The following is a 56352-nucleotide window of genomic DNA, read 5'->3' on the forward strand; positions in this document are numbered from 1 at the left end:
AACGACTTCCGCTATCCGACCGGGCAGCGGATCTACGAGAGCTGGACCCCGCTGGTGATCCGCGGCAGCCGGCCGGTGAGCGAGAAGTACGACGACCAGATCCTCGGCGGGTCGTTCGCCGTGTGGTGCGACCTCGCCGGGTCGCAGACGCAGGAGCAGGTCGCCCAGGGCATCCGCATGCCGCTCGCGGCCACCGCCCAGAAGCTGTGGGACCCGGGGAAGCCCGCCCTGACGTGGGAAGATTTCGTGAAACTCGCTGATACCGTCCGGTAGCCACCGGTCGGCCCCTGGGGGAGGGACGCGGGTGGATCCTCGTATGTCCGTGAACCCGTGTATGTCCGTGAACCCGTGGGGGGTCGCTCAGCGATGCTGTGCACGTCTTGTCAGTTGAATACCGCCTCGACGCCGGAGGGGCTGTGCGGCGTCTGCGTCCAGGCGTCCGCCGCCGTGCCGCCGCCCCCGCCGGCGCCCCAGCCGGGCCCGTCCGGTGCCGCCATGGTGGGCGGGAAGCCCGCCTGGCTGCGCTCGCCGGTGGCACTCGGCCGTGCGGCCGTCGTGGTGCTCGGCCTCGTCATCGCCGCCGACCTGTACTCGCTGTGGGCGGGCACGGTGATGCTCGACGTGATGGGCGACCTGGTCGCGGGGGAGTTCGGGGCGGACATGGAGCGGAGGGCGGAGAACGCCGACAAGATCTACGGGACCACCGGGGGCGCGCAGTTGATCACGCTGCTCGCCGGGTGTGTCGGCTTCCTCCTCTGGTTCCACCGGGTGCGGGTGAACGCCGAGGTGTTCGAGCCGCACATCCACCGGATGAAGCGCGGCTGGACGGTCGGTGGCTGGTTCGTGCCGGTGGTGAACTTCTGGTTCCCGCGGCGGATCGCCGTCGACATCTGGGACGCCAGCTCCCTCCGCCCGGCGGCGCCGGAACACATGACGCCCTTCGGCCCGGTGACGGACCGCGGCCCGCACACCCTCATCAACGCCTGGTGGACGCTGTGGATAGCGAACCTCTTCGCCGGGCGCTGGGCGACCCAGTCGTACTGGAAGGCCGAGGAGGCCGAGGAGGTCAAGTCGGCCGTCGGCAACATGATGTTCTCGGACGGCCTCGACATCGCGGCCGCCGTCCTCGCCATCGTCGTCGTGCTCCGGATCACGCGCATGCAGGACCTCAGGGCCCGATCCGGCCCGCCCCTTGCGCCGCCGGTGCCGGGGCCCGTCACCACCGCGTGATTTCGCTCTTCCTGTGGCGAACTCGCCCGACTCTGTGGTGTATTCGGCCAGGAGTGGGGAGAACTGCCGCCGGAACGGGCAGAACGGCCTGAACGTCGTACGGAGCACAGCGGGGGGACGCGCGATGGGTTACTGGGGCTATTACGTCGTCGGGAGGAGCGAGCGGCCGCTCGCGGAGTTCCCGGCGGTCGCGGGCGTGCGGGACGACCTCGCCCTCCTCGACCGGCGGGCCGACGGCTGGCAGGTGTGGGAGGTGCCGGGCGGCGAGGGCGCGCGGGACGTGGGGAACATGAACACGCTGGCCCTGGAGACGGGCGCGCCCGCCCTCTTCGGATACGTGATGGACAGCGACTGCGTGGTCATCGAGGCGGCGGCGCCCGAGAGCGGGGCGTGGACGACGTGCCTGGCGCGGCGCGCGATGGCCGCGTACCTCGGCGACGGCGGGCTGACCGTGGAGGACTACTTCCTGGAGCCGCGCGATGCCGCCGAACGCGCGGTCGCCTGGGCCGCCGAGTCGGACAGGACGGTGCGGACGGCGCCGCTCCTCGACGTCCTGAGAGCCGAGGCCGAGCCCTCCGCGGAGGAGCTCTTCTTCCGTTTCCTGGACCGGCTCGGCGTCGTGCCGCAGTGACGGCAGTGACGTTCCCGGGGCAGCGCACGCAGTATGGGTGAAGCGCAGGGTCCGTGACGGGAGACGTACAGCATGAGCCTGGTGGAGCTGATCGCACAGGCCGACGAGCGGGGCCTCGCGGCCAGCGGATTGGCCTGCCTCGACCGCTGTGTGCCGGTGCTCGGCGGCGACGACGACCTGCTGCGGCCCCTGTGGGCGCGGCTCGCGGAGGGCGGCGACTGGGGCGGGCCGCTGGCCGAGGCCCGGTCGGCGCTCGGGCCGGCGCCGGACGCCCCCGGAGCCTCGGACGAGGCCGCCGGCCTTGCCCGCCGCATGCTCGACGCCGTGCCCGCGGCGCACTCGGGCCCCGCGGTGCGGGAGTGGGCCGACGGCTGCTCCGTCGCGGCCCTCCAGGTCCACCGCCTCCTGGACGCGGCGCCGTGGGGCTCCGCCCGCCCGGTGGCCGCGCGCCGCGAGGGCCGCACGGACGGCATGTCCCCCCTGGTCGCGGCCGAACTCCGCCGCCAGATCCGCATCCTGGAGCTGCTCTCCGCCCACGACACCGGCGCCGGCGGGCTGCGCCAGGCCCTGGACGTGTCCCTGGAGGGCCGCAGGGTGCTGCGGGCGGTGGTGTCGCGGCGGGCGCGCGGGCGGCACTGACAGGCACTGACAAGAGAAGGGTCGACGACACGTGAGGCGCCGCTCCCCGGGGGTCCGTGGAGCGGCGCCGCGTGGGCGTTACGGCGTCAGCGTCTGACCGAGGCGGGCGCCCGCCGGGGTCCCCAGCGTCGTACGCCCGTAGTAGACGCCACTGGCCCCCGGCACGTCCGAACCGCCGCTGTCCAGCTGGAGGATCGTGCCGTCGCCCGCGTCCTCGCCCTCCACGCCGATGGCCAGGTCCGCGCGGCCGGAGCCGGACAGGTCGGCCAGGGTCACCGAGGAGCCGAGGCGGTCGCCGGTCTCCGTGGAGCCGGGCACGTCGGGCTCGTCCTGCGAGAAGGCCTTCGCGCCCGTGCCGGTGAGGCCGGCCGCGGAGCCCTTCAGGAGCAGGGACGTCCCGGCGTCCTTGCGGCTGGTGCCGGAGCGGGTGATGTCCTCGCCGGGAGCGCCCGTGAGGACGTCGGCGTAACCGTCGGCGTTGTAGTCGCCCGCCGCGACCGACCAGCCCATCGCGTCGCCCGCCTCGGCCGCGCCGATGACACCGTTCGTCGCCTGGTGGACCGTCCTCATGCCGGTCGTGGTGAAGCCCGTCGACGTGCCGGGGACCACCGTCACCTGGCCGCCCGCGTGCGCGCCCGACTCGACGGTGTACGGCTGGCCGATGACCAGGTCGTCGTAGCCGTTGCCGTCGACGTCGCCCGCCGCGACCGAGTGGCCGCCGGGGACGGAGAGGACCCCGGCCCGGCTCAGGCCCGAGCGGCCGCCCCTGAACCAGGCGACCTTGGCCTTGCCCGCCTGGTCGCGGTAGGTGAGGGCGACGTCCGCGTACCCGTCGCGGTTGAAGTCGCCCGACGTGGCGTCCGCGTCCGCTATGGCCGTGTCGCCCGGGGTGAGGCTGCCGCCCGACTCACGGTCCGCGTCGAGCCGCGCGGCCCACGAGCCGCCCGTGCCGGTCGCCGCCGCGAAGACGTCCGCCCTGCCGTCGGCGTTGAAGTCGCCGGACGCCACCGCCGAACCGAACCTCGCCCTGGCGTAGTTGAAGTCGTCCGAGAGCTGCATGTCCGTGCCGGACGTGAAGGACGGGCCGTACAGCATGGTGACCGCGCCGCGGTCCGTGTGGCCCGAGCCGTCGTCCTCGCCCGGCGCACCGATGACGAGGTCCGCGTGGCCGTCGGCGTTCAGGTCGCCCCACGCGGTGGCGGCCGCCCACTCGTCACCGGGCTCGGAGACGCCGGGGACGCCGGTGCTGGTCTGCGTCAGGGAGATCTTCGCCCCGGCCACCGGCCCGTCGAGACCGCCGGGCACGACCGTCAGGCGGCCGCGGCCGCCCGACGCCTTCGGGGTGCCCACGACCAGGTCGGTGATGCCGTCGCCGTTGAAGTCACCGGTCGGGGCGGCGGAGTTCACACCCGGGCCGCTCGCGTAGCGGCGGATCTCGCCCAGCTCGGCGTAGAGGTTCTTGCCGGGGCCCGCGGCCGCGACGGCGTCGCGGTGACCGGAGACCGTGTGCAGCGAGGCCTGCTCGCCCTTCTTCCACACGCCCGTGTCGTCGGAGGCGGTCAGCGTGACCTTGCCGGTCGGGCCCGCGCCGTATTGGCCGAGCTTCCAGGCCGCCACGCGCGCCACCGCCTCCAGGGCGGCGCGGGAGGGCCTGCCCGCGGGCCTGCCCGTCGCCGGGTCGCCCTCGAAGTCGCCGAGGACCGCGATCCCCGCCGAGTCGCCGTCGAACCCGGAGGTGTGCGCGCCGCGCACGGGTACGTCGACGCCGCCGCCGCGGCCCTCGAAGACACGGCCGCACTTGTCCACGAGGAAGTTGTAGCCGAGGTCGCCGCGGCCCTCGGTCCTCACCTGGTAGGCCAGCAGGCCGCGGATCAGGGCGGGGGACTGGGCGCAGCTGTAGTCGTTCGTGTCGGCTGCCTGGTGGACGAAGACCGCCCTGACCTTGTCGAGGTACCGCGGCGATTCCTTGACCAGCGACTCGTCGGCGCCCCAGGCCGCGCGGCCGATGATGGGCGGCCGGGTGACGGTGGAGGGCGGGGGCGTCGGCCTGGCCGGGGTGGCGTCCGGGGGTGTCTGGGCGGGCGTCTGCGTGGATGTCTGCGCGGGCGGCTCGCCGTCGGCGCGCGCGAGAGAGCGTGCGTGAGCGTGTACGTGTGCGGCGGGGGCGCGTACGTGTGCGGCGGGAGCCAACGCCGTACCGCCCGTGCCGGCGCCTGTGCCAGCCCCCGCATTAGCGTTCGGGCCGCCGTCGAGCGAGGGGTTCGCGGCCTCCTTGGCCGTCACCCCCGGGTCCACGAGGCTGACCTCAAGTCCCTTGGGCAGTACGCCACTCGCCGATCCGTCGGCCGCGACGACGCGGACCTCGACGCCGTCCGAGGGGCCGACCCACAGCGGCTCGGAGGCGGCCCGCGTGCCCGCCTCCGCCTTCTCCGGACGGCGTGGCGCCAGGTCCAGCGCGCGCCAGGCGCTCCACTTCCCGGACCCGAGGGCGCGCGTACGGACCTGCGCGCTGCCCTTCAGCTCCTCGGTGGCGCCGCTCCACACGACGCCGAGCAGGGAGAACTGTTCGGTCGAGGTGCGCGGCAGCTCCCGCTTCGCGGCGCCGTCGCCCTTGAGTGCGAGGTCGTGCACGCTCGCCGGCCGCTTGGCGCGTGGATCGGCGGGCCCGTCCCCGGAGTTCGGGCCGGCCGTCGCGTAGGTGACGGCGCCCGCACCTCCCAGCACGACGGCACCGATCGTCAGCCACGCCCTGCGCTTGAGACTCAGCGGTCGGTACGCATGCGTGGAACGCGCCTTTTCACGCGGTTTGTGCGGGCTCAAGTGCCCCACTCCTTAGCGAATTTCAGGTGAACCAGCGAGTCCGTAGGACCCATACGGGGCGCAAAGGGTTGTACCGGCAAGGGAAATCGAGCACGTGATGTTTGCCGCACGCCCCAGGTGTGACGCGGGAGCCGGTGCGCGCGCTGGGCCATGTGACAGTTGTGAGTGACGCAACGGGTGGGGACTCGGGTGGGGAAACAGGTGGCACGTCGCGTGAACGGCCGGATGGGGGCGCGCAGGCGGTGGATACGGGCGACGGCGCTCTCCCTCGCGATGGGAGCCGCGGTGGGCACGCTCGCGTCCTGCGGCTCGGACGGCTCGGTGACGTACGCCGGTGGCACGTTCGAGGAGGTGGACCGCGGGGCATCCACGGTGGACGGCGCGGGCTCCACGACGGACGGCGGCGCGGAGCCCGCGTCCGCCGACGAAGTGCGCGCCAGGAAGCTCGCCTCGGAGGGCATGGAACTGCTCAGGTCGGCCGACACGGTACGCATCGGCATCGACATGGTGACCCCGAAAGGCCGTCAGAAGGCCTCGCTGCACATGGACCGCCGCAGCAACTGCACGGGCACCTTCGACGCGGGACCGGAGCGGCGGGGCGACCTGATCATGATCGCGGGCGGTGCGACGTACGTACGGTTCACCGATGCCTCGCTCGACGCGATCGTGGAGAGGGGGGCCCTGCGTGGCCCCGAGACGGCGGCCCGCGTGCGCGAGCGGACGGCGCTGGCGCGCGGAAAGTACCTGAAGCTCCCGGCGAGGTCCGGTTCCGGCACCGGCACCGGCGGGCCCGGGGCGCCGGTGGGGCAGTGCGACCTCGACGAGTTCACCGAGAAGGTCGGCACCCCGGAGCCGGACGAGGTCATCAAGGCCCTTCCCGTCACCCGGCGGTACGGCAAGGACGTCACCCCGCTCGTAGAGAAGGACGACGGCGAGGAGACGACGGTGTACGTGGCAGCCTCCGGCGAGCCGTACATCCTGGGCGTCGAGGTCACGAGGAGCGGCGGAACGCTACGGGGCGGAGTCGGCGGCTCCGGTGGCGAACAGACCATGAAACTGCGTATGTCCGACTACGGCGAGCCGGTCGCCGCGGTGGCCCCGGCCCCGGGCCTGACGGTCGACATCTCGCGGATCGGCCCGGGGGGGCCGGGAAGTCCGGGCGGCGGGCTCTTCGAGGTCTGAGAACCCGTGCCGGGATTCCGGCACGGGCTTTGGGCGTGCGGAGCCGCCCGGGGCGCCGTTCGGCGCCAGGAGACGTAGCCGTACGCTCTCGCACTGTGACATTTCCGCGCCCGGCGACGCTGGTGACCGTGGGGGCATGGGCACGGTGGGCGTGCCGCGTTCGGCCGGATGGGAGAGCGTTGGGCCAGGGTGGGGAGCCGCGTCGCGCAAGGGCGCGCGACGAGGAGCTGGGCAGAGCCGTCGCGGCGGCCCAGGAAGGCGACGAGGCGGCCTTCGCGGTCGCGTACCGGATCGTCCAGCCGGGACTCGTCGGATATCTGCGCGGCCTGGTCGGTACGGACGGCGAGGCCGCGGAGGACGTCGCGGCCGAGGCCTGGCTGGAGATCGCCAGGGACCTCGGGCGGTTCCGCGGGGACGGGGCGGGCTTCCGCGGCTGGACGGCGACGATCGCGCGGCACCGGGCCTTCGACCACCTGCGCCGCCAGAAGGCGAGGCCGCGCCCCACCACGCTGGAACAGGACCTGCTCGAACTGCCCGGCCCGCACAGCACGTCGGCGGCGGCCCTGGAGGCGGTCTCGACCGAGCGGGTGCTCGCGCTGGTCGCGACCCTGCCGCGCGACCAGGCCGAGGCGGTGCTGCTGCGGGTGGTCGTCGGCCTCGACGGCCCGGCTGCGGCGCGGGTCCTCGGCAAGCGCCCCGGGGCGGTGCGGACGGCCGCGCACCGGGGACTGAAGAAACTGGGCGAGCGGCTGGGACTCGACGGTGTGACGGATCACGGGCCCGGCACGCTGGGGGAGTCGAGATGAACGCAGACGAGCCCTTGGGCCCTGAGGACACGCAGGACCGCCCTTCCCGCCCCTCCCGCCCCTCCCTCCACGAACTGCTCGCCGCGGCCCTGCTGCCCGGCGCGGACACCGCCGTGGACACGGAGGGGGAACGTGCGGCGGTCGCGGCGTTCCGCGCGGCGCGCGACGCGGACGCGCACCGGGCGCGCACCCGGCGCCGCGACGACTGGCGTCCCCGGGAGCCCCGCCGCGCCTGGTTCACGCTGCGGGCCACCGGGGGAGTGGTGCTGGCCGGAGGCCTCCTCGGCGGAGTGGCGCTGGCGGCGGCGGGCACGGTGACCGACGACCCGCCCCCGAGGGAACGCCCCCGCCCCGCGGTGTCGTCCCCGAAGACCCCGCCGCCTCCGCCCTCCACGGGCCCGGAACGCACGGCGCCGCCGCCCTCGAAGACATCCGCGACCCCCGACCCCGACCCCACACCCGAGCCCAGGTCCACGTCCGACTCCAAGTCCAAGTCGAAGGACAAGAGCGAGCCACCCAGGAGCAAGAGCAAGCCGGACGAGAGCAAGCCGGACAAGAGCAAGCCGGACCAGGGAAAAGGAAAGGAAAAGGGGAAGGGAAAGGGAAAGCAGGAGAAGCCTCCCAAGTCCGAGAAGCCGCACCCCAACGGCAAGGCCAACGGCAAGACCAAGCACGACGAAAAGCGCCGCTGAACGTCACTCGGGGCGTGGACGAGGGCGAGCCGCTGGCGGGAACGCGGTCGCCGCGACCCGCTGGGCCGTCTCCCGGAGCCAGATGTGGGCCGCGTCGTGCGTGTGCGCGGGGTGCCACCACAGGGCCTCTTGCACGGGTACGGCTTCGTAGGGGCACTCCATGACGCGTACGGGAGCCACACCGCGCAGCCGGTCGGCGAGCCGTTCCTGGATGAGGGCGACGCGGCGGGTTCCGGCGACGAGCGAGGGCAGCGCGAGGAAGCCGTCCACGGACACCTCCGTCCTGGCTTCGATGCCCAGCATGCCGAGCTGGCGGACCGCGGGCGCGTCGTACGTGCGCTGGTAGGTGACCCACGGCAAGCGGCGCAGGTCGTCGAGCGTGAGGCGTTCGCCCACGTCGGGATGGTCGGCGGAGACGAGGACGACCCAGCGGTCGCGGTACAGGTCGACCGAGGGAAAGCCGCGGATGACGCCGTGCGGCAGGAGGACCCCGTCGACCGTGCTCAGCAGCGTCCCGGTGTTCTCGGTGACGTCCGCGGGCGGCTGCCGGAAGCGCAGACGGATGCCCGGAGCCTCGGCGTGGACCGTGCGGGCCAGTTCGGCGCCGAAGACGGCCACCGCGTAGTCGGAGGCGACGAGGGTGAACGTGTGGGCTTCCAGGGCCGGGTCGAAGTCGGCCTGGCTGGTGAAGACGCGCTCCAGCACATCGCAGGCGGTGGCGCTGCGGTCCAGGAGGACCTGGCCCAGGGCGGTCAGTTCGTACCGGCTGCCCACGCGGGAGAGCAGGTCGTCGTCGAAGTGGCGGCGCAGCCGGGCCAGGGCGGCGCTCATGGCGGGCTGGCTGAGCCCGACGCGCAGCCCGGCGCGCGTGACGTTGCGCTCCTCCAGGAGGGCTTGCAGAGCGGTGACGAGGTTCAGGTCCAGGCTGGCCAGGTTCATGGTGCGTCCCCAGGCGCGATGACCGCGCGTCATTCACGGTATGGATGAAAGGCATCCAACGAATCTATTTCCCTTATCGGTTGGGCCCGGGCCAGATTAGACCTCTCGCGATCGGGAGGACATCTTCGTGGAACCCGCAGCAGGCGTGAACGGCACTCGCACCCGCGCCCGTACCCATGCCCGTACCGTCCTGGTCGTCGGCGGTGGCACCTCCGGGAGCGCGTTGGCCGTCCTGCTCAGGGGCGCCGGTGTCGCCGTCGACCTCGTCGAGGCCAAGGCCGACTGGAACGCCACGACAGGCTCCGGCATCACCCTTCAGGGCAACGCCCTGCGCGTCCTGCGCGAGATCGGCGTCTGGGAGCAGGTGAGCGCCCAGGGCTTCAGCGGCGACGGCGTCACCGTCGTCGCCCCCGACGGCACCGAGCTCTTCACGAAGAAGGACGCGCGCACCGGCGGCGACGACCTCCCGGCGATGGTCGGCATGCGGCGTCCCGCGCTCCAGGGGATCCTCATGCGCGCCGTACGGGCCTCGGGCACCCGGGTCCGGCTCGGCTGCACCATCGAGACGTTGACGCAGGACGCCACGGGTGTCGACGTCTCCTTCACGGACGGCACGTCGAGCCGGTACGACCTGGTGGTGGCCGCCGACGGGCTGAACTCCCGCACGCGCGGTCTCATCGGTGTCACCGACGGGCCGGTCCCGACCGGCATGGCGATCTGGCGGGCCCCCGCGCCCCGGCCGGCCGGTGTCACCCGCGCCCATCTCGCCTACGGCGGCCCCGCCTACATCGCCGGGTTCTGCCCCACCAGCGACACCACCGTCTACGCCTTCCTCGTCGAACGGAACCGCGACCGGGCCTCCATCGACCCGGCGTCGTACGCCGCGCGGATGCGGCACCTCGCCGAGGGCTACGGCGGCTTCTGGAACGAGATCCGGGCGTCCCTCACCGACCCGGCGCAGGTCAACTACACCTGGTTCGACCGGCATCTGGTGGAAGGCGCCTGGCACCGCGGCCGGGTCGTGCTCGTCGGCGACGCCGCCCACGGCTGCCCGCCCACCCTCGCCCAGGGCGCGGCCATGTCACTGGAGGACGCGTCCGTTCTCGCCGAACTGCTCAGCCCGGACGACGCCTGGGGCGCCTCCCTGGAGAGCACGCTCACCGCCTACCGCGACCGTCGCATGCCGCGCGTGCGGATGGTCGTCGACGCCTCCGTGCAGATCGGCCGCTGGCAGCTCGACGGGGCACGCGACGCGGACGTACCCGGGCTGATGGGCCGCACCCTGGAGGTGCTGAAGGAACTCCCGTGACCACCGGTCCGACCCGCGGCACGACCTCCGACCCGCGGCACGACCGGGGCCGCCACCCCCCACAGGAGAGGCCCCGGCCGGCACACGGTACGAACCGGCGTGCGGTCCGTACTCCCTTCAGCGCCGCGCGTGCGTTTTCTGTCACACCGCGTTCTGTCACCCGCTAGTTGCACGTTGTACAAACATGGACGTAGGGCCTGACAAGGCCGTAGCGTGCTGGTTCGCGCCGGGGCCGGGCGCAGATCTCCGAGTGGCAGGATTGAGAGAGTGCTGGGGGACGACGCGGAGCTGACCGCCGCGGTGCTTGCGGCACAGGACGGGGACGAGAGCGCGTTCCGGACTGTGTACCGCGCTGTGCACCCGCGGCTGTTGGGATACGTACGCACGCTGGTCGCCGACGCGGACGCGGAGGACGTCGCCTCCGAGGCCTGGCTCCAGATAGCGCGCGACCTGGACCGGTTCAGTGGCGACGCGGACCGCTTCCGGGGCTGGGCCGCGCGCATCGCGCGCAACCGCGCCCTGGATCACATACGCATGCGGGGCCGCCGCCCGGCGATAGGCGGCGACGAGACCGAGCTGACCGGCAGGCCCGCCGACGCGGACACCGCGGGCGAGGCGATGGAGTCCCTGGCCACCGGCGACGCCCTGGCGCTGATAGCGAAGCTCCCGCAGGACCAGGCCGAGGCCGTGGTCCTCAGAGTCGTCGTGGGCCTGGACGCCAAGAGCGCGGCGCAGACCCTCGGCAAGCGTCCGGGAGCCGTCCGCACGGCGGCGCACCGCGGCCTGAAGCGGCTCGCCGAGCTGCTCGGCGCGGACCCCGCGGACCCCGCGCAAGCACTCGGCGCGGTGCCCCCTCAGAGAGAGCCGCGCGGCCGCGCGGTGACGTCCGCCGGTGTGACGCAATCGCGTACGCGGACGCAGAAGGACATGTGATGGCCGACGAGCAGGACAAGTGGCTGGACCGCGACACGGCGGAGCGTCTGCTGCGCGGGGAGCCCCTCGAAGGCGTCGACCCTCACGCACGCGCGCAGGCCGACCGGCTCGCCCAGGCGCTCGGCGCGCTGGCCGCCACGGACGGGCCGACGGCGCCCGGCGAAGCCGGTGCCGCCGCGGGGGAACTCCCGGGCGAGGCCGCCGCGCTGGCCGCGTTCCGCGCCGCACGGGCGGAGTCGGCACGGGAGGAGTCCGTACGGGCCGGCGCCGCGCGGGGCGGCCACCGCTCGGCCGCGTACGCGACGTCCGCCCATGAGGCCGCCGCGGCCGAAACCGTACGCCTGAGCCGTGCCGCCGACCGGCCCCGGCCGAGCCGTTGGGGCAAGCCGGTGCGCTTCGGACTCGCCGCGGCGCTCGCGGGCTGCATGATCGGCGGCGTCGCCGTTGCCGCGTCGTCGGGGGTGCTGCCCTCGCCGTTCGGCGGACACGGCGGACACGGCGAGCCGGGCCCGGTCGCGTCCGCGTCGTCCGTCGCCACCCCCGAGGAGCCGCGGACCTCCCCGTCGGGCCGGACGGAGGAGCCCTCCGAGAACCTGGTGCCTGACGACACCACGCCGCCCGACGACGGACCCACCCGTGAGCCGGAGTCCCGTACGCCCCCCGAGGCGGAGGCCGACGGCGGCCACTCCGACGGGGTCACGCGGCGGCCCGGCCCCGACGCGACGCTGCCGCGCACGGACGGCAAGGACTGGTACCGCACGGTGCTGACCGCCTGCCGCGCCTACCGCAGCGGCGATCTCCAGGGCGCCAAGCGGCGCCACCTCGAAGAGGCCGCCAGGGGTTCGGCCCGGGTGGAGGAGTTCTGCGGCCGGGTCCTCGGCGGCACGGGCGGCGGCGGCCAGGGCAACGGCAGCGGCCACGGCAATGGCGGCGGCTCCGGTGGTGGTGACCACCACGGCGACGGCGACGGCGGTGGCGAGAACGGCTCGGGCGGCGACACCGGCGGCGCCCCCGTCCCGCCCCCCGGCCTCCCCGGCCCGACCCCGACGGGTTCGTACAGCGCCCTGCCGACACTGCCCCACCACTAGGGCCTGCCCGCAAAGTCCCGCCTGCGCGGCCACGCCCTAGGGTTCCGAAAAGATTCCGCCGCGAGGTGTGACGTTTTTTGAAGCCGCGACGCAGTAAGAAATGAGCCGACTGGTCATCGGCCCACGCACGAGCCGGGGGTTCCCCCCGTACCTTCGGCTCCGTGCCCTCGGCGTGGGCGGGATACGTTCCCCCGATCCCGCCCACGCCGCTTTATCGCGGGGCCCTGGGACCTGGGTCCGGGGCCCTCACTTGTAGATGACGACCCGGTCGCCCTTCCGTACCTGGGCGAAGAGACTCGCGATCTTCTTCTCGTCCCGTACGTTCACACAGCCGTGCGACCCGCCTGCGTACCCCCTTGCCGCGAAGTCCGCCGAGTAGTGCACCGCCTGGCCGCCGCTGAAGAACATCGCGTACGGCATGGGGGTGTCGTAGAGCGTCGAGACGTGGTGCCGGGACTTCCAGTACACGCGGAAGGTGCCCTCGCGCGTCGGCGTGTACTGCGAGCCGAAGCGCACGTCCATCGTCGATACGGCCTTGCCGTCGACCATCCACGTGAGCGTCCGGCTGCTCTTGGCGAGGCACAGGACCCGCCCGGTCAGGCACCGCTTGTCCGGCGCGGCCGGCGGCATCCCGCCGCCCGCGTACAGCTCGTACCGCGTCGGCTCGCGCGTCATGGCCAGCAGCCGCTGCCAGGTGACGGTGTCCGTCCTGCCGGTGCGGGGCAGGCCGCGCTTGGCCTGGAACCCCTCGACCGCGCTGACCGTGGACGCGCCGTACGTCCCCGAGGGGTACTCGAAGAACCAGGCGATCTGCCGGAGCCTGGCCTGGAGCTCCCGCACCTGCCCGCCGCGCTCGCCCTCCCGCATGAGGGTCCTGGGCACGGGCGCCGCGCCGGGCGCGGCCGGCGCGGCGGAGGCGCTGGGCTTTCCGTCCCCGTCCGCCGTTCCGCCCGCCGTCCCGCCCCTCGGCCCCTCCTCAACCGGCCGCCCGCCATCCGTGTCGACCGCCACCGCCTTGCACCCCGCGACCAGCGCGAGCACCGTCACGGCACCCACCGACAGCGCGCCCCTGCCCGTCACACTCCTGCCCGTCACACCCCTGCCCATCACGCCCCCATGCCCCTGGACATCACTTCTGGAAGTGTTTCCCGGTTTGCCGCGCGTGACGCGTCCCGCGGGTGGGCGCAAGCTGGTGCCATGACACACGAGTCGGAGTCAGGACTGCCCATCGAGCCCGTGTACGGCCCCGAGGCCCTGGAGGGCTGGGACCCCGCGCAGAAGCTCGGCGCCCCCGGCGCGTACCCGTACACGCGCGGTGTCTACCCGACGATGTACACCGGCCGCCCCTGGACGATGCGCCAGTACGCGGGCTTCGGCACCGCCGCGGAGTCCAACGCCCGCTACCGGCAGCTGATCGAGCACGGCACGACCGGCCTGTCGGTCGCCTTCGACCTGCCGACCCAGATGGGCCACGACTCCGACGCGCCCCTCGCGCACGGCGAGGTCGGCAAGGTCGGGGTCGCGATCGACTCCGTCGAGGACATGCGGGTGCTGTTCGACGGCATCCCGCTGGACAAGGTCTCGACGTCGATGACGATCAACTCACCCGCCGCACTGCTGCTCCTCATGTACCAACTGGTAGCCGAGGAACAGGGAATCGACGCGAGCCGCCTCACCGGGACGATCCAGAACGACGTGCTGAAGGAGTACATCGCGCGCGGCACGTACATCTTCCCGCCCCAGCCCTCCCTGCGCCTGATCGCGGACATCTTCCAGTACTGCAAGGCCGAGATCCCGCGGTGGAACACCATTTCGATCTCCGGCTACCACATGGCGGAGGCGGGAGCCTCGCCCGCGCAGGAGATCGCCTTCACCCTCGCCGACGGCATCGAGTACGTCCGTACGGCGGTCGCGGCGGGCATGGACGTGGACGACTTCGCGCCGCGCCTGTCCTTCTTCTTCGTGGCGCGTACGACGATCCTGGAGGAGGTCGCCAAGTTCCGTGCCGCCAGGCGCATTTGGGCTCGCGTCATGCGGGAGGAGTTCGGTGCGCGGAACCCGAAGTCGCTGATGCTGCGCTTCCACACGCAGACGGCGGGCGTCCAGCTCACCGCCCAGCAGCCCGAGGTGAACCTGGTCAGGGTCGCCGTCCAGGGCCTCGGCGCGGTCCTCGGCGGCACCCAGTCGCTGCACACCAACTCCTTCGACGAGGCGATCGCGCTCCCCACCGACAAGTCGGCCCGGCTGGCGCTGCGCACCCAGCAGGTCCTCGCGTACGAGACGGACGTGACCGCGACCGTGGACCCCTTCGCCGGGTCGTACGTCGTGGAGAGCATGACGGACGACGTGGAGGCGGCGGCGCTCCGGCTGATGGAGCGCGTCGAGGACCTGGGCGGGGCGGTGCACGCCATCGAGCGGGGCTTCCAGAAGGGCGAGATCGAACGCAACGCCTACCGCATCGCGCGGGAGACGGACAGCGGCGAGCGGGTCGTCGTCGGCGTCAACCGTTTCCGGCTCGACGAGGAGGAGCCGTACGAGCCGCTGCGCGTGGACCCGGCCATCGAGGCCGGGCAGGCCGCCCGCCTCGCCCGCCTGCGCGCGGACCGCGACCAGCGGGCGGTGGACACGGCCCTCGCGGCCCTGAAGGAGGCGGCGAAGGGTGACGCGAACGTCCTCTACCCGATGAAGGACGCCCTGCGGGCGCGGGCGACGGTGGGCGAGGTGTGCGGGGCGCTGCGGGAGGTGTGGGGCGCGTACGTCCCGGTCGACGCGTTCTGACCCCTGTACAGGACACGTCGACCGGGGGGCCCGGCCCGCCCGGCCACCCGGGCCGGCCGGGCGGCTCAGTGGTGCCAGGCGGTGCCCCCCACGTTGTGGATCATCCGCTGGAGGACCTTCAGCGTCCGGACGTACTCCTCGTCCGTGACGCCCTCGCGGATCTCCGCGAGGATCGACCGCTGCCGCTCGGCGACGCGGTCCCGCAGCTCGCGCCCCGCGTCGGTGAGGGCGATGCGGCCCGCGGCGTCCTCGGTGACCAGGCCGCGGTCGTGCAGGGCGGCGATGTTGTGCAGCAGGGCGCCCTCGCCGGTTTCGAGATACCCCTTGAGGACCGCCACGACCTCGTCGCGGTCGCGGCCCTCCGGCGGCGTGTCCAGGAGCTGGTTGAGGATCCACCACTGGGGCTGGGTGAGGCCGAGTTCGGCGAGGGCGGTGCGGATGTGGTTGACCACGGCGGCGCCCGCGGCCGAACTCCAGTATCCGATGGGCTGGTTGAGCAGGTCGGCGTCGCTGTGTGAGTACGCGAAGGTCGTCATGGAGGTGAAGGTAGAACCTCAAGTCGACTTGAGGTCAAGGACCCCTTTTACGCCCTCGGGGTGCCGAGGCCCTTGCGGATCGCCGGGGTGAGCCGTTCCTCCACGCACCGGTTCAGGAGCCACGCCAGGGCCAGCATCGCGGCGATCGTCAGGGCGAAGGCCGGTGACGCCGGCAGACCGAAGACCTGGTGCAACGCCCGGACGACGACCCAGCCCAGGTGCTCGTGCACCAGGTAGAAGGGGTACGTGAGGGCTCCCGCCACCGTCAGCCGGTGCCAGTTCAGCCGGTCCAGGTGGCCGAGCGCGATCAGCAGCACCGCCGCGAAGCCCGCCGTGACGATCGCGATGATCACGAGCGAGGAGCGGTGCGAGAAGGAGGCCGGGTCCGGCTCGTGCCACAGCTGGGTGACCGCGTAATGCTGGCCGGTCAGCCAGCTGACGCCCACGATGCCCCACGCGGTGAGGTCGCGGCGGTCGCGGTGGACGAGGTAGATGCCGATGCCGCCGATGAAGTAGGGCGCGAACTGCGGCATGAGGACGAGGTCGAGCAACGGCTCGTTCGCGGCCTCGGAGACCGCTGCCGCCAGGGTCCACACCGCGCAGAACAGGATCACGCGGGCGCGGGTCGCGCCCGGCAGTACGACACAGAGCGCGAAGAGCGCGTAGAAGCGCAGCTCGGCCCAGAGGGTCCAGCACACGCCGAGGACCCGGTCCGCGCCCAGCGGCTGCTGGAGCATGGTGAGGTTCACCAGCACGTCGCTGGGCGAGACCGCCTCGTACGCCACGACGGGCAGCGCGAAGACCGCCGTCACCAGGAGGACCGCCGCCCAGTAGGAGGGCAGCAGGCGGGCGGCGCGGGAGGCGAAGAAGGAGCGCAGAGGTCTGCCCCAGCCGCTCATGCAGATGACGAAGCCGCTGATCACGAAGAAGATCTGGACGCCGAGACAGCCGTACGCGAACCACGCGTGGGCGGTGGGGAACTGAAGCCTGGGGGAGCTGCCCCAGGCCTCGGATATCTCGCCGTCACGCCCGCCGTAGTGGTAGGCGGCGACCATGAGCGCGGCGATCAGCCGCAGCCCGTCCAGGGCGCGCAGCCGGGGCTTCGCCCGCGCGCGCACGACGGTGGGCGCGGGCGTGCCGGTGCGCGCTCCCGGTGCCGCCCTGGGGAGCGTGGGTGCGGGGGCGGTCATCCGAGGGCGGTCCGCTTGATGGAGCGCTGCACCGAACGGGCCCGGCGCGCCACGCGCCGCACCGCCGCGTTGCGCGGGATGAACGCCAGCTGCGAGGGCAGTGCCCCGGGCAGGGCGAGCGCGGTGAGGCGGCGCCGCTTGAAGTAGCGCCAGGTGTCCGGGCCGAGGTTCCGCGCGAGATAGCGCTCGGCGTCGGGGCGCAGGCCGGGGTAGATCTGCGGCTGCATCGCGAAGCCGACGGCCTTGAGGAGGTTCGTCAGCTCGCCGGTGCCGAGGGCCGCCCGCCGCTCGGTGACCGCCGCCCGGTCCGTCAGCTCGGGCAGCAGCGCGTCGACGATGGTGACGGGGACGCGATTGCTGTTCTGGTAGGGCGCGAGGCGCTCCAGGAGGAGGTCCGTGCCGGTGCGGGCGACGGGCAGGCCGTAGAGCGCGGACGCCGTGAGCAGCGCTGTGGAGAAGCAGCCGATCACGAGCGTGGGGCGCATCCGCTGGTAGAGCACCTCGGCGAGGACGGGGGAGTCGAGTACCGTCAGCTCGACCCCGATCGCCCGCGCCTCCTTCTCCAGGATGCGCGACCAGCGGGCGGGTGCGGTGGGGTGGGGCTTGAACACCACCTGGGTGTGACCCAGTTCGGCGGCGCCGCGCACCATGCGGACGTGCAGCTCCTCCTCTTCCTCGGGGGTGAGGATGTTCAGGGCGGAGAGGTACTGGCCGAGGACGAGGGCGGGCGCCTCGATGTCGGGCAAGCCGGCACTGTCCGCGCCGGGTTCACCGAGTTCACCGAGGACTTTCACGAACGCTTCGGTCGGCACGATCTCCGGCTCGACGCCGAACTCGGTGAGCAGGAGCGGGGTGAGGCCCGGCACCAGGTCCAGGTGGAGCAGGCGCCGCACGCGCGTGCCGACCAGTGGGTCGATCTTGTTGCGGGTGGGGCCGTAGCTCATCAGGCCGTCGGCGTAGACGTCCACGGGGGCGCCGGTGAAGATCTGGGTGAGGGCGAGCGCCGGGTTCACCTGGATCGACTCGACGGCCAGCTCGACCCGGTCGTCGCCGAGGTCCCAGAGCATCCGCACGTACCGCTCCCACAGCACGACGTCGTCGCCGCGCGGGGCCCAACCGCCCGGGTGGAAGGGGGAGATGGCCTCGTTCCAGGAGCGTACGTCGTCGAACCGGCCGCGCAGCCGCGCGAATCCCGGCATCTCGTCGAGCGGGGTCGTCGTCTCCGGGATCGCCGCGTTGTTGCTGACCAGCAGGACACGGCGGTCGGCGGGCCCGAACCGGCCGGCGTCCAGGGCGGCGGCGAGCGTCGCGACGCCGTACAGCGTGGACGCCAGAAAGATCTGGGTCGGCATTACGCGGCCACCTCCGCCGAGACGGGCCGACGGCGCAGCCTGCGCAGCCGGGTCGCCCGCTGGAGGTCCATGGAGTCGAGGGCTTCGTCCAGAACGCCCTGCGGCATCCGCTTCAGCGCGGCCGCACTCATTGACTTCAATTTGCGCGCCACGGATGGCTCGAACCTTTCGATGGATCCCAAATGGTGGGAGATGATCGCACAATAAGTGCGCACGGCCTTCGGCAGGAGTTTTTCGGCATCCCGGTCCGACGCGGTTTCCCGTATCACCTGGTCAAATGCCTTGATGAAATCGAGTTGGCGCACGTCGCCGATCTGGGTGAGCGACGAGGCGACCCCGCGCCGGTAGAAAACCCCGAGCAGACCGACGGCGGCGAAGGATTCCGCCTCCCGGTGCAGCCGCCAGATCCAGGGCCGGTCCTCCGCGGTGCGCAGGCCGTCGGTGAAGTGCAGCAGGCCCGCGTCGGCGAGCCGGCGGTGGTAGATGCCGGCCCAGGCGTACGCGTAGTCGACGGACGTCGACCGGTCGGCGGGGAGTATCACCTCGCGCGGGCTCATCACGACGCCGCGCCTGCCGTGCGGGACGCGGTGGACCGAACGGGCCCGCGCGGTGCACTGCACATGGTCGGTACGGACGAAGTCGCACCCCAACTCCTCGATGGAGGAAAGCAGTTGCTCGTAATAGCCGGGGGCGAGCCAGTCGTCACCGTCCAGGAAGGTGAGGTACTCGCCGCGCGCCGCGTCGAGGCCCGTGTTGCGGGCGGTCGCGAGCCCGCCGTTCCTCTCATGTCTGAGGTGGACGGCGCCCGGCAGCTCGCGCGCCGCTCGCTCCAGGATGTCCGGAGTCCCGTCGCGCGAACAGTCGTCGACGAGAATGAATTCGAAGTCGTCGCGCGTGTTCGCGCGCAGACTCCTCAGGGTGTCGGGCGCGTATTGCTGCACGTTGTAGAACGGCACGATGACGGAGAGCTTAACCACGTGGGTGACGTTAGGTGTCGGCCCGTCATTCGTGTCGACCCGCAGTGGGATGCCAGGTGAACGACGCGTGGCGGAATGGTTAACCAGGCTGCCGAGGCGCCCATTCCCGGGCTGATTCGCCATTCGTCGGCGTGCTGTTAACCGTTTGTTGCACCTGAGTTGGGCCGCGAATCGAAATGGCTTCCTAGCGTCTGGGGCGTGCCAGCAAGTAACCGAAACCCGCTGCGGGTGGCCGTACTCGCCGATTCCGATACGCGATGGAAATGGGGCGCTCTCACCGCGAACCGCATCGTATCGGACAGTCGGCCCGAGTCCGACGGCCATCGGCTCAGCGGATTCCTGCTCCGCGGCCGGGCCACCCCGACGCCCCGGCAGCTCGAAGAGGTGGGGGTGCGCGCGGACAGCCTGCGCGAGGTCACCGCCGTCGAGTTCCTGCGCGAGATGGAGCGGGACGCGCCCGACGTGATCGTGCTCGCCCTGGTGGGCGGGGCGGTCCAGGCGGTGCTGCACGGACTCGCCCGCCTCACCGAGGACGCCCGCCTCACCGGCACCGCGCCGAAGCGCCCCGTCGTCGTCACCGGCTACGTCGGCGTCGTCTACGAGAAGCTCGCCGACGGCCTCCTCCTGCGGCACGGCGCCGACGTCGTCCTCGCCAACTCCCGCCAGGACGCGGAACGTTTCCGCGCGGTGTACGAGGGGGTGGGCGCCGACGCCTCGTCGGTCACGGAGGCCGCGCTGCCCTTCCTCGGCGGCGCGCCCTACGCCGGGCACGACCCGTACACGGTCGTCTTCGCCGCCCAGCCCTCCGTACCGGACAGCGCCGCGCACCGCACGTACCTGCTGCGCCGCCTCGCCGACCACGCCCGGCTGCACCCCGACCGTGAGGTCCTGCTCAAGCTGCGCAGCAAGCCCGGCGAGCACACCACACACATCGAGGAGTTGCCCTACCAGAAGCTGGCGCAGCGGCTGGAGGGCGGCCTGCCCGCCAACTGCCGCCTCGTCTACGGCCACATGGGCGAGGTCCTCGACCGCACCGACCTGCTGGTCACCGTCAGCTCCACGGCCGCCCTGGAGTCGCTGCACCGCCGCATCCCCACCGCGGTCCTCACCGACCTCGGGGTGCGCGAGGCGCTCGGCAACCACCACTTCACCGGCTCCGGGTGCCTCGCCTCCTGGGACCAACTGGACGCGGGCCACCTGCCCGTGCCCGACGAGCGCTGGCTGGCCCGGCAGGGCGTCGCCGCCGACGGGGCGTACGAGCGGGCCTTCGACGCGGCACGGGAGAAGGTCACCGGCCTCCTCGCCGACGCCGCGGCCGGCCGCATCCCGCCCCTGAAGCCCTACTACAGCCTCACCACCGCCCGCGGCTATCTGCCCGGCATCCTCGCCCGCCACCACCTCGGCCCCGACGGCTCCCCGCTGCCGGGCGCCCCGGCGGCCGACAGGGACCCGGGCCCCGTACGGCAGATCGTGCGCCGCGCCGCCCGCGGGGCCTACCGCCACGGGGTGCAGCGCGTGGCCCCCGTCATCCGGCGGATGGGCGAGCTGTGAACTCCCACGACCTCCCACCCTCAGGAGCCCCCATGTCCCACCCCGGCCCAGCGAGTGCGCAGGCCCGCCGCGTCCTCGCCGTCATCCCCGCCCGCGGCGGCTCCAAGGGTGTGCCCGCCAAGAACCTCGCCCCGGTCGGCGGCGTGCCGCTGGTGGGCCGCGCCATCCGCGCGTGCCTGGCCGCACGGCTCGTCACGGACGTCGTGGTCTCCACGGACGACCACGTGATCGCCGAGGCCGCCCGCGCCGCCGGCGCCGAGGTGGTACTGCGCCCCGCCGCCATCGCAGGGGACACCGCGACCAGCGAGGCCGCCGTCCTGCACGCGATGGACGCCCACGAGGCCCTGCACGGCACCCGCGTCGACGTCGTCCTGCTCGTGCAGTGCACCAGCCCCTTCCTGACCCACGAGGACATCGACGGGGTGGCCGCCGCCGTCGTCGAGAACGGCGCCGACACGGCCGTCACCGTCGCCCCCTTCCACGGCTTCATCTGGCGCGACGCGGCCGACGACGCCGACGGCCCCGCCGACGTGCCCGCCCAGCGCACCGACTCCCTGGGCGGCACGGCGACCCTGGCCAACTCCATCCGCACCCGCGGCGGTTACGGCGTCAACCACGACAAGTCCTTCCGCCCGCGCCGCCAGGACCGCCCCCAGGACCTCCTGGAGACCGGCGCCGCCTACGCCATGGACGCGGCGGGCTTCCGTGACCACAAGCACCGCTTCTTCGGCCACACCGAGCCGGTCCGCACCGACCCGGCCCGCGTCCTGGAGGTCGACGACCCGCACGACCTCGCCCGCGCCCGCGCACTGGCCCCGCTCTTCGACGCGGACCACGCGCAGGCGCTTCCGACCGCCGCCGACATCGACGCGGTCGTCCTCGACTTCGACGGCACCCAGACCGACGACAGGGTGCTGATCGACTCCGAGGGACGGGAATTCGTCTCCGTGCACCGCGGCGACGGCCTCGGCATCGCGGCCCTGCGCAAGAGCGGCCTGCACATGCTGATCCTGTCCACGGAACAGAACCCGGTCGTCGCCGCGCGCGCAAGGAAGCTCAAGCTTCCGGTCCTGCACGGCATCGACCGGAAAGACCTCGCACTGAAGCAGTGGTGCGAGGAGCAGGGCATCGCGCCCGAGCGCGTGCTCTACGTCGGCAACGACGTCAACGACCTCCCGTGCTTCGCCCTCGTGGGCTGGCCCGTGGCGGTCGGCAGCGCCCACGACGTCGTGCGCGGCGCGGCCCGCGCGGTCACCACCCTCCCCGGCGGTGAAGGCGCGATCCGAGAGATCGCCACCTGGATCCTCGGCCCCTCTCTCGACTCCCTCCACAGTTAAGGAACGTTCCTGCCATGAGCTCCCTCACCTCCGTCACACCCATCGGCGCCAACTCCCGTCTGCGTCAGTTCGGTTCGAAGACGGCAGGGCCCGGCCGGCCCGTCTACATCACCGGCGAGATCGGCATCAACCACAACGGTGACCTGGAGAACGCGTTCAAGCTGATCGACGTGGCCGCCGAGGCCGGGTGCGACGCGGTCAAGTTCCAAAAGCGCACCCCGGAGATCTGCACGCCGCGCGACCAGTGGGACATCGAGCGCGACACCCCCTGGGGCCGCATGACGTACATCGACTACCGCCACCGCGTGGAGTTCGGTGAGTCCGAGTACCAGGCGATCAGCGAGCACTGCGCCAAGCGCGGCATCGACTGGTTCGCCTCCCCGTGGGACACCGAGGCCGTCGCCTTCCTGGAGAAGTTCGACCTGCCCGCCCACAAGGTCGCCTCCGCCTCCCTCACGGACGACGAGCTGCTGCGCGCCCTGCGCGCCACCGGCCGCACGATCATCCTCTCCACCGGCATGTCGACGCCGAAGCAGATCCGCCACGCCGTCGAGGTCCTCGGCTCCGACAACATCCTGCTCTGCCACGCCACGTCGACGTACCCGGCCAAGGCCGAGGAGCTGAACCTGCGCGTGATCAACACCCTCCAGCAGGAGTACCCGAACGTCCCGATCGGCTACTCCGGCCACGAGACGGGCCTCCAGACGACGCTGGCCGCCGTCGCCCTCGGCGCCACGTTCGTCGAGCGCCACATCACCCTCGACCGCGCCATGTGGGGCTCCGACCAGGCCGCCTCCGTGGAGCCGCAGGGCCTGACCCGCCTGGTCCGCGACATCCGCACCATCGAGGCCTCCCTCGGCGACGGCGTCAAGAAGGTGTACGAGTCGGAGCTGGGCCCGATGAAGAAGCTGCGCCGCGTCGCGGGCGTCGTGGCGGAGTCGGAGACCACCGGCGCCGAGCCGGTCGCGGTCTGAGCGCCCACAGGTTACCGGGATACGGACGAGACGACGATGAGTCCCCGAGCCGCCGGCGCCACCGCCCCCTCCACGCTCGCCTTCGTGGAGAGCCCTGTTCAGCTGCTGAACGTACTGGAGTGGGCGCACGCGGCGGCCGCGACCGGCCCGGCCGGGGGGCTCACCGTCGTCGTCCTCTCGCCCAACGACCCCATGACCCGGGGTCAGTTGCGCCGCATGGCGCAGCTCGCCCGCGACGAGGGCGTCGAGGTCCGCTGGGAGGAGGCGCGCGGCGGCGCGAGCGCCCCCTTCCAGACGATCGGCGGCCTGGCGGGCGCGCTGCGCAAGGCGGACCGGGTCGTCATAGGAGACCCGTTCTCCCGCTACGTACAGCTCCTGCTGACCATCACCCGCGCCCGCTCGCTGGTGGTGGTCGACGACGGCACGGCGACCATGGAGTTCATCTCCCAGCTGGCCCGCGGTGAGCGCCTTGTGCGCTGGCACCGCAAGGGCGGCCGCCCCGGGCCCCGCGACCTGGTCTTCGCGCCGGTCTCGGCCTCGGCCCGGCGGCGCCTCACCCCCGGCGGGGCGCGCACGGTGGAGGTCTTCTCCTCCATGCCGATCGACCAGGCGCCGCCCGGCGTCACCCTCACCGTCAACGCCTTCGCCTGGACCAGAGAGCGCTTCGGCCCGCCCCGCATCACGCGCGGCGCCGACCTGGTCGGCACGTCCCTCGTCGAGACGGGCGTGGTGGACCTCGACCGCTATGTGGAAGCGGTCCGCGCCCTCTCCCTGACCCACGGGGCCACGCGCTACTTCGCCCACCGCCGCGAGAGTTCCGACAAGCTGCACCGGCTCGCGGTGGAGACGGGCCTCCAGGTGGTGCGCCCCGACCTCCCCCTGGAGCTGATCGCCCGCCGCGGCCCCATCAGCCGTACGATCCTCAGCTTCCCCTCCACGGTCGTCCACACCCTGCCCCTGGCCCTGGCGGGCACGGACGTGAAGGTGGCGGTCTGCGACATCGACCCGGCGTGGCTCACGCAGAACGCCTCGCCGCGCGCGCAGGGCTTCCTGTCCGGAGTGACGGGGACGGCGCGGGACGTGCACCGGCTGACGTCCGTCATCACCTCGGCGGGCGGCCCGCGGGGCGTGGGGTCACCGGCGCCGGGGTGAGGAGGCGCCTCAGGCGCTGAACCGTGCCACGTACCGCCGCTGCCAGGGTGTCTCCACCGCGTGCCGGTCGTAGTGCGCCCGTACGAAGGCGACGGCCTCCGCGGCGGGCACCCCGTCCAGGACGGCGATACAGGCGAGGGCGGTCCCGGTCCGCCCCCGTCCGCCCCCGCAGGCCACCTCGACACGCTCCTCGGCGGCCCGCTCCCACGCCTCGCGCAGCACCTCCCGCGCCAGCGCGCGATCACCCGGCAGCCGGAAGTCGGGCCAGGCCAGCCACTTCGCCTCCCAGGGGACTTCGGGCGGTTGCTTGCCGAGGAGGTAGACGCCGAGATCGGGCACGTCACCGTCGGGAAGCGGGCGCCGAAGCCCCCGCCCCCGGACGAGCCGTCCGGAGGGCAACCGCAGGACTCCGACGCCGTCGGCCTTCCACGTATCCGTCTTCGCGCTGCCGGTCATGCCCGCAGACTAGGCGCCACCACCGGCTCGGGCAGCGCACTTCGCTTCATCCGCAGCCCGAAGGCGCTGATCACCGCGGCCAGCAGGGCGGCGGCCAGCGGGACCCACAGGGCCGCTCGGTAGCCGTCGAGCACGGCCGCCGGTGAACCGGACGCCGTCGCCGCGACGTTGACCGCCGTGACCGCCGAGAGGCCGAGCGCCGCGCCGAACTGGAAGGACGTGTAGAGCAGCGCCCCGGCCAGACCCTGCTCCTCCTCGGCGACGCCCTCGGTGGCGACGATGGTGAGCGGGCCGTACGCCAGCGAGAACGCGAGGCCGACGACGACCAGGCTCGGGAGCATCATCGCGTACGTCCAGTCGGCGGCGACCGGCAGGAACAGGGCGTAGGCGAGCGCGGCGAGGAGCAGTCCGCCGAAGATCACCCGGGCGTTGCCGAAGCGGTTCACCAGCCTGGGGGTGAGGAGGGGGGAGAGGATCGCGTCGATGCCCATGACCAGCATCGCGAAACTGGTCCGGAGCGTCGACCACTCCCGCAGCTCCTGGAGGTAGAGCACCACCAGGAACTGGAAACCGAAGAAGCCCGCGGCGAAGAGCAGCGCGGAGAGGTTGGCGCGCACGAGGCCGCCGCTCCGCAGGATGCCGAGCCGCACCAGCGGGGCCGGCGAGCGCCGCTCGACCGCGACGAACGCGGCGACGAGGAGGAGACCGGCGCCGATCGTGGCCGCCGTCCAGGCGGCTGGGGTGTGCGCGGCGCGCTCCACGCCGAGGACGAGCAGCACGATGGCGGAGGTGATGGTCAATCCGCCCGCCAGATCGAACCCCTGTCCGGCCACCCGCTCGGGACGCGCCGACTTCGGTACGAAGGCGAGGGCCGCCAGGAGGATCACCGCGGAGAGCACGACCGGCGCGAAGAACACCCAGCGCCAGCCGGCCGAGGTCAGCAGCCCGCCGACGACGAGCCCGACCGAGAAGCCGCCGGCGGAGGTACCGGAGTAGAAGAGCAGGGCCTTGCTGCGCTGCGGCCCCTCCGCGAACCCGGTGGTGATGATCGAGAGCCCGGCGGGCGTCATGAAGGCGGCGGCGACCCCGGTGACGAAGCGCGCCACGATCAGCGTCCAGCCCTCGGTGGCGAACCCGCCGAGCCCGGAGAAGACGAGGAAGACGGAGAGCCAGAACACGAACATCCGGCGGCGCCCGAAGAGGTCGGCGGCGCGCCCGCCGAGCAGCATGAAGCCGCCGTACCCGAGGACGTACGCGCTCATCACCCACTGCAAGGAGCCCGTGGACAGGCCGAGGTCGGCGCGGATGGAGGGCAGGGCGACGTTGAGCATCGCGATGTCGACGCCCTCCAGGAAGATCGCCCCGCACAGGACGAGGAGGACGCCCCATTGGCGGCGGGTCCAGCCGGTGGCCGGCCGTTCTTCGGTGGATCTCGGGGCACTGGCACTCATGACGTCTCAACTCTCCCGCTACTGGCAGCTGTTGTTGTCTGCTCAATCACCCTCGGCCGGGCGGGGAAGAGGAACAACGGCGAAGATCGCAACGTTCGTTCAAGCAGGCTGAACGATCCGACCTACCCGGGGGCACCGATGCCGATCGAGCGTGACGAACTGGAGTGCTTCCTCCTCCTCGCCGAGGAGCTGCACTTCGGCCGCACCGCCGAGCGGATGAGGCTCTCCAAGGCCCGCGTGAGCCAGCTCGTCCAGCGGCTCGAACGCCGCGTGGGCGCCCCGCTGTTCACCCGCACCAGCCGCCGCGTCGCCCTCACCTCGATCGGCCGGCAGCTGCGCGCCGACCTGGCACCCCACCACCGCGCCATCGAGGAGGGCCTGGACCGGGCGGCGGCCACCGCGCGCGGCATCGAGGGCGTACTGCACGTCGGCTTCTCCAACCCGCTCACCGGCGAGATCGTGATGAAGGCGACGGAGGCGCTGCGCGTCAGCCACCCCGGCCTCGCCGTGGAGGTGTGCGAAGTGCCGCTCGGCGATCCGTACGGGCAGCTACGCAGAGGCGAGTTCGACGTGCAGCTCACCGAGCTTCCCGTACGGGAGGAGGACCTCGGCATCGGGCCCCAGCTGTTCGCCGAGGACCGCGTCCTCGCCCTGCCCGCCACCCACCCGCTGGCCGCCCGGGACACGGTGACCCTGGAGGACCTCGCCGCCGTGACCCTCCTCACCCTCGCGGGCGAGGTCCCCGACTACTGGCTGGAGCACCACGTCCCCGCCCGCACCCCGAGCGGCCGCCCGATCGAGCGGGGCCCCGGGGTGGTCAACATGCAGGAGGGCCTGATCCTGGTGGCGGCGGGCAAGGGCGCGTTCCTCGCCCCCGCCCACACGGCCACGTACTACGCCCGGCCGGGGGTCGCGTACGTCCCCTTCGCGGACGCGGAGCCGACGGGCTACGGCCTGGTGTGGCGGCTCGGCCACGACACGGGGGTGGTGGCGGCCTTCGCGCGGACGGCGCGGGAGGTCACCGGCTGAGGGCGCGGAGGGCTCCCTCTGAGGGCGCGTACGAGGAGGGCGAGGAGGTCGGGGGAGGAGTGCTCCCTCCCCCGTCCGGCGGAGCCCGCCGCCACCGGACGCGCCCCCACGACGACGCGCCCCCCACCGCCGCCGCGCCAGCATCACCCCATGCTGAGAATCACCGCACTCCCCGACGTCCCCCGCTGGGCCGCCCTCGCCGCCCACGCCGTGCCGTGGACCACCCTGCCCTCCGGGCTGTGGCGGGTCGCCCTGGTAGCCGGGCTCCCCGTCGCCGCGCAGGAGCAGCACGGTGCGGGAGAGGCCGTGTACATCCTGCTGCTCAGCCTCGTCTCCGAGGGGCTCGCGCTGCTCACGCTCGGGCTGGTGCGCCAGTGGGGTGAGGTGGTGCCCGGGTGGGTACCCGTGCTCGGCGGTCGGCAGGTGCGGCCGCTCGCCGCCGTCGTACCGGCCCTGCTGGGCGCCGCCGGGCTCTTCGGGCTCATGGGCTGGGCCTTCTACGCACAGATCGCCGGATTGGGGGCCGAAGCGGGTGTGACGGACAGTACAGCGCAAACCGCCCTGCTCGTGTTTTGCTATGTACCGCTGATCGCCTGGCCGCCCCTGCTGACAGCGGTCGCCCTCGCCTACTACAGGCGCCGGACGGCTTACGCATCCCCCGTGGCGGCGTGAATGTTTACCCATCCCGATCAGCGGCCATGCGCCACGAGGCCACTGTTTCTTCCCCTAACGGGCTGAACTTTTGTTGATCGTGGGTCAGTTGGCCGTTGCATCGCCCTACCCTTCAAAGGGTGAACCAACTGATGTCCTGTGCGACCGAAGAGGTGTCCGACGGCTTGTCCGCAACGGAGTACGCACTCACGCAGACGCTTCCCGGTGCGCTGCCCGAAGCGCTGCGCACCGAACTCGTCGCCTTCCGCCGTGACGTGCACATGCACCCGGAGCTCGGCAACCAGGAGTTCCGTACCACCGCCGCCATCAAGACCCGGCTGGAGGAGGCGGGTCTCGCCCCCCGGGTGCTCAAGGCCGGCACAGGGCTCGTCTGCGACGTGGGGGAGTGGGACGGCGTGCGCCCCATGCTGGCCCTGCGCGCCGACATCGACGCGCTGCCCATCCCCGACACCAAGCTCGGCGTGCCCTACCGCTCCACGGTGCCCGACCGCGCCCACGCCTGCGGGCACGACGTGCACACCACCGTCGTCCTCGGCGCCGGCCTGGTCCTCGCGGACCTGGCGCGCAAGGGGCAGCTGCCCTTCGCGGTGCGGCTGATCTTCCAGCCCGCCGAGGAGGTCCTGCCGGGCGGCGCCGCCGACGCCATCAAGGAGGGCGTCCTCGACGGCGTAGGGAAGATCATCGCCGTGCACTGCGACCCCCGCGTCGACGCGGGCCGCATCGGCCTGCGGCACGGACCCATCACCTCAGCCTGCGACCGCCTGGAGGTCTCGCTCGACGGGCCCGGCGGACACACCGCGCGGCCGCACCTCACCACCGACCTCGTCACCGCCGCCGCCAAGGTCGCCACCGAGGTCCCGGCCGTCGTCGCCCGCCGCGCCGACGCCCGCTCGGGCCTCTCGGTGACCTGGGGTCGCATCGAGTCCGGCCACGCGCCGAACGTGATCCCGCAGCACGCCGAGCTGTCCGGGACCGTGCGCTGCCTGGACCTCAAGGCCTGGCGGGAGGCGCCCGACCTGGTGCACGGCGCGATCCAGGAGATCGCCGACCTCTACCGCGCCAAGTCCGAGGTCACCTACGTCCGTGGCGTCCCGCCCGTCGTCAACGACCCCGGCGTCGCCGACCTGCTGCGCGACGCCATGGCCGAGCGGCGCGGCCCGCTCGCGATCGAGGACACCGAACAGAGCCTGGGCGGCGAGGACTTCTCCTGGTACCTGGAGCACGTGCCCGGCGCCATGGCCCGGCTCGGCGTGCGCAGGCCGGGCGAGCGCACCGTCCGCGACCTCCACCAGGGCGACTTCGACGCGGACGAGTCGGCCATCGCGGTCGGCGTCGAACTCTTCACCGCCACCGCACTGCTGGACGCGGCGCGCACCGGGGCGTGAACCCGGCACGAATAGGTAACGGCCCCGCGGAAAACCGTTCCCCTCCCTTTCTACGCGCGTTACTGTGCGCCGAAATCAGCGCCGTCAGCGGTGCGTTGGGGAACGTGAGGAGTACGTCCTATGCGTCGTGTATCGAGACTTTCCCAAGTGGCCGTGGCGGTGGCGTCGCTCGCCCTCGCCGCTTCGGCGTGCGGCAAGACCAGCAGTGAGGCCGCGCAGGAGGAGGGCGGCAAGGAGCAGGGCTCCGGCGCCTCGTCCTCGTACAAGGGCAAGGGCATCGGTCTGGCCTACGACATCGGCGGGCAGGGCGACCAGTCCTTCAACGACGCCGCCTACGCGGGCTACACCAAGGCCCGCAAGGAGTTCAAGATCGGTGGCGTGGACATGGAGCCGGGCGACGGCGAGTCCAGCGCCGACAAGGTCCAGCGCCTCGAACAGCTCGCCAACCAGGGTTACAACCCCGTCATCGGCGTCGGCTTCGCCTACGCGCCCGCGGTGGAGGCGGCCGCGAAGAAGTTCCCGAAGACCACCTTCGGGATCATCGACGACAACACCGTGAAGGCCGACAACGTCGCCGGTATCGTGTTCCACGACGAACAGGGCTCCTATCTCGCCGGTGTCGCCGCGGCCAAGGCGAGCAAGGCCAAGCACGTCGGATTCGTGGGCGGCGTGGACATTCCGCTGATCCATAAATTCGAGGCCGGATTCGTGCAGGGCGTGAAGTCCGTCGATCCCAAGATCGAAATTGAGAAGCGGTATCTGTCGGAGAAACCGGAGGAGGGCGGATTCGCCAGTCCCGACAAGGGGCAGAACGCGGCCGGCGGCCAGATCGAGGCCGGCGCGGACGTGATCTACCACGCGGCGGGGCTCTCCGGGCAGGGCGTCATCCAGGAGGCCGGCTCCCAGAAGAAGTGGGTGATCGGCGTCGACTCCGACCAGTACAAGCACAAGGCCCTCGCCAAGTACAAGCAGTACATCCTCGGCTCGGCGCTCAAGGACATCGGCGGCGCCGTGTACGACCTGACGAAGTCGGTCGTCGAGGGCGACCCGAGGACGGGCGAGCGGCGCTACGACCTCAAGTCCGGCCGCCTCGGCTTCTCCGACTCCAACCCGAGGTACAGGGCGATGAAGGACGTCGTCGCCGCCGTCGAGAAGGCCAAGCAGGACGTCATCAGCGGCAAGGTGAAGGTCAGGACGGCGCCGTAGCGCGCCGCGAGGACGTTGTACGTAGCACCTCGCGCGCACACCTCACGCCGTTTTACGTAGTACGTACTGCGGCGCTTGGGCGCCCTCCACGAAGGGGGCGCCCACCGCGTGTTCGCCCCCCGGACGCCTCGTGGCCACAGGTCGATAACGGACCGGACAGAAGGGTTCTTATGTCAGGTCTACGCGCGTTACGCTGCGGCGAAATCAGCGCCGGGTGAGGCGCTCGTACCGCTTGTGCTTGCTTGACTCAAGGAGTTCGTCTCTATGCGCCGGGTGTCTCGAATTGCTGTCGCGGGCGCCGCGACCGCAGCCCTCGCCGTCTCCGTCTCCGCCTGTGGTGGCACGTCCAGCGACGCCGCCGCGAGCAAGGACGACAAGAACAAGGGCGTCGCCATCGCCTACGACGTCGGCGGCGCCGGCGACCAGTCCTTCAACGACGCCGCGACCGAGGGCATGAAGAAGGCCGCCAAGGACTTCAAGACCGGCGAGAAGGCCGTCGAGCCGGTCGACGGCGAGTCGGACGCCGACAAGACGCAGCGCCTGACGCAGCTCGCCAAGCAGGGCTACAACCCCGTCATCGGTGTCGGCTACGCCTACGCCCCGGCGATCAAGGAGGTCGCGGCGAAGTTCCCGAAGGTCACCTTCGGCATCGTCGACGACGAGACCGTCAAGGCCGACAACGTCTCCGACCTGGTCTTCAGCGAGCAGGAGGCGTCCTACCTCGCGGGCGTCGCCGCCGCCAAGACCACCAAGACCAAGACCGTCGGCTTCGTCGGCGGCGTGGACGTCCCCCTCATCCACAAGTTCGAGGCGGGCTACGCCCAGGGCGTCAAGGACACGAACCCCAAGGTCAAGGTCGTCAAGCAGTACCTGACGGAGAAGGCCGAGGACGGCGGCTTCACCAGCCCCGACAAGGGCAAGACCGCCGCTCAGGGCCAGATCGAGAAGGGCGCCGACGTGGTCTACCACGCGGCCGGCCTCTCCGGTCAGGGCGTCATCGAGGCCGCCGCCGCCAAGAAGGTCTGGGCGATCGGCGTCGACTCCGACCAGTACAAGCAGGACGCCCTCGCCAAGTACAAGAAGTACATCCTGACCTCGGCGACCAAGGACGTCGCGGCCTCGGTGTACAACCTGGCGAAGGCCGTCGAGGACGGTAACGCCAAGGGCGGCGTCGTCCGCGCCGACCTCAAGTCGGGCGGTGTCGCGCTCGCCAAGTCCAACCCCGAGTTCATGAAGATGAAGGACGTCCAGGCCGCGCTGGCGAAGGCCGAGGCCGGCATCAAGGACGGCAAGATCAAGGTCAAGACCACGCCGTAAGGCGGTAGTTGACCCTACGCTCGCCGTCAGAACCTGTGTCAGGCTCTGACGGCAGCGTGCTGCTCGTGTGGCGGGGTGCGGGGGACGCCGGTCCACCCGCGCCCCGTTCGCGCGAGCCACTTTTCACCCGCAGGGGCACTGCGCGCGTAGGCGGCCCCTTTCCTTCAGGCCCTTCAGGCCCTCTGGCCCCCGAGGAGAGTGCGCCATCGACGCGTCCACCAACCCTCCGCCCATCGCCGTCGAACTCGCCGGCATCACCAAGCGCTTCCCCGGAGTCGTCGCCAACCACGACATCCACCTCACCGTCCGCAAGGGCACCGTGCACGCCCTCGTCGGCGAGAACGGCGCCGGCAAGTCGACGCTGATGAAGATCCTCTACGGCATGCAGAAGCCGGACGAGGGCACCATCACCGTCGACGGTGAGCAGGTCGCCTTCTCCAGCCCCGCCGACGCCATCGTGCGCGGCATCGGCATGGTCCACCAGCACTTCATGCTCGCCGACCAGCTGACCGTCCTGGAGAACATCGTCCTCGGCAGCGAGAAACTGCACGGCATCGGCGGCGCGGCCCGCCGCGCGATCCTCGACCTCTCCGACCGCTACGGCCTCGGGGTGCGCCCCGACGCGTACGTCGAGGACCTCGGCGTCGCCGACCGCCAGCGCGTGGAGATCCTCAAGGTCCTCTACCGCGGCGCCACCACGCTGATCCTCGACGAGCCGACGGCCGTGCTCGTGCCGCAGGAGGTCGACGCGCTCTTCGACAACCTCCGCGAGCTCAAGTCCGAGGGCCTGTCCGTCATCTTCATCTCGCACAAGCTGGGTGAGGTCCTCTCCGTGGCCGACGACATCACCGTCATCCGGCGCGGCACGACGGTCGGCACGGCGATCCCCTCCGAGACGACCCCGCGCCAGCTCGCCGAGCTGATGGTGGGCAGCGAACTGCCGACCCCCGAGACGGCGGAGTCCACGGTCACCGACCGCCCGATGATCCAGGTGGAGGGCCTCAAGCTGCTCGCCGACGGCGAGTCGGGCCGCGCCCTGCTCGACGACATCTCCTTCACGATCCACGAGGGAGAGGTCCTCGGCATCGCGGGCGTCGAGGGCAACGGCCAGACCGAGCTGATCGACGCGCTGATCGGCCTCAAGCACGCCGACTCCGGCGTCATCCGCATGGCGGGCGAGGACATCACCGGCACGGCGACCCGCAAGCGGCGCGAGGACGGCATCGGGTACATCCCCGAGGACCGCCACCGCCACGGCCTCCTCCTGGAGTCCCCGCTGTGGGAGAACCGCATCCTCGGCCACGTCACGGAGAAGCCGAACGCACGCGGCTTCTGGCTGGACCCCAAGGGAGCCCAGGCCGACACCCGCCGCATCGTCGAGGAGTACGACGTCCGTACGCCCGGCATCGACGTGACGGCCGCCTCGCTGTCCGGCGGCAACCAGCAGAAGCTGATCGTCGGCCGCGAGATGAGCCACCACCCGCGCTTCCTGATCGCCGCCCACCCCACCCGCGGTGTGGACGTCGGCGCGCAGGCGCAGATCTGGGACCAGATCCGCGAGGCGCGCCGCGAGGGCCTGGCCGTCCTGCTGATCTCCGCCGACCTGGACGAGCTGATCGGCCTCTCCGACACCCTCCGCGTGATCTACCGCGGACGGCTCGTGGCGGACGCCGACCCGGCCACCATCACGCCGGAGGAGCTGGGCTCGGCGATGACGGGTGCCGCCTCCGGACACCTGGAACACGTTGAGTCCGGTGACGGCTCCGAGGCGTCCGAGGAGGACGAGACCCGATGAAGAAGTTCGACAAGGAGCGCGTGCTCCTCGCGGTGGCCGCCCCGGTCATCGCGCTGTTCGTGGCCGTGGCGCTGACCTCGGTCGTGCTGCTCGCCTCGGGCAAGAGCCCGATCGAGCCGTACACCCTGATGCTGGAGCAGATCTCCTACTCCGACGTCCAGGTGCTGACCATCAACCAGGCAGGCATGTACTACCTGGCGGCGCTCGCGGTGGCCATCGGCTTCCGCATGAACCTGTTCAACATCGGCGTGGACGGCCAGTACCGCCTCGCGGCGATGGTCACCGCCGTCGTCGGCGCGCACGTCGCTCTCCCGGCCGCGCTCCAGATCCCGCTGCTCATCGTGGTCGCCATGCTCACCGGCGCCTTCTGGGCGGGCATCGCGGGTCTCCTCAAGACCACCCGCGGCGTCAGCGAGGTCGTCGCCACGATCATGCTCAACGCCATCGCGACGAGCGTCATCGGCTACCTCACCCTCACCGAGAACTTCGGTGTGCCGGTGGGCAACAACCAGACCACCGGCGTGATGAAGGAGTCCGGCTGGTTCCCCGGCATCAAGCTGGCGGGCGGCGAGGTCTACGGCTTCGTCTTCGTCGCCGTCCTCGCGGGCGTCCTGTACTGGCTGGTCCTCAACCGCACCCGGTTCGGCTTCGACCTGCGCGCCACCGGCGCCTCCGAGTCGGCCGCCGCGGCCTCCGGCGTCAACGCCAAGCGCATGGTGCTCACCGCCATGCTGATCTCCGGCGCGATGGCGGGCCTCGCGGGCCTGCCGATCCTGCTCGGCGACACCCACACCTACAGCCTCAGCTTCCCCGCGGGCCTCGGCTTCACCGCCATCGGCATCGCGCTCCTCGGCCGCAACAACCCGGTCGGCATCGCGCTGGCCGCGCTGCTGTGGGCCTTCCTCGACAAGGCCTCGCCCGCCCTGGACTACGCGACCCCGGTCGCGTACGACAAGGAGATCGCGGTGATCATGCAGGGCCTCATCGTGATCGCGGTCGTCGTCTCCTCGGAGACCGTGCGCCGCTGGGGCCTGCGCCGTCAGCAGCGGCGCGTCGGTGAGGAACTGGCCGCCGCCGCCCGGGCGAACGCCAACAACGGCAACAACGGCAACAACGACTCCGCGAAGGAGGTGGCTGCCCGATGAGCACGGCATCCGTGGCCAAGCCCCCGGCCAAGCAGCCCGCCGCGGGCCGCCGCCGCATCTCGCTCCCCGTCCTCCTGCTCTCCATCGCCGGCGTCCTGGTGCTGATCTCGCTGGTCCGCGTCATCACCGGCGCCGACGGCATCACGTCCACCGGCCAGATGTCCACGGCGCTCAAGCTCGCCGTGCCGATCGGCCTCGCGGGCCTCGGCGGCCTGTGGGCCGAGCGCGCGGGCGTCGTCAACATCGGCCTCGAAGGCATGCTCATCCTCGGCACCTGGTTCGGTGCCTGGGCGGGCTTCCAGTGGGGCCCGTGGGTCGGTGTCCTCTTCGGCGTCCTCGGCGGCGCGCTCGGCGGCCTGCTGCACGCGATCGTGACGGTCACCTTCAACGTCAACCACATCGTCTCCGGTGTGGCCCTGAACATCCTCGCCCTGGGCGTCACCCGCTACCTCGCGACGTTCGCCTTCGAGGGCGAGGAGGGCGGTACGTCGAAGCAGTCACCGCCCGTCGAATCTCTGGGGGACTTCTCGGTCCCCGGCCTCTCCGACTGGCTCATGGACCTCAACGGCAAGCACTGGTTCCTGGTCTCCGACCTCGCGGGCCTGATCGGCGGCCTGGTCACCGGCCTGTCGCCGCTCACCGTGGTGGCGGTCGCGATGGTGCCGCTGAGCTGGTGGGTGCTGTGGCGCACGTCGTTCGGGCTGCGGCTGCGCTCCTGCGGCGAGAACCCCGTCGCCGCCGAGTCCCTCGGCGTCAACGTCTACAAGTACAAGTACCTCGCCGTGATCATCTCGGGCGGCTTCGCCGGCCTCGGCGGCGCCTTCCTCTCGCTGGTCGCCTCCAACATCTATCTGGAGGGCCAGACGGGCGGCCGCGGTTACATCGGCCTCGCCGCGATGATCTTCGGTAACTGGATGCCGGGCGGACTCGCGCTCGGCGCGGGCCTGTTCGGCTACACCGACAGCCTGAAGCTCCGGGGCGGCGGTACGAACGTCCACGCGCTGCTGCTGCTCCTCGCGATCCTGCTGGTCATCGGCGCGATCTACCTCGCCTGGCGCAAGCGCTACGTGCCCGCGGCGATCACCGCGGCCGTCTCCGTGCTGATGTTCCTGTGGTACGGGTTGACGGACGAGGTGCCCAACCAGGTCGTCACCGCCACCCCGTACGTGGTGACCCTGCTGGTCCTCTCGCTCTCCGCCCAGCGGCTGCGGATGCCGAAGGCGGACGGAATGCCGTACCGAAGGGGACAAGGAAAGTGACGACTGCCGCCCAGGACACCGACTGGGACGCCCTGCGGGAAGCCGCGCGCGAGGCCATGTCCCGCGCGTACGCGCCCTACTCGGGGTTCCCGGTCGGCGCCGCGGCGCTGGTGGACGACGGCAGGACGGTCTCCGGCTGCAACGTCGAGAACGCCTCCTACGGCCTCGGCCTGTGCGCCGAGTGCGGCCTGGTCTCGCAGCTCCAGCTGACCGGCGGCGGCCGCCTCACCCACTTCACGTGCGTGGACGGCAAGGGCGAGATCCTGATGCCCTGCGGCCGCTGCCGCCAGCTGCTCTACGAGTTCGGGGGCCCGGAGCTGCTCCTGGAGACGGCCTCGGGCGTGCGCACGCTCGCGGACATGCTCCCCGACGCGTTCGGCCCGCAGCACCTCAACTGACGGCAGGCCCCGCCCCCTTGGAGATCTTGGGTGCGGGGCCACCTTCAGCTCGGGGCTCTATGCGCGTAGAGTCGCCTCGTATCTACGTACGTACGTCGCTGTACTGCTGGAAGGACCGCCATGGACGTCATCTCCGTCATCCGCACCAAGCGCGACCGGGGCGAGCTGACCGATGAGCAGATCGACTGGGTCATCGACGCCTACACGCGCGGCGCGGTCGCCGACGAGCAGATGTCGGCCCTCGCGATGGCGATCCTGCTCAACGGCATGAACCGCAAGGAGATCGCCCGCTGGACCGCCGCGATGATCGCGTCCGGCGAGCGCATGGACTTCTCCTCGCTCTCCCGCCCCACCGCCGACAAGCACTCCACGGGCGGGGTCGGCGACAAGATCACGCTGCCGCTCGCCCCGCTGGTCGCCGCGTGCGGCGCGGCCGTCCCGCAGCTGTCGGGCCGCGGTCTCGGCCACACCGGCGGCACCCTGGACAAGCTGGAGGCCATCCCCGGCTGGCGCGCCCTGCTCTCCAACGAGGAGATGCTGAACGTCCTGGACGGCGTCGGCTCGGTGATCTGCGCGGCGGGCGACGGCCTGGCCCCCGCCGACAAGAAGCTCTACGCCCTGCGCGATGTCACCGGCACGGTGGAGGCGATCCCGCTGATCGCCTCCTCGATCATGTCCAAGAAGATCGCCGAGGGCACGGGCTCGCTCGTGCTCGACGTGAAGGTCGGCACCGGCGCCTTCATGAAGAACATCGAGGACGCGCGTGAACTGGCCTCCACGATGGTGGAGCTGGGCACGGACAGCGGCGTCCGCACGGTGGCCCTGCTCACCGACATGTCGACCCCGCTCGGCCTGACGGCGGGCAACGCCCTCGAAGTCCGCGAGTCGGTCGAGGTGCTGGCGGGCGGCGGCCCGGCGGATGTGGTGGAACTGACCCTGGCCCTCGCGCGCGAGATGCTGGACGCGGCCGGCCTGAAGGACGCCGACCCGGCGAAGGCGCTCGCGGACGGCTCGGCGATGGACGTATGGCGCCGGATGATCGCGGCGCAGGGCGGAGACCCGGACGCGGAGCTGCCGGTGGCACGGGAGCGGCACGTGGTGACGGCCCCGTCGTCGGGTGTCCTGACCCGCCTCGACGCGTACGACATCGGCGTCGCGGCCTGGCGCCTGGGCGCGGGCCGCGCGCGCAAGGAGGACGTGGTCCAGGCCGGCGCGGGCGTCGAGCTGCACGCCAAGCCGGGCGACTCCGTCGAGGCGGGCGCGCCCCTGATGACCCTGCACACGGACACGCCGGAGCGGTTCGCGTACGCGCTGGAGTCGGTGGAGGGGTCGTACGACATCGCGCCGTCGGGCACGGACTTCTCGCCGGGGGCGATCGTGCTGGACCGGATCGGCTAGGGGGCGGTCCTCGGGGGCTGGCCGCCGGGCCGGCTGCGGGTACGTCGTGGCTGATCGCGCAGTTCCCCGCGCCCCTTCGGGGCCCTCTGTGACCAGCGCTTACTCGTACGGGTGAACGGGATCGGTGGACCGCCGCCGGTCCCGTTCGGCATGCTGGGATCGGTGACGCACCGAAAGAGGAGACCGCCATGAGCGCACTCACCGTAGGCCACGGATCGGGGCAGGACTGGGACGACCTCGTCCGGCTCTGGGAGGAGATGGAGTGGCCCGAGGGCAGCAAGGTGGAGATCATCGAAGGGGTCATCACCGTGTCGCCTAGCCCGGCCAATCGCCACAATCTCGTCACGGAGAAGGTGCAGCGCCTGTTGTACTCCGTGCTTCCGGATGACTGGGGCGTCTTTCAGACCCTGTCCGTCGCCGTGCCCTCGAAGCTCGGCATGTTCATCCCCGACCTCGTTGTGATCCCCCTCGCGGAAGTGGAAGCTCCGGGGACGTATGTTCCGGCCGGTGCCGCCGAACTCGTGGTCGAGGTGACGTCCCCCTCCAACGCCCGCCACGACCGCATCAGCAAGCCCGCCGCCTACGCCGCCGCCGGCGTCCCCCTCTACCTCCTCATCGACCGCTGGGCCTCCGGCGGCCCCACCATCACCCTGTACGGCGAGCCCAGGGGCGATGTCTACCGAGTCCTGAGGGCCTGCAAGTTCGGCGAGCCCATCAAGCTCCCCGAGCCTTTCGACCTGGACCTCGACACGAGCGCGTTCCCCCAGGACTGACCGCGGACGGGGCGTCGACCTGCTAGGACGCGATGAGGCGGCTGGTGAAGCCTGCGGTGAGGAGGCTTTCGTACGCGGCATGGACGTCGTCCGGCTGCTCTTGGCGTAGGAGCGACGCGCCATATGCGGCTTGGAGACCGGCAGCACTGAGGTAGCCCGCCTCCTGAACGAGCAGCCCGCCTCCTGAACGAGCAGCCCGCCTTCTGAACGGCACAGTCCGCCCCCTGGACGAGGCAGCCCACCCCCGAAGCGATGAGTTCCGCCCGACCGGACGGTCAACCCTGCGTGGCCGATTCCGAAGCGAACCTCATCCATGTCGCGGGGCCCCTGCGCCCGGGCGACGTCCCGTCCCTGTGCGAGCAGGTCACGGCCGCCCGGCACGGGCCCGGAGACGTCATCTGTGATGTCTCCGCCGTCACCACCGCCGACCTCACCACCGTCGACGCCATCGCCCGCCTGCACCTCGCCGCCCGCAGGGCCGGGGGCGGGATCCGCCTGAGGAATCCCGCCCCCGCCCTGCTGGCACTGCTGGGCCTCGTCGGCCTTGTCGAACTGCTCGGGCTAGTCGTCGAGATGGAGGGGCACCCCGAACAGCGGGAACCACCGCTCGGTGTCCAGGAAGCAGTGGAAGCCGGCGATGCGTCCCTCTGAGATCTCGATGACCTGGATCGACCAGGGCATGAAGCCGCCGTTGTCGGGGTCGGGCTTGTACTGCGCGAAGCCCGGCGTGCCGTTCACGTCCACCGGCAGCAGGCGGCCGTTGGCACACGCGGCGCCCATCGTGGACATGAAGCCGGTGATGTCCGCCGTGCCGCGCAGCCACAGGTCGAACGGCGGCATCGTCATGACGGCGTCCTCGGCGAGCAGCGCGGTCAGCGCTGCCATGTCGTACCCCTCGAAGGCGGCGACATAGCGCTCCAGGAGCTTCTGCTGCTCCTCGTCCAGCGGATCGGAGACGGCCGTGTCGTCCTCCGGCCGCTCGGCGAGGGTGGCGCGGGCCCGCTGGAGCGCGCTGTTCACCGAGGCGACGGAGGTGTCGATCAGCTCGGCGACCTCGCTGGCCTTCCAGGCGAGGACCTCGCGCAGGATCAGCACCGCCCGCTGCTTGGGCGGCAGGTTCTGGAGGGCCGCGACGAAGGCCAGGCGCACCGACTCCTTGGCGACGGCGGCCTCGGCGGGGTCACCCGGCGTCGGCAGGATGCGGGCGTCGGGCATCGGCTCCAGCCAGGTGTTGTCCGGACGCGGGGTGAGCGCCGCCTGCGCCAGCGGGGCGGCGGCTGTCAGGTCCATGGGGCGGGCGCGGCGGTTGCCCGCGTTCAGCATGTCCAGGCAGACGTTGGTCGCGATTCTGTACAGCCATGAGCGGACGCTGGAGCGGCCCTCGAACTTCTCGAAGCTGCGCCAGGCCCGCACCATCGTGTCCTGCACGGCGTCCTCGGCCTCGAAGGCCGAGCCCAGCATCCGATAGCAGTACCCGGTCAGCTCGACCCGGTACTTCTCCAGCGTGACGTCCAGATCGGCCGTCGTCCCTGCGATGTCGCTCATCCCAACCCACCCCTGCGGCTTCCGAGAAGGGCCCGACAGTGAGGCCCGACACACCGGAAGCTACCGCAGCCCACTGACAACGGCCGCCGGAGTGGGAAAACCCGCAGGTGAAATCAGCGCACGCCCGAATGCGGCAGGGGAGAAGAACTCAGCAGGAGCGGGCCACCAGCCCCCGACGCCGCTCCACCCGCGCCACGTGGGAGCCCCACACCGTCACCGACACGACGCCGGTCACCGCGAGCAGACCGAGCGCCACGGTCCCGCCCCAGCCGCCCGCGTGGAAGGCGACGGCGCCGAGCGTGCCGCCCGCGCTGGAGCCCAGGTAGTACGCGGACTGGTAGAGCGCCGACGCCTGCGCCCGCCCGGTGGTGGCCGTACGGCTCACCGACGAGGACGCGACCGCGTGCCCCGCGAAGAACCCCGCGGTGATCAGCACGAGCCCCAGCAGCACCAGGACCAGCGAGGCCGAGAGGGACAGCAGCAGCCCGCCCGCCGTCGTGCCCACCGCCAGGTACAGCGCCCCGCGCCGCCCGAGCCGCGCCACGAGCTTTCCGGCCGCCGCGGAGGAGACCGTACCGACGAGGTAGACGAGGAAGATCGAGCCGATGACGCCCTGGGGGAGCGAGAACGGCGCCTCGGTGAGCCGGTATCCGATCACCGTGTACACCGCGCCGAAGACGGTCATGAACAGCGCGCCGATCGCGTACAGCCTGCACAGAAGCGGGTTGGACAGATGCGTACGCACCGTGCGCGCGAGGGACTTGGGGCTGAGCGAGCCCGGCGTGAAGTGCCGCGGCGCGGGCAGCAGCGCGCGGAAGGCGACCGCGCACAGCACCGCGAGGACGCCGACGACGGCGAGCGCCGCGCGCCAGCCCCAGGCCTGCGCGGCCCAGCCCGTGACGATGCGCCCGCTCATGCCGCCGATGGAGTTGCCCGCCACGAACATGCCGATCGCCCCGACCAGCGCCTTGGGCCGCACCTCCTCGGCGAGGAACGCCATCGCGGACGCCGGAAGCCCGGCGAGGGCCGCGCCCTGCACCGCGCGCAGCGCGATGAGCACCTCGACCGACGGGGCGAAGGGGATGAGGAGCCCGACCACCACCGCGACGGTCAGGGACGCGGTCATCACCGCACGCCGCCCGAAGCGCTCGCTGAGCGCGCTCAGCGGAAGGACGAGGAGAGCCAGTGCGCCCGTGGCCGCCGAGACCGTCCAGCTCGCCGTGCTCGCGCTCGCGCCGAAGTCGGCGGAGAGCAGCGGCAGCAGGGCCTGCGTGGAGTAGAGGAGGGCGAAGGTCGCGACGCCCGCGAGGAAGAGCGCGAAGCTCATCCGGCGGTAGCCGGGACCGCCCGGTGTCAGACGGGAATCGGCGGCAGGGGATGACGGAGTGAGGGCGACCGCATGGGTGGCGGACGCCCCGCTACTGGCAGGAGGCATGCCACGAACGTACGACTCTCTTTTTGATGCGTCCAATGCATGGAAACGCCATAATCGTTCCCATGCCGCATCAGCAGAGGTCACAGCCGCGCCTGTCACACAACAGTGACGTGGAGGACATCGTGACGCTGCTTGCGCCACGCCTCGCGTACTTCGCCGGCGTCGCCCGCACCGAGCACGTCACGCGCGCCGCGCAGGAGATGCAGATCCCCCAGTCGACGCTCTCCCGCGCACTCGTACGTCTCGAACAGGACCTCGGCGTCGACCTGTTCGCCCGCCGCGGCCGCACCGTCTCGCTCACCCCGTCCGGCCGCACCTTCCTCGCCTCGGTCGAGCGGGCGCTCGGCGAGGTGGAGCGCGCGGCCGAGTCGGTGCGCGCCGACGCCGACCCGGCCTCGGGAAAGGTCGCCTTCGGGTTCCTGCACACCATGGGCTCGGAGACCGTGCCCGGCCTGATCCGCGCCTTCCGCGCCGACCACCCCCGGGTGCGCTTCAGCCTCGTGCAGAACTACGGCGAGGCGATGCTGGAGCGCCTGCGCGCGGGCGAGCTGGACCTCTGCCTCACCTCTCCCGTGCCCGACGCCCCCGACCTGGTCGCCCGCCGCCTCGACGAGCAACGCCTGCGCCTGGTCGTGCCCGACGACCACCGCCTCGCCGCCCGCAAGCGGATCCGCCTCGCCGAGGCCGCCGACGAGGCCTTCGTGACCCTGGAGCCCGGCTACGGCCTGCGCCGCATCACGGACGACCTCTGCCAGGAGGCGGGCTTCAAGCCCCGCGTGGCCTTCGAGGGGGAGGAGGCGGAGACCCTGCGCGGCCTGGTGGCGGCGGGCCTGGGAGTGGCCCTGCTGCCCCCGCCGGCCGTACCCCGCCCGGGAGTCGTCGAACTGACGGTGACGGGCCAGCGGGCGGTACGGGAGATCGGCGTGGCCTGGCTGGGCGGTCACCCGGACACCCCGCCGGTGGCGGCGTTCAAGGAGTTCCTGCTGAGCAGAAAGGGAAAACTGCTTCAGCAGGCCGGCGTGCACCAGCCCGGCCCCGGCGGGAGTTCAAGCCCGTCCGGCGATTGAGGACGAACACGGCGAAGCCGGTGATCGACCGCGCCCCGGCGCCGGCTCACCGCCGAAGCGACCGCCCGAACCCCGAGGCGAGCGGCATCCGCAACCCCAAGGGCGGCGGCGCGGCCAACGCGTCCTCCAACGGCCGCGCGAAATCCGTACCGAAGAGCGTCCCCCGCACGAAGTCCGAGGCCAGCGCGAGGACTTCGTCCTGGTGCTGATGAAGCCGGTGCCCGTCGGAGTGCACCTCGAACCGGCACACGTCACGGTTCGTCTTCTTCGCCCGCTCCGCCAGCCGGAACGACAGCTCGGGATCGGTCCGCTCGTCGTTCGTGCCGTGCACGATCAGAACCCGCCGCCCCGCGAGCTGCTTCACCGGCTCGGGCGGCGCCGCCATGTCGTCCTCGGGCAGCCAAGGGGCGATGGCGAGCACGGAGTTGACCGCGCGGTGCCCGGCCGCCCGCAGCGCCGCCCGGCCGCCCATGTCCACCCCGGCCAGGCAGACGGGGACATCGCCGTAGAGGCGTACGACCTCGTCCGCCGCCCAGGCCGTGTCCTCGGCGAGCTGGGCCTGCGCGCCGTTCCAACCCCGGCAGCGGTAGCGCACGACATGCGCGGCGAGCCCGTCCGCCCGCCCGTCGTGGGCCAGCCTGCGCCCCAGCGCGCGCACGGCGCCGGCGGCCAGCGGCGAGGGTCTGCGCGTGGAGGTCTCGGCGCCGCCGGGCAGCAGAAGGGCCACGCCGCCCACCGCCGAAGGGGCCGCTTTGATCACTCGCCCGAGCCTCGGCGTGCCCGCGGGCCCCGCCGTCCCTTGCTGTGCCATGACAGAACAGTGTCAGAAGGCATGGTGTACGCCACCCGTCCGCCGGGTCACTGTTACGTATCGACCAGTGAGTTCTACGCGCGTAGGCGCTAGAGTGCCGAAATGACGAGCCAGACACACACGACCGGTCACACGGACCGTGAAACGCCCAGCGCCGAACAGATCCGCCGCGCCCCCAAGGTGCTCCTCCACGACCACCTCGACGGCGGCCTGCGCCCCGGCACGATCGTCGACCTCGCCCGCGACTGCGGCTACGAGGGACTGCCCGAGACCGACCCCGACAAGCTCGGGATCTGGTTCCGCGAGGCGGCCGACTCCGGTTCCCTGGAGCGCTATCTGGAGACCTTCGCCCACACCTGCGCGGTGATGCAGACGAAGGACGCCCTCAAGCGGGTGGCCGCCGAGTGCGCCGTAGACCTCGCCGAGGACGGCGTGGTCTACGCCGAGATCCGCTACGCCCCCGAGCAGCACCTGGAGAACGGCCTCACGCTCGAAGAGGTCGTCGAGGCGGTCAACGAAGGCTTCCGCGAGGGCGAGCGTCGCGCGAAGGCGAGCGGCCACCGCATCCGCGTCGGCGCGCTGCTCACCGCCATGCGGCACGCCGCCCGCGCGCTGGAGATCGCCGAGCTGGCCAACCGCTACCGCGATCTGGGCGTCGTCGGCTTCGACATCGCGGGCGCCGAGGCGGGCTTCCCTCCCACCCGCCACCTCGACGCCTTCGAGTTCCTCAAGCGCGAGAACAACCACTTCACGATCCACGCGGGTGAGGCCTTCGGCCTGCCGTCGATCTGGCAGGCCCTCCAGTGGTGCGGCGCCGACCGCCTCGGCCACGGCGTGCGCATCATCGACGACATCGAGATCGCCGACGACGGCACCGTCAAGCTCGGCCGCCTCGCGTCGTACGTACGGGACAAGCGCATCCCGCTGGAGCTCTGCCCGACGTCCAACCTCCAGACGGGTGCCGCCACCTCCTACGCCGAGCACCCCATCGGCCTCCTGCGCAAGCTGCACTTCCGAGCCACGGTGAACACCGACAACCGTCTGATGTCGGGCACCAGCATGAGCCGCGAATTCGAGCACCTGGTCGGCACGTTCGGCTACACGCTCGATGACATGCAATGGTTCACAGTCAATGCGATGAAATCAGCGTTCATTCCTTTCGATGAACGGCTGGCCATGATCAGTGATGTGATCAAGCCCGGCTATGCCGAGCTGAAGTCCGAATGGCTGTTCCGCCAGACGGTCTCGACCAGCGCGTCTGCCGGGAGCTAGCGGGTCGTATCGCGTCCTTGCGCGATGTGTCGGCGGCCGGGTTCTTCGTCACCCGGCCGCTTTTCGCTGCCCGCGGGCCGTGATCGGCGGTGTTTACGGTCGTTGAACCGCGCAGATCCCCGTCATCGAATTCGCAAGGACGCATTGAAGATGAAGCAGTCTGCTGCCAAGACCCTCGGTGTCGCCGCTCTCGGTGCCGCCTTCGCCGCCGCCGGTGCCGGTGCCGCGAACGCCGCCGCCGGTCTCCCTGACGTGACCTCGGCCCTGGGCCCGGTCAGCTCGATCCTCCCCCTGGACCAGGCTGCCAAGACGCTGCCCGCCGGCGCCCCCCAGTCGCTCGCCGCCGCGCAGGGCGCCATCGCCGGTGGCCTCACCGCCGTGCAGCCCACCCTCGACAAGGTGACCTCCTCCGCCATGCCGCCCGCGGCCAAGGGCGCCGCGGCTCCCGCCACCGCCGCCCCCGCCACCGCCGCCCCCGTCCCCACCTCCCCGGTCGGCGAGCTGCTCGGCGGCGTGCCCGTGGGCGGCGTGCCCCTCGGCGGCAGCGCCATCAACGGCCTGCCGCTCGGCTGACCCCGCAGCGCACACACCGATGGGGCGCCCCTCCACAAGGAGGGGCGCCCCATCGTGTCGTCACCAGGCGTTACGGGTCTTGCTCTCGTCCGGCAGCAGGAACCACAGGGCGAGGTAGAGCAGGAACTGCGGGCCGGGGAGCAGGCAGGACGCCACGAAGATCACGCGCATCGTGGTCGCGGAAGTGCCGAAGCGCTTGGCCAGGGAGGCGCACACTCCGCCGATCATCCGGCCGTGGGTGGGGCGGGTAAGGGCGGTCATGTCGGGCTCCTTCACGAACCGTAGGGGCGAGGCTGTCGGGTCTGCCTCGATGCTTCAAAGCTACGGGTACCCAACAGGCCGAACGTCGCTCTACGGGGCGATCCCGACCCTGGGAATCGTCGGGGTCGACCCCTGAGGGGCCTCCTCCCGCAGGAGGGCCGTGACGTGCTCCGGATCCACACGGCGACGCAGTCTGGCGCGCACCGCGGGCACCACGGCCACATGAGCCAGAGCGACCCCGAGGGTGTTCAGGAGCAGCGAGTCGATGTCGACGACCTGCCCGGGCACCCCGGTCTGGAGCAGCTCGATGCCGAGCGAGAGCAGCGCACCTGCGGCGACCGTACGCACCAGGGAACCCCACGGCGAGACGAGGAGCCGTCCGCCGGCCAGTGGGAGCAGCACGCCGAGCGGGGCGAGCAGCAGCAGGGCCTCGCCGATCCGGCGGGTCGCCTGGAGGCCGCCGAGCGCCAGATCCGCCTTGATCCCGGCGAGCGGCCGCAGATTCGCGGCGCTCACCCAGGGAACGTCCAGCGGACGCAGCGTGATCCATCCGACGAGCAGAAGGTGCGCGACGAGGAGGAATCCTCCCGCCGCGCGGAAGCGGATGGCGGCAGTACGGCCGCCCGAGCCTTGACGCACGCCCCCCAAGACGCCAGAGGCGGCAGGATCGGTTCCGCGTACCGCCGCGGGCCGTGCGGCGCGTGCCGGGCGCGGGCCCCTACTCCACCGTCTTCGTGGGCAGCGCCACCGTGCCGGGGCGGGAGCGGACCTCGGGCGTGCAGGAGTAGCGCCGCAGCGGATCGTCCCCGGGGCCGCCCATGATCACTGTCTGGTCCTCGGCGGCCGCGGCGCTGTCGGCCAGCGTGCACACGATCTGCGCGAGCGCGAACGCGGACAGGTCCTCGGGCGGCGTACTGAACCGCAGCGTGTCCTCAGGGTCGCCGTCGGCGGGGCCGGAGACCCGCACGCCACCCCGTACGTCCGTGGCGAGGCCCGCCTGCTTCTCGGACTCCGAGGGCGGTGCGGCCAGCTCGTCGAGGAGGGCCTGGGCGATCCGGACCCGGTCGGTGGCCGCCTTGTCCTCGTGGACCCGCACGGTACGGTCGACGGCCACCAGCTGGGCCGCGCACACCAGGAAGACCTCGACGGGAACCCCGCTGCCCGACTGCGAGGCGATGGCGGAGCCCGACATCACGCACGGCACCCGCGACGGCGCGGGCCCGAAGTCGGTGGGCACCTCCGTCGACCTGATCCCGCACCCGGCGAGCGCGGCGGCGAGCACCGCGGTGGCCGCCGCGGCCCGGATCCGACGCCCCTTCACGCCTGGCCTCCCTCGACACGGTCCTCGCTACCGTCCTCGTCGCGGGCCGTGTCCCGCGCGCAGTCCTCCCCGTCGCTCTCGCTGTCGCACGGCAGCCACAGCGTGAAGACGGCGCCGCCCTTGGGGCAGTTGGCCGCGGAGATGTCCCCGCCGTGGATGTGCGCGTTCTCCAGGGCGATGGAAAGCCCCAGTCCGCTGCCCTCGGACCGCGGCCGGGACGCGCTCGCCTTGTAGAAGCGGTCGAAGACGTGCGGCAGGACGTCCTCGGGGATGCCGGGGCCGTGATCGCGTACGGAGATGACGAGCTTCGTGTCCTCGAGCCGCACCGAGACCTCGACCGGGGAACCGCCGTGCTTGAGGGCGTTGCCGATGAGGTTGGCCAGGATGACGTCCAGGCGGCGCGGGTCGAGCCGGGCGGTGATGCCGCGCTCGGCGTCCAGCTCCACCGCGTCCAGCCAGGCGCGCGCGTCGATGCAGGCGGTGATCTGGTCGGCGATGTCGACGTCGTCCAGGACGAGCCGCGCGGTGCCCGCGTCGAAGCGGGTGACCTCCATGAGGTTCTCCACGAGATCGCCCAGGCGGCGCGTCTCGCTCACCACGAGCCGTACGGCGGGCTCGATCATCGGGTCGACGGAACCGGTCTCCGCGTCCAGCTCCTCCTCCAGGACCTCGGTCACCGCGGTGATCGCCGTCAACGGCGTACGCAGCTCGTGCGACATGTCGGCGACGAACCGCCGGGACGCCTCCTCGCGGGCGCTCATGTCGGCGACCTTCTTCTCTAGGTTCTCGGCGGTCCTGTTGAACGTCCTTGAGAGATCGGCGAGTTCGTCGGTGCCGGACACCCGCAGGCGCGTGTCGAGCTTGCCCTCGCCGAGCCGGCGCGCGGCGACGCCCAGGCGGTGCACGGGTTTGAGTACGGTCGTCGCGGCGGCCTGCGCGAGCAGCGCGGAGCCGATCAGCGCCAGACCGGTGGCGATGGCGAGGGACCAGCCCAGCGAACTGAGGTCCTTGGCCTCCGGTTCGAGGGACTTGAGCATGTAGCCGGTCGGGCCGCCGCCGATCACCGTGGCGCCGCCGACCAGGTACGGGGTTCCGTGGTCGACGGTCCGCTGCCAGTACAGGTGGTAGGGGCTGTCGTTGCCGGAGTTGAGCTCCTGCTTCTCGGTGACGGCCTTTTGCAGCGAACCCGGCACCTTGGCGAAGGTGAACGCGTCCAGGTCGGAGTATCCGACGATCCGGCCGCCGCCCTCCTTCTCGGCGACCAGGAGCACGCTGTAGCCCTGGCTGCTGTTGGCCATCTGCCCGGCGGCCGCCTGGAGTTCCTCCTGCGTCGGGTTGGCGCGCAGCGCGCCCGCGCGGGTCTGCATCTGCTGCCGGAAGTCCTTGAGCGCCGCGTCCTGGGCGCGCGTCAGCACGGCCTCGCGGTTGAGCCAGTACGCGATGCCGGACGCCGAGACGGCGGCGGTGAGCGCCACGAGACCGAAGACCAGTACGAGCCTCAGACGCAGGCTCGTGAAGCGCAGTCCCGCCAGAAGGGCCTTGCGTGCCGCGGGCAGGCCGCGGAGCTTGTCCTGCGCTTTGGTCACTGAGGAGTGTCCAGCCGGTATCCGACCCCGCGCACCGTGCGGATCAGCGTGGGCGACGAGGGGACGTCCTCGACCTTGGCGCGCAGCCGCTGCACGCAGGCGTCGACGAGCCGCGAGTCGCCGAGGTAGTCGTGCTCCCAGACGAGCCGCAGCAACTGCTGCCGGGACAGGGCCTGTCCGGGCCTGCGGCTCAGCTCCAGGAGCAGCCGCAGCTCGGTCGGCGTGAGCTGGAGGTCCTCGCCGTTCTTCGTCACGGTCATCGCGGCCCGGTCGATGACGAGCGAACCGAACGTCGCCGCGTCGTTGGCCTCCCGCTCCCCGCGCCGCAGGACGGCCCTGATCCGGGCGTCGAGCACCCGCCCCTGCACGGGCTTGACCACATAGTCGTCGGCGCCGGACTCCAGGCCCACCACCACGTCGATGTCGTCGCTGCGCGCGGTCAGCAAAATGATGGGCAGCTGGTCGGTGCGCCGGATGCGACGGCACACCTCGAACCCGTCGATGCCCGGCAGCATCACGTCCAGCACGATCAGGTCGGGCCGCTGCTCACCGAGCAGTTTCAGGCCGTCCTCGCCGGTGGCAGCAGTGGCCACCCGGTGCCCCTGGCGCGTCAGCGAAAGCTCCAGGGCCGTCCGGATGGCGTCGTCGTCCTCGATCAGCAACAGGGAAGGCACGGAGGTCATTCTGTCCCATGCCGGGCCGCACTTCGACTGCTGGAGCGCTCCCACACCGCACCCTCACGCACGGAAGGGACGCCAAGCCCCTGTGACAGGCCTGTGACAGTCGGCGGACACCGTCATGAAGTGGCTCGGGCAGAGTTCTGGTCACACGCAAGAAGCACGGAAGCAAGACGGAACAGGCCGGACTCCACCGACGGGGGGCGCGAGATGAATACGCTGCACAGCACCAGCTCAAGCGCAGTTGTCACGCGTCTCCACGACGTCGGGCGGGGATCTGAGAGGTCCGGTGCCGTGAGCGGGCGGGGGTGCGCTCGCGGCACCGGGCGTCAGCACACCGCGTACATGACGGTGGTTGACGCGCCGCACGGGGGAAGCGCGTACGGGGAGGGCTCGGGGGAGCGGAAGTCCCTGCCGGAGGCGGTGAACGCCGAAGCGGCGTTCACCGCCTACGTCCAGGAACGCCGCGCCTCTCTGTACGCGACGGCATACCACCTGACCGGCGACCGTTTCGAGGCGGAGGACCTGCTCCAGAGCGCCCTCTTCTCGACGTACCGTGCCTGGGACAGGATCAGCGACAAGGCCGCGGTGGGGGGCTACCTCCGCCGCACCATGACGAACCTGCACATCAGCGCGTGGCGCCGCCGCAAGCTGAACGAGTACCCGACCGAGGAACTGCCGGAGACCGTGGGCGACACGGACGCGATGCGCGGCACGGAGCTACGCGCCGTCCTGTGGCAGGCCCTGGCCCGGCTGCCCGAACTCCAGCGCACGATGCTGGTCCTTCGCTACTACGAGGGCCGCACCGACCCGGAGATCGCGGACATCCTCGACATCAGCGTGGGCACGGTGAAGTCCAGCATCTGGCGCTCGCTGCGCCGGCTGCGCGAGGACGACGTCCTCAGCTTCGGCCGTGACCAGGAGGAGTCCTTCGGCGAGTTGGTCGCCTGAGGGCCGGGGGGAACACGGGGGCCGCCGCTCCGGGGGGACGCGGCGGAAGCACGGGGGAACACGGGGGAAAAAGCAGCGGGACCGGTAGGCCGGGGGGGCCTGTCCGGTCCTTCTGTTTGTTCGGCAGGGGTCAGCGCGGGGCAGCCGCGACACGCCGCCCGGCCGCAGCGGAGGCCACCCGCCCGAGCGCCTCCTCGGCCCCGCAGGGATGCGCCCCGAGCCCGGCCTGCCGCGCCACGATCGCACGCTCCGCGCGCATGAGCCGCCACCCCCTCCGAAGGAGGAACGGCACGGACTTGCGCCCCTCCCGGAGATCCCGGAGCAGCCGCCGCCGGAAGGTGGTGGAAGGCCGCCCCCGCAGACAGATCGCGTCGGCGAGCACGCCGATCTCCCGGCACCGCTCCACGATGTCCGCCGCGAAGATCCCCTCCGCGATGAACACGGGTGTCCGCTCGATGTCCAGGGTTGTCCGCCCGACGCGCGCGCTGGTCGCGATGTCGTACACCGGGACGCTCGTACGCCCGGTGCGGCACAGTTCCTCGATCGCGGCGACCGCCACCTCCGCGTCCCAGGACGCCGGCGAGTCCCAGTCGATGTCCGAACTGCCCGGGACCAGCGGCAACGTAGGGTCGCCGGCTTCCTTGTAGAAGTCGTCCAGGCACAGTACGGGCAGCCCGGACCGGGCGGCGAAGGACGACTTGCCCGAGCCTGAGGGGCCGCAGAGCAGCACGACGCGGGCGGGTATCGGGGGATGGGAGCTCACGAGAGAACAGTGTGCGGCATCGCGCCGCGCGGACACCCCCCGCGGGTCGGCTTTGGTGGCGATGTCACACGTCAACTACGCTACGTGCTCGCTCGATTACGCACGACGCACACACACGACGCACGGATATGGGCGGTACTCATGACACGACACACGGCCTCCAGGTCACCCCGTCCCGGCTCCCGCGCACTGCTGCGCGCCGGTCTCGCCCTCACCGTGGCGGGCGCCGCGCTCGGCGCGGGCAGCGCGAGCGCGGCGGCGGTCCCCACGCCGCTCGGCGACGTCGACGGGGCCTCCGCGGTGCAGGCGCTCGTGGGGGCGGCGCGCAGCGCGACGGCGGGCGGACTCAACCCCGCCAGGACCCTTCAGCTGGACCCCCTGGCGAACACCAGCGTGGACCCGCTCAACAACTCGCTCGGCACGCAGGTGGCGGACTTCAAGCCGCTCACCACGGCCGTGGCCACCGGACCGCTCGCCCGAGGGGCCTCCCTGGACGACCTGCCGGTGGTGGGCCCGGCGACGGGCCTGCTGGCGGGCTAGACAAAGCCCCGGCCTCCTGGACGGCGGAGGCCGGGGCTTCGTCGGGGAGATGGCCGGGGGGGACTTGCGCCCGCTAGTAGGCCGAGCCCGAGGCGCCGAGCGAGCCCGTGGGGTGCCAGACCGTCTTGGTCTCCAGGAAGGCCGTCAGGCGGTGCGTGCCGGGGTCGGCGGAGAAATCCACAGGCTGTGGACGCAGTACGCGCTTGAGGTTGTCCGCGGCGGCGATCTCCAGGTCGCGGGCGAGGTCCGCGTCCGCGCCCGTCAGGTCGATCGCGTTGACGTCCTGGTGCGCGGCGAGCGGGGCGGCGATCTCGGCGGTCCTGCCGGTGAGGATGTTGACCACACCGCCGGGGACGTCCGAGGTCGCCAGGACCTCGCCCAGCGAGAGCGCCGGGAGCGGGGCCTTCTCGGAGGCGATCACGACGGCCGTGTTGCCCGTCGCGATCACCGGGGCGAGCACGGAGACCAGGCCGAGGAACGACGACTCCTGCGGCGCGAGCACCGCGACGACGCCCGTCGGCTCCGGGGTCGAGAGGTTGAAGTACGGGCCCGCGACCGGGTTCGCCCCGCCCACGACCTGGGCGATCTTGTCCGTCCAGCCCGCGTACCAGACCCAGCGGTCGATGGCCGCGTCCACGACCGCGGCGGCCTTGGACTTCGAGAGGCCCTCGGCGTCGGCGACCTCGCGCACGAACTGGTCGCGGCGGCCCTCCAGCATCTCGGCGATGCGGTAGAGGATCTGGCCGCGGTTGTACGCGGTCGCGCCCGACCAGCCGCCGAACGCCTTGCGGGCCGCCACGACCGCGTCACGCGCGTCCTTGCGGGACGACAGCGGAGCGTTGGCCAGCCACTTGTCCTTGTTGTCCCGCACCTCGTACACCCGGCCGCTCTCGCTGCGGGGGAACTTGCCCCCCACATACAGCTTGTAGGTCTTGAAGACAGTGAGTCGCTCAGACATCGAGGTACGCCTCCAGGCCGTGGCGGCCGCCCTCGCGGCCGAAGCCCGACTCCTTGTAGCCGCCGAACGGCGAGGTCGGATCGAACTTGTTGAATGTGTTGGCCCAGACGACACCGGCCCGGAGCTTGTTCGCGACCGCGAGGATGCGCGAGCCCTTCTCCGTCCAGATGCCGGCGGAGAGGCCGTACTGGGTGTTGTTGGCCTTGGCGACGGCTTCGTCCGGCGTACGGAAGCTGAGCACGGAGAGGACCGGGCCGAAGATCTCGTCGCGGGCGATGGTGTGCGCCTGCGTGACGTTCGTGAAGAGCGTCGGCGCGAACCAGTAGCCCGACGTGGGCAGTTCGCACGGGGCCGACCAGCGCTCGGCGCCCTCGGCCTCGCCGGTCTCGGCGAGCGCGGTGATGCGGGCCAACTGCTCGGCGGAGTTGATGGCGCCGATGTCGGTGTTCTTGTCGAGCGGGTCGCCGAGGCGGAGGGTGGACAGGCGCCGCTTGAGCGAGTCGAGCAGCTCGTCCTGGACCGACTCCTGTACGAGCAGGCGCGACCCGGCGCAGCAGACCTGGCCCTGGTTGAAGAAGATGCCCGTGACGATGCCCTCGACGGCCTGGTCGATGGGAGCGTCGTCGAAGACGATGTTCGCGCCCTTGCCGCCCAGTTCGAGCGTGACCTTCTTGTCGGTGCCCGCGACCTGGCGTGCGATGGCCTTGCCGACGGCGGTGGAGCCGGTGAAGGCGACCTTGTTCACGTCCGGGTGGGCGGTCAGGGCCGCGCCCGCGTCGCCGTACCCGGGAAGGATGTTGACGACGCCCTTGGGCAGGCCCGCCTGGCGGCAGATGTCCGCGAAGAACAGGGCGCTCAGGGGAGTGGTCTCGGCGGGCTTCAGGACGACCGTGTTGCCGGTCGCGAGCGCCGGAGCGATCTTCCAGGCCAGCATCAGGAGCGGGAAGTTCCAGGGGATGACCTGGCCTGCGACACCGAGGGGCCGCGGGTCGGCGCCGTACCCCGCGTGGTCGAGCTTGTCGGCCCAGCCCGCGTAGTAGAAGAAGTGCGCGGCGACCAGGGGGAGGTCCGCGTCGCGGGTCTCCTTGATCGGCTTGCCGTTGTCCAGGGTCTCCAGGACGGCCAGCTCGCGGCTGCGCTCCTGGATGATCCGGGCGATGCGGAAGAGGTACTTGGCGCGCTCGGCGCCCGGCAGCGCCGACCACTTCTCGAAGGCCTTGCGGGCGGCCTTCACCGCGCGGTCGACGTCCTCGGAGGAGGCCTGCGCGACCTCGGAGAGGACCTCTTCGGTGGACGGGGAGACCGTCTTGAAGACCTTGCCGTCGGCGGCCTCGGTGAACTCGCCGTCGATGAACAGGCCGTAGCTCGGCGCGATGTCGACGACGGAGCGGGACTCGGGCGCCGGGGCGTACTCGAAGGGGGAAGTCATCGGATCAGTCCACCGTCACGTAGTCGGGGCCGGAGTAGCGGCCGGTGGCCAGCTTCTGGCGCTGCATCAGCAGGTCGTTGAGGAGTGACGAGGCGCCGAAGCGGAACCAGTGGTTGTCCAGCCAGTCGGGGCCCGCCGTCTCGTTCACCAGGACGAGGAACTTCACCGCGTCCTTCGTCGAGCGGATGCCGCCCGCGGGCTTCACGCCGATCTGCACGCCGGTCTGCGCGCGGAAGTCGCGGACGGCCTCCAGCATCAGCAGGGTGTTGGACGGGGTGGCGTTGACGCCGACCTTGCCGGTCGAGGTCTTGATGAAGTCGGCGCCGGCGATCATGCCGATCCAGCTGGCGCGCTTGATGTTGTCGTACGTGGACAGCTCGCCCGTCTCGAAGATGACCTTCAGGCGGGCGGTGCCGCAGGCCTCCTTCACGGCGCGGATCTGCTCGTACACCGTCATGTAGTCCCCGGAGAGGAAGGCTCCCCGGTCGATGACCATGTCGATCTCGTCGGCGCCGGCGGCCACGGCCTCGCGCACGTCGCCGAGCTTCACCTCGATCGCGGCGCGGCCCGCGGGGAAGGCGGTCGCGACGGAGGCGACCTTCACGCCGCTGCCCGCGACGGCCTCCTTGGCGGTGGCGACCATGTCCGGATAGACGCAGACGGCCGCGGTGCGCGGCGCGCCACGGTCCGTGGGGTCCGGGTTGACGGCCTTCGCGCCGAGCGCCCGGACCTTGCCCGGGGTGTCGGCGCCCTCCAGCGTCGTCAGGTCGATCATCGAGATGGCCAGGTCGATGGCGTACGCCTTCGCCGTGGTCTTGATCGAACGGGTACCGAGCGAGGCGGCACGCGCCTCCAGGCCGACCGCGTCGACGCCGGGCAGTCCGTGGAGGAAGCGGCGGAGCGTGCTGTCGGACGCTGTCACGTCAGCGAATGCAGTGGACATGGTCACGAGGGGAGCATATCTACGCGCGTAGCTGCTGTACAGGGGTGGGGGTCAGGGGCGGGGCCGGGGGTGGGGGCCGGGGCCCCGCGCGGGGCTTCAGGCAGAATCAGCGTATGAGCGACCCTCAAAAGCACCGGGGTACGAGCGAGCCCCAGGAGCCCGCGGCGGAGCCCGCGTACAAGGACCGCACCTTCCGGTCCCCCGCCGGTATCGCCGGCGGCGTCCTGCTGCTCGCCCTGGGCGCCTGGCTCGGCATCGACGCCGTCATCCGGGGCGAGGGCCGCACCCCGTGGCTCGCGCTCGCCGGGCTGCTCGTCGCGGTGCCGCTGGTCGTCGCGTTCACCGTGCGGCCCGCCGTCTACGCCAACGACGACCGGCTGCGGATCCGCAACCCCTTCCGGACCATCACCCTGCCGTGGGCGTCCGTCGCGACCCTGCGCTCCGGCTACTCCAACGAGGCCCTCACCCGGACCGGCGCCAAGTACCAGCTCTGGGCCATCCCCGTCTCCCTGCGCGGCCGCAAGAAGGCGGCGCGCAGGCAGTCGCAGGCCGCCGCCTCCGGTGACCCGACCGGCGGCCGCCCCTTCCTCGACCCGCACGCCCCGCCCCCGCGCTCCACCGGCGACCAGTCCATGGACGAACTGCGCGACCTCGCCGAGCAGCACGCCACCGCCGAGTCCGCGCAGGGCGAGCCCGTGGTCCGGTGGGCCTACGAGATCCTCGCGCCCTGCGCCGCGGGGGCCCTCCTGCTCGCGGTGCTGCTCGCGGTGACCTGACCGCCTGACCTGACCTGAGGACGGCCCGGCTCACGGCGGGCCGTGCCACCCCAGCAGCATGTGCCCGCCGAACGCGGCCGAGCCGAGCGCCGCCGCCGTCAGCAGCGTCACCATCACCGGCGTCCTCGCGCGCGCCAGGGCCACGGCGAGCGGCAGCAGCAACGGGAAGCCGGGCAGCAGGAAGCGGGCCCGGGGGAAGTAGACCCCGCTGCTGCCGAGCACGATCAGCAGGAGCAGACCGGTGAAGACCAGCAGGGGGACCGGCTGGCGGTCGGCCACCGAAAGCACGTAGAGGACCACCGAGCCCAGCAGGACAGCCGTCACCATCGCGTAGAACAGCGCGGGCCGCTCGGTCATGAGCAGCGCCTGCATGCGGCGGACCGTCTCGACACCGCCGTCCCACTTGTTGCGCCACAGCTTCTGTACGGCGAAATAGCCGTCCCAGCGGCCCAGGCGCAGGCCCACCCAGGCGACGTACGCCAACCAGCCCGCGGGGGCCAGAAGGGCGCCCAGGAGCGGGCGGGGCGAGAAGCCGCGCCGCAGCGCGAGGAGCGCGGTCAGGGAGACCGCCGCCGCCAGCGCCACCCCGGTGGGCCGGGTGAGCCCCGCAAGCGCGGCCAGCGAGCCCGCCCACAGCCAGCGGCCGCTCAGTACGGCGTGGAGCGACCACGCGGTGAGGGCCGTGAAGAGCGACTCGGTGTAGCCCATCCACTGCACGAGCGCGACCGGCAGGCTGCCCCACAGGACCGCGAGGACGACCCCGGCCCGCCGCCCGTACAGCCGGTCGCCCACCGCGAAGATCCCCCAAGCCGCCAGGAACGAACAGAGCAGCGAGACACCGAGGCCCACCGCGCCGCGCGGCAGGGCGGGGACGAGGGCGTCGCCCGCCCGCACGAGCAGTGGGTACAGCGGGAAGAACGCCAGGTTGTTCGCGTCGTACGCGGTGCCGAGCGAGTGCGCGTAACCCTGCGAGGCGATCCGCAGGTACCAGTCGCAGTCCCATGACGCCATCAGCAGATGCCGCACACCGCGCCGCTCGCCGTG

55 protein-coding genes (2 of these 55 only partly in view) are annotated in these 56352 nt (G+C 71.9%); 33 read left to right on the forward strand and 22 right to left on the reverse strand.

Going from position 1 to position 56352, the window contains the following annotated elements:
- From CP975_RS21710 to CP975_RS21725, 4 genes are all read left to right on the forward strand, one after another.
- A protein-coding gene (locus CP975_RS21710) for a beta-N-acetylhexosaminidase (protein ID WP_055533515.1) crosses the window boundary here: on the forward strand, positions 1–273 show its end. The gene continues 1344 nt to the left of window position 1, outside the view; only the last 273 of its 1617 coding nucleotides appear in the window; its start codon lies off the left edge, out of view; its stop codon occupies positions 271–273.
- Between the two features lie 114 nt (positions 274–387).
- Complete coding sequence (locus CP975_RS21715) at positions 388–1230, forward strand: DUF4328 domain-containing protein (RefSeq protein ID WP_246201586.1); 843 nt, start codon at positions 388–390, stop codon at positions 1228–1230.
- Between the two features lie 124 nt (positions 1231–1354).
- A complete protein-coding gene (locus CP975_RS21720) occupies positions 1355–1861 on the forward strand; it encodes a hypothetical protein (protein ID WP_055533511.1) in 507 nt (168 codons plus the stop codon).
- Between the two features lie 72 nt (positions 1862–1933).
- Positions 1934–2500 (forward strand): hypothetical protein, encoded by a 567-nt coding sequence (locus tag CP975_RS21725; RefSeq protein ID WP_055533509.1) that lies wholly within the window; start codon positions 1934–1936, stop codon positions 2498–2500.
- A 78-nt stretch (positions 2501–2578) separates the two neighbouring features.
- Here CP975_RS21725 and CP975_RS21730 read toward each other — a convergent pair whose 3' ends face one another.
- Positions 2579–5329 (reverse strand): FG-GAP-like repeat-containing protein, encoded by a 2751-nt coding sequence (locus CP975_RS21730; RefSeq protein ID WP_425474268.1) that lies wholly within the window; start codon positions 5327–5329, stop codon positions 2579–2581.
- A 204-nt stretch (positions 5330–5533) separates the two neighbouring features.
- Between CP975_RS21730 and CP975_RS21735 the strand changes: the two genes are divergently transcribed.
- From CP975_RS21735 to CP975_RS21745, 3 genes are all read left to right on the forward strand, one after another.
- Entirely contained in the window at positions 5534–6502 is a 969-nt protein-coding gene (locus tag CP975_RS21735) for a hypothetical protein (protein ID WP_150477246.1), read from the forward strand.
- A gap of 179 nt (positions 6503–6681) precedes the next feature.
- Positions 6682–7308, forward strand: a complete 627-nt coding sequence (locus CP975_RS21740; RefSeq protein ID WP_150477247.1) for an RNA polymerase sigma factor — start codon at positions 6682–6684, stop codon at positions 7306–7308.
- The gene (locus CP975_RS21745; RefSeq protein ID WP_150477248.1) at positions 7305–8000 is read left to right on the forward strand and encodes a hypothetical protein; all 696 of its coding nucleotides are present in this window, start codon (positions 7305–7307) and stop codon (positions 7998–8000) included. The genes CP975_RS21740 and CP975_RS21745 overlap by 4 nt, the downstream gene beginning before the upstream one ends.
- A gap of 3 nt (positions 8001–8003) precedes the next feature.
- On the opposite strand, the gene CP975_RS21750 is transcribed toward CP975_RS21745, so the two are convergent.
- Positions 8004–8939 (reverse strand): LysR family transcriptional regulator, encoded by a 936-nt coding sequence (locus CP975_RS21750; RefSeq protein ID WP_055536064.1) that lies wholly within the window; start codon positions 8937–8939, stop codon positions 8004–8006.
- 127 nt (positions 8940–9066) lie between these two features.
- On the opposite strand from CP975_RS21750, the gene CP975_RS21755 reads away from it, so the two are divergent.
- The 3 genes from CP975_RS21755 (at position 9067) to CP975_RS21765 (ending at position 12269) form a co-directional block, all read left to right on the forward strand.
- Positions 9067–10248, forward strand: a complete 1182-nt coding sequence (locus CP975_RS21755; protein WP_246201587.1) for an FAD-dependent oxidoreductase — start codon at positions 9067–9069, stop codon at positions 10246–10248.
- Positions 10249–10515: 267 nt separating this feature from the next.
- Positions 10516–11181, forward strand: a complete 666-nt coding sequence (locus CP975_RS21760) for an RNA polymerase sigma factor (protein WP_055536062.1) — start codon at positions 10516–10518, stop codon at positions 11179–11181.
- Positions 11181–12269 carry a hypothetical protein gene (locus CP975_RS21765; protein WP_150477249.1) on the forward strand — a complete coding sequence of 363 codons (1089 nt, stop codon included), beginning with the start codon at positions 11181–11183 and terminating at the stop codon, positions 12267–12269. The genes CP975_RS21760 and CP975_RS21765 overlap by 1 nt, the downstream gene beginning before the upstream one ends.
- Positions 12270–12515: 246 nt before the next feature.
- On the opposite strand, the gene CP975_RS21770 is transcribed toward CP975_RS21765, so the two are convergent.
- On the reverse strand, positions 12516–13376 hold the full coding sequence (locus tag CP975_RS21770; protein WP_150477250.1) for a L,D-transpeptidase family protein: 861 nt from the start codon (positions 13374–13376) through the stop codon (positions 12516–12518).
- 90 nt (positions 13377–13466) lie between these two features.
- On the opposite strand from CP975_RS21770, the gene CP975_RS21775 reads away from it, so the two are divergent.
- On the forward strand, positions 13467–15047 hold the full coding sequence (locus tag CP975_RS21775; protein ID WP_150477251.1) for an acyl-CoA mutase large subunit family protein: 1581 nt from the start codon (positions 13467–13469) through the stop codon (positions 15045–15047).
- Between the two features lie 65 nt (positions 15048–15112).
- On the opposite strand, the gene CP975_RS21780 is transcribed toward CP975_RS21775, so the two are convergent.
- From CP975_RS21780 to CP975_RS21795, 4 genes are read right to left on the reverse strand one after another with little or no spacing between them, the layout of a single operon-like run.
- Entirely contained in the window at positions 15113–15583 is a 471-nt protein-coding gene (locus tag CP975_RS21780; RefSeq protein WP_055531075.1) for a MarR family winged helix-turn-helix transcriptional regulator, read from the reverse strand.
- Positions 15584–15630: 47 nt separating this feature from the next.
- The gene (locus CP975_RS21785; protein ID WP_055531073.1) at positions 15631–16773 is read right to left on the reverse strand and encodes an acyltransferase family protein; all 1143 of its coding nucleotides are present in this window, start codon (positions 16771–16773) and stop codon (positions 15631–15633) included.
- A complete protein-coding gene (locus CP975_RS21790; protein ID WP_055531071.1) occupies positions 16770–18125 on the reverse strand; it encodes an alpha-2,8-polysialyltransferase family protein in 1356 nt (451 codons plus the stop codon). The genes CP975_RS21785 and CP975_RS21790 overlap by 4 nt, the downstream gene beginning before the upstream one ends.
- A complete protein-coding gene (locus tag CP975_RS21795; protein WP_055531069.1) occupies positions 18125–19102 on the reverse strand; it encodes a glycosyltransferase family 2 protein in 978 nt (325 codons plus the stop codon). The genes CP975_RS21790 and CP975_RS21795 overlap by 1 nt, the downstream gene beginning before the upstream one ends.
- Positions 19103–19300: 198 nt before the next feature.
- Here CP975_RS21795 and CP975_RS21800 point away from each other — a divergent pair, with 198 nt between their 5' ends.
- From CP975_RS21800 to CP975_RS21815, 4 genes are read left to right on the forward strand one after another with little or no spacing between them, the layout of a single operon-like run.
- Positions 19301–20653, forward strand: a complete 1353-nt coding sequence (locus CP975_RS21800) for a DUF6716 putative glycosyltransferase (protein WP_055531067.1) — start codon at positions 19301–19303, stop codon at positions 20651–20653.
- Positions 20654–20685: 32 nt separating this feature from the next.
- Positions 20686–21990 carry an N-acylneuraminate cytidylyltransferase gene (locus tag CP975_RS21805; RefSeq protein WP_055531065.1) on the forward strand — a complete coding sequence of 435 codons (1305 nt, stop codon included), beginning with the start codon at positions 20686–20688 and terminating at the stop codon, positions 21988–21990.
- A gap of 14 nt (positions 21991–22004) precedes the next feature.
- Positions 22005–22964, forward strand: a complete 960-nt coding sequence (locus tag CP975_RS21810) for an N-acetylneuraminate synthase family protein (protein WP_055531063.1) — start codon at positions 22005–22007, stop codon at positions 22962–22964.
- Positions 22965–23000: 36 nt separating this feature from the next.
- On the forward strand, positions 23001–24116 hold the full coding sequence (locus CP975_RS21815) for a hypothetical protein (protein WP_055531062.1): 1116 nt from the start codon (positions 23001–23003) through the stop codon (positions 24114–24116).
- Positions 24117–24125: 9 nt separating this feature from the next.
- Here the strand turns inward: CP975_RS21815 and CP975_RS21820 are convergent, their stop codons facing one another.
- A complete protein-coding gene (locus tag CP975_RS21820; RefSeq protein ID WP_055531060.1) occupies positions 24126–24572 on the reverse strand; it encodes a protein-tyrosine phosphatase family protein in 447 nt (148 codons plus the stop codon).
- Positions 24569–26023, reverse strand: a complete 1455-nt coding sequence (locus CP975_RS21825; RefSeq protein WP_055531058.1) for an MFS transporter — start codon at positions 26021–26023, stop codon at positions 24569–24571. The genes CP975_RS21820 and CP975_RS21825 overlap by 4 nt, the downstream gene beginning before the upstream one ends.
- Before the next feature lie 138 nt (positions 26024–26161).
- Between CP975_RS21825 and CP975_RS21830 the strand changes: the two genes are divergently transcribed.
- The 12 genes from CP975_RS21830 to CP975_RS21890 all read left to right on the forward strand — a co-directional run bounded on the left by CP975_RS21830 (position 26162) and on the right by CP975_RS21890 (position 39051).
- Positions 26162–27052: a LysR family transcriptional regulator gene (locus CP975_RS21830; protein ID WP_246201588.1), complete on the forward strand. Its 891-nt coding sequence runs from the start codon at positions 26162–26164 to the stop codon at positions 27050–27052.
- Between the two features lie 150 nt (positions 27053–27202).
- Entirely contained in the window at positions 27203–27724 is a 522-nt protein-coding gene (locus CP975_RS21835) for a hypothetical protein (RefSeq protein ID WP_055531056.1), read from the forward strand.
- A 119-nt stretch (positions 27725–27843) separates the two neighbouring features.
- Complete coding sequence (locus tag CP975_RS21840; RefSeq protein ID WP_425474269.1) at positions 27844–29109, forward strand: M20 family metallopeptidase; 1266 nt, start codon at positions 27844–27846, stop codon at positions 29107–29109.
- Positions 29110–29229: 120 nt separating this feature from the next.
- Positions 29230–30315 (forward strand): BMP family lipoprotein, encoded by a 1086-nt coding sequence (locus CP975_RS21845; RefSeq protein WP_055531054.1) that lies wholly within the window; start codon positions 29230–29232, stop codon positions 30313–30315.
- Between the two features lie 264 nt (positions 30316–30579).
- Positions 30580–31632: a BMP family lipoprotein gene (locus CP975_RS21850; protein WP_055531052.1), complete on the forward strand. Its 1053-nt coding sequence runs from the start codon at positions 30580–30582 to the stop codon at positions 31630–31632.
- A 205-nt stretch (positions 31633–31837) separates the two neighbouring features.
- Positions 31838–33427 carry an ABC transporter ATP-binding protein gene (locus tag CP975_RS21855; RefSeq protein ID WP_425474329.1) on the forward strand — a complete coding sequence of 530 codons (1590 nt, stop codon included), beginning with the start codon at positions 31838–31840 and terminating at the stop codon, positions 33425–33427.
- Positions 33424–34572 carry an ABC transporter permease gene (locus CP975_RS21860; RefSeq protein ID WP_055531050.1) on the forward strand — a complete coding sequence of 383 codons (1149 nt, stop codon included), beginning with the start codon at positions 33424–33426 and terminating at the stop codon, positions 34570–34572. The genes CP975_RS21855 and CP975_RS21860 overlap by 4 nt, the downstream gene beginning before the upstream one ends.
- Positions 34569–35831 (forward strand): ABC transporter permease, encoded by a 1263-nt coding sequence (locus CP975_RS21865; protein ID WP_055531048.1) that lies wholly within the window; start codon positions 34569–34571, stop codon positions 35829–35831. The genes CP975_RS21860 and CP975_RS21865 overlap by 4 nt, the downstream gene beginning before the upstream one ends.
- Positions 35828–36229: a cytidine deaminase gene (locus tag CP975_RS21870; protein WP_030779135.1), complete on the forward strand. Its 402-nt coding sequence runs from the start codon at positions 35828–35830 to the stop codon at positions 36227–36229. Before CP975_RS21865 ends, CP975_RS21870 begins: the two co-directional genes overlap by 4 nt.
- 120 nt (positions 36230–36349) lie before the next feature.
- Positions 36350–37627, forward strand: coding sequence for a thymidine phosphorylase (locus CP975_RS21875; protein ID WP_055531047.1), 1278 nt, complete (start codon positions 36350–36352; stop codon positions 37625–37627).
- 188 nt (positions 37628–37815) lie between these two features.
- Positions 37816–38400, forward strand: a complete 585-nt coding sequence (locus tag CP975_RS21880; protein WP_055531045.1) for a Uma2 family endonuclease — start codon at positions 37816–37818, stop codon at positions 38398–38400.
- Positions 38401–38685: 285 nt separating this feature from the next.
- Positions 38686–39051: an STAS domain-containing protein gene (locus CP975_RS21890; protein WP_246201589.1), complete on the forward strand. Its 366-nt coding sequence runs from the start codon at positions 38686–38688 to the stop codon at positions 39049–39051.
- Here CP975_RS21890 and CP975_RS21895 read toward each other — a convergent pair.
- Together CP975_RS21895 and CP975_RS21900 are read right to left on the reverse strand one after the other, a co-directional pair.
- Entirely contained in the window at positions 38962–39945 is a 984-nt protein-coding gene (locus CP975_RS21895) for a sigma-70 family RNA polymerase sigma factor (protein ID WP_055531041.1), read from the reverse strand. The two genes, CP975_RS21890 and CP975_RS21895, sit on opposite strands and share 90 nt — an antisense overlap.
- A 148-nt stretch (positions 39946–40093) precedes the next feature.
- The gene (locus CP975_RS21900) at positions 40094–41380 is read right to left on the reverse strand and encodes an MFS transporter (RefSeq protein WP_055531039.1); all 1287 of its coding nucleotides are present in this window, start codon (positions 41378–41380) and stop codon (positions 40094–40096) included.
- Positions 41381–41442: 62 nt separating this feature from the next.
- Here CP975_RS21900 and CP975_RS21905 point away from each other — a divergent pair, with 62 nt between their 5' ends.
- Entirely contained in the window at positions 41443–42447 is a 1005-nt protein-coding gene (locus CP975_RS21905) for a LysR family transcriptional regulator (RefSeq protein WP_055531037.1), read from the forward strand.
- A 46-nt stretch (positions 42448–42493) separates the two neighbouring features.
- Here the strand turns inward: CP975_RS21905 and CP975_RS21910 are convergent, their stop codons facing one another.
- Complete coding sequence (locus CP975_RS21910) at positions 42494–43258, reverse strand: alpha/beta hydrolase (protein ID WP_055531035.1); 765 nt, start codon at positions 43256–43258, stop codon at positions 42494–42496.
- A gap of 102 nt (positions 43259–43360) precedes the next feature.
- Here CP975_RS21910 and CP975_RS21915 point away from each other — a divergent pair, with 102 nt between their 5' ends.
- Together CP975_RS21915 and CP975_RS21920 are read left to right on the forward strand one after the other, a co-directional pair.
- Complete coding sequence (locus tag CP975_RS21915) at positions 43361–44530, forward strand: adenosine deaminase (RefSeq protein WP_055531033.1); 1170 nt, start codon at positions 43361–43363, stop codon at positions 44528–44530.
- A 150-nt stretch (positions 44531–44680) separates the two neighbouring features.
- Positions 44681–45103 carry an ATP-binding protein gene (locus CP975_RS21920; protein ID WP_150477253.1) on the forward strand — a complete coding sequence of 141 codons (423 nt, stop codon included), beginning with the start codon at positions 44681–44683 and terminating at the stop codon, positions 45101–45103.
- 60 nt (positions 45104–45163) lie between these two features.
- Here CP975_RS21920 and CP975_RS21925 read toward each other — a convergent pair whose 3' ends face one another.
- The 5 genes from CP975_RS21925 to afsQ1 all read right to left on the reverse strand — a co-directional run bounded on the left by CP975_RS21925 (position 45164) and on the right by afsQ1 (position 48945).
- Positions 45164–45364, reverse strand: a complete 201-nt coding sequence (locus CP975_RS21925) for a PspC domain-containing protein (protein WP_030779108.1) — start codon at positions 45362–45364, stop codon at positions 45164–45166.
- Positions 45365–45454: 90 nt separating this feature from the next.
- Complete coding sequence (locus tag CP975_RS21930; RefSeq protein ID WP_030779106.1) at positions 45455–46003, reverse strand: VanZ family protein; 549 nt, start codon at positions 46001–46003, stop codon at positions 45455–45457.
- Positions 46004–46082: 79 nt separating this feature from the next.
- Positions 46083–46685, reverse strand: coding sequence for a hypothetical protein (locus CP975_RS21935; protein ID WP_199783143.1), 603 nt, complete (start codon positions 46683–46685; stop codon positions 46083–46085).
- Positions 46682–48271 (reverse strand): sensor histidine kinase, encoded by a 1590-nt coding sequence (locus CP975_RS21940; protein WP_055534199.1) that lies wholly within the window; start codon positions 48269–48271, stop codon positions 46682–46684. The genes CP975_RS21935 and CP975_RS21940 overlap by 4 nt, the downstream gene beginning before the upstream one ends.
- Entirely contained in the window at positions 48268–48945 is a 678-nt protein-coding gene (afsQ1, locus tag CP975_RS21945; RefSeq protein WP_030779097.1) for a two-component system response regulator AfsQ1, read from the reverse strand. The genes CP975_RS21940 and afsQ1 overlap by 4 nt, the downstream gene beginning before the upstream one ends.
- Before the next feature lie 213 nt (positions 48946–49158).
- Here afsQ1 and CP975_RS21950 point away from each other — a divergent pair, with 213 nt between their 5' ends.
- A complete protein-coding gene (locus CP975_RS21950; protein ID WP_150477254.1) occupies positions 49159–49899 on the forward strand; it encodes a SigE family RNA polymerase sigma factor in 741 nt (246 codons plus the stop codon).
- Between the two features lie 130 nt (positions 49900–50029).
- On the opposite strand, the gene CP975_RS21955 is transcribed toward CP975_RS21950, so the two are convergent.
- Positions 50030–50662, reverse strand: coding sequence for a uridine kinase family protein (locus tag CP975_RS21955; RefSeq protein WP_055536261.1), 633 nt, complete (start codon positions 50660–50662; stop codon positions 50030–50032).
- Positions 50663–50803: 141 nt separating this feature from the next.
- Between CP975_RS21955 and CP975_RS21960 the strand changes: the two genes are divergently transcribed.
- Entirely contained in the window at positions 50804–51202 is a 399-nt protein-coding gene (locus CP975_RS21960; protein ID WP_055536260.1) for a hypothetical protein, read from the forward strand.
- Between the two features lie 73 nt (positions 51203–51275).
- On the opposite strand, the gene CP975_RS21965 is transcribed toward CP975_RS21960, so the two are convergent.
- The 3 genes from CP975_RS21965 to deoC are packed head-to-tail and all read right to left on the reverse strand — an operon-like array spanning position 51276 to position 54532.
- Positions 51276–52160, reverse strand: a complete 885-nt coding sequence (locus tag CP975_RS21965; protein ID WP_055536259.1) for an aldehyde dehydrogenase family protein — start codon at positions 52158–52160, stop codon at positions 51276–51278.
- Complete coding sequence (locus CP975_RS21970) at positions 52153–53589, reverse strand: aldehyde dehydrogenase family protein (protein WP_055536258.1); 1437 nt, start codon at positions 53587–53589, stop codon at positions 52153–52155. The genes CP975_RS21965 and CP975_RS21970 overlap by 8 nt, the downstream gene beginning before the upstream one ends.
- 4 nt (positions 53590–53593) lie before the next feature.
- Positions 53594–54532 carry a deoxyribose-phosphate aldolase gene (gene deoC, locus CP975_RS21975; protein ID WP_030779081.1) on the reverse strand — a complete coding sequence of 313 codons (939 nt, stop codon included), beginning with the start codon at positions 54530–54532 and terminating at the stop codon, positions 53594–53596.
- Between the two features lie 113 nt (positions 54533–54645).
- Here deoC and CP975_RS21980 point away from each other — a divergent pair, with 113 nt between their 5' ends.
- Positions 54646–55308 (forward strand): PH domain-containing protein, encoded by a 663-nt coding sequence (locus CP975_RS21980; RefSeq protein ID WP_150477255.1) that lies wholly within the window; start codon positions 54646–54648, stop codon positions 55306–55308.
- 30 nt (positions 55309–55338) lie between these two features.
- On the opposite strand, the gene CP975_RS21985 is transcribed toward CP975_RS21980, so the two are convergent.
- A protein-coding gene (locus tag CP975_RS21985; RefSeq protein ID WP_055529115.1) for a glycosyltransferase family 39 protein crosses the window boundary here: on the reverse strand, positions 55339–56352 show its 3' portion. The gene runs 192 nt beyond the window's last position; only the last 1014 of its 1206 coding nucleotides appear in the window; its start codon lies off the right edge, out of view; its stop codon occupies positions 55339–55341.

It is taken from the genome of Streptomyces alboniger, assembly GCF_008704395.1.
In the GTDB taxonomy this organism is placed as follows: domain Bacteria; phylum Actinomycetota; class Actinomycetes; order Streptomycetales; family Streptomycetaceae; genus Streptomyces; species Streptomyces alboniger.

Bases quoted from the DNA above. Each gene is read 5' to 3' on its own strand.
- CP975_RS21775 (WP_150477251.1), top strand. From the start codon at position 13,467: ATGACACACGAGTCGGAGTCAGGACTGCCCATCGAGCCCGTGTACGGC.
- CP975_RS21750 (WP_055536064.1), bottom strand. From the start codon at position 8,939: ATGAACCTGGCCAGCCTGGACCTGAACCTCGTCACCGCTCTGCAAGCC.
- CP975_RS21850 (WP_055531052.1), top strand. From the start codon at position 30,580: ATGCGCCGGGTGTCTCGAATTGCTGTCGCGGGCGCCGCGACCGCAGCC.
- CP975_RS21900 (WP_055531039.1), bottom strand. From the start codon at position 41,380: ATGCCTCCTGCCAGTAGCGGGGCGTCCGCCACCCATGCGGTCGCCCTC.
- CP975_RS21780 (WP_055531075.1), bottom strand. From the start codon at position 15,583: ATGACGACCTTCGCGTACTCACACAGCGACGCCGACCTGCTCAACCAG.
- CP975_RS21980 (WP_150477255.1), top strand. From the start codon at position 54,646: ATGAGCGACCCTCAAAAGCACCGGGGTACGAGCGAGCCCCAGGAGCCC.
- CP975_RS21865 (WP_055531048.1), top strand. From the start codon at position 34,569: ATGAGCACGGCATCCGTGGCCAAGCCCCCGGCCAAGCAGCCCGCCGCG.
- CP975_RS21960 (WP_055536260.1), top strand. From the start codon at position 50,804: ATGACACGACACACGGCCTCCAGGTCACCCCGTCCCGGCTCCCGCGCA.
- CP975_RS21875 (WP_055531047.1), top strand. From the start codon at position 36,350: ATGGACGTCATCTCCGTCATCCGCACCAAGCGCGACCGGGGCGAGCTG.
- CP975_RS21950 (WP_150477254.1), top strand. From the start codon at position 49,159: ATGAATACGCTGCACAGCACCAGCTCAAGCGCAGTTGTCACGCGTCTC.
- CP975_RS21920 (WP_150477253.1), top strand. From the start codon at position 44,681: ATGAAGCAGTCTGCTGCCAAGACCCTCGGTGTCGCCGCTCTCGGTGCC.
- CP975_RS21915 (WP_055531033.1), top strand. From the start codon at position 43,361: ATGACGAGCCAGACACACACGACCGGTCACACGGACCGTGAAACGCCC.
- CP975_RS21765 (WP_150477249.1), top strand. From the start codon at position 11,181: ATGGCCGACGAGCAGGACAAGTGGCTGGACCGCGACACGGCGGAGCGT.
- CP975_RS21860 (WP_055531050.1), top strand. From the start codon at position 33,424: ATGAAGAAGTTCGACAAGGAGCGCGTGCTCCTCGCGGTGGCCGCCCCG.
- CP975_RS21925 (WP_030779108.1), bottom strand. From the start codon at position 45,364: ATGACCGCCCTTACCCGCCCCACCCACGGCCGGATGATCGGCGGAGTG.
- CP975_RS21745 (WP_150477248.1), top strand. From the start codon at position 7,305: ATGAACGCAGACGAGCCCTTGGGCCCTGAGGACACGCAGGACCGCCCT.
- CP975_RS21825 (WP_055531058.1), bottom strand. From the start codon at position 26,023: ATGAGTGCCAGTGCCCCGAGATCCACCGAAGAACGGCCGGCCACCGGC.
- CP975_RS21785 (WP_055531073.1), bottom strand. From the start codon at position 16,773: ATGACCGCCCCCGCACCCACGCTCCCCAGGGCGGCACCGGGAGCGCGC.
- CP975_RS21965 (WP_055536259.1), bottom strand. From the start codon at position 52,160: ATGTCTGAGCGACTCACTGTCTTCAAGACCTACAAGCTGTATGTGGGG.
- CP975_RS21910 (WP_055531035.1), bottom strand. From the start codon at position 43,258: ATGGCACAGCAAGGGACGGCGGGGCCCGCGGGCACGCCGAGGCTCGGG.
- CP975_RS21815 (WP_055531062.1), top strand. From the start codon at position 23,001: ATGAGTCCCCGAGCCGCCGGCGCCACCGCCCCCTCCACGCTCGCCTTC.
- CP975_RS21845 (WP_055531054.1), top strand. From the start codon at position 29,230: ATGCGTCGTGTATCGAGACTTTCCCAAGTGGCCGTGGCGGTGGCGTCG.
- CP975_RS21770 (WP_150477250.1), bottom strand. From the start codon at position 13,376: ATGGGCAGGGGTGTGACGGGCAGGAGTGTGACGGGCAGGGGCGCGCTG.
- CP975_RS21805 (WP_055531065.1), top strand. From the start codon at position 20,686: ATGTCCCACCCCGGCCCAGCGAGTGCGCAGGCCCGCCGCGTCCTCGCC.
- CP975_RS21895 (WP_055531041.1), bottom strand. From the start codon at position 39,945: ATGAGCGACATCGCAGGGACGACGGCCGATCTGGACGTCACGCTGGAG.
- CP975_RS21820 (WP_055531060.1), bottom strand. From the start codon at position 24,572: ATGACCGGCAGCGCGAAGACGGATACGTGGAAGGCCGACGGCGTCGGA.
- deoC (WP_030779081.1), bottom strand. From the start codon at position 54,532: ATGTCCACTGCATTCGCTGACGTGACAGCGTCCGACAGCACGCTCCGC.
- CP975_RS21880 (WP_055531045.1), top strand. From the start codon at position 37,816: ATGAGCGCACTCACCGTAGGCCACGGATCGGGGCAGGACTGGGACGAC.
- CP975_RS21725 (WP_055533509.1), top strand. From the start codon at position 1,934: ATGAGCCTGGTGGAGCTGATCGCACAGGCCGACGAGCGGGGCCTCGCG.
- CP975_RS21905 (WP_055531037.1), top strand. From the start codon at position 41,443: ATGCCGCATCAGCAGAGGTCACAGCCGCGCCTGTCACACAACAGTGAC.
- CP975_RS21790 (WP_055531071.1), bottom strand. From the start codon at position 18,125: ATGCCGACCCAGATCTTTCTGGCGTCCACGCTGTACGGCGTCGCGACG.
- CP975_RS21810 (WP_055531063.1), top strand. From the start codon at position 22,005: ATGAGCTCCCTCACCTCCGTCACACCCATCGGCGCCAACTCCCGTCTG.
- CP975_RS21835 (WP_055531056.1), top strand. From the start codon at position 27,203: ATGCTGAGAATCACCGCACTCCCCGACGTCCCCCGCTGGGCCGCCCTC.
- CP975_RS21720 (WP_055533511.1), top strand. From the start codon at position 1,355: ATGGGTTACTGGGGCTATTACGTCGTCGGGAGGAGCGAGCGGCCGCTC.
- CP975_RS21830 (WP_246201588.1), top strand. From the start codon at position 26,162: ATGCCGATCGAGCGTGACGAACTGGAGTGCTTCCTCCTCCTCGCCGAG.
- CP975_RS21970 (WP_055536258.1), bottom strand. From the start codon at position 53,589: ATGACTTCCCCCTTCGAGTACGCCCCGGCGCCCGAGTCCCGCTCCGTC.